At 74.7% G+C, this 46553-nt stretch carries 49 protein-coding genes and 1 pseudogene; 22 read left to right on the top strand and 28 right to left on the bottom strand.

Going from position 1 to position 46553, the window contains the following annotated elements; all coding sequences use genetic code 11:
- Positions 1-323: 323 nt before the first annotated feature.
- Positions 324-1049 carry a helix-turn-helix transcriptional regulator gene (locus ACQRUO_RS17470; protein WP_428316857.1) on the bottom strand — a complete coding sequence of 242 codons (726 nt, stop codon included), beginning with the start codon at positions 1047-1049 and terminating at the stop codon, positions 324-326.
- Positions 1050-1171: 122 nt separating this feature from the next.
- On the opposite strand from ACQRUO_RS17470, the gene folE reads away from it, so the two are divergent.
- From folE to ACQRUO_RS17455, 3 genes are all read left to right on the top strand, one after another.
- Positions 1172-1840, top strand: coding sequence for a GTP cyclohydrolase I FolE (gene folE, locus ACQRUO_RS17465; protein WP_428316856.1), 669 nt, complete (start codon positions 1172-1174; stop codon positions 1838-1840).
- Between the two features lie 114 nt (positions 1841-1954).
- Entirely contained in the window at positions 1955-2482 is a 528-nt protein-coding gene (locus ACQRUO_RS17460) for a COG4315 family predicted lipoprotein (RefSeq protein ID WP_428316855.1), read from the top strand.
- Positions 2483-2531: 49 nt separating this feature from the next.
- Positions 2532-3020: a hypothetical protein gene (locus ACQRUO_RS17455; RefSeq protein ID WP_428316854.1), complete on the top strand. Its 489-nt coding sequence runs from the start codon at positions 2532-2534 to the stop codon at positions 3018-3020.
- 29 nt (positions 3021-3049) lie between these two features.
- Here the strand turns inward: ACQRUO_RS17455 and ACQRUO_RS17450 are convergent, their stop codons facing one another.
- From ACQRUO_RS17450 to ACQRUO_RS17440, 3 genes are all read right to left on the bottom strand, one after another.
- On the bottom strand, positions 3050-3511 hold the full coding sequence (locus ACQRUO_RS17450; protein WP_428316853.1) for a CBS domain-containing protein: 462 nt from the start codon (positions 3509-3511) through the stop codon (positions 3050-3052).
- A gap of 88 nt (positions 3512-3599) precedes the next feature.
- Positions 3600-5099 (bottom strand): carboxylesterase/lipase family protein, encoded by a 1500-nt coding sequence (locus ACQRUO_RS17445; RefSeq protein ID WP_428316852.1) that lies wholly within the window; start codon positions 5097-5099, stop codon positions 3600-3602.
- A gap of 228 nt (positions 5100-5327) precedes the next feature.
- Complete coding sequence (locus ACQRUO_RS17440) at positions 5328-5951, bottom strand: TetR/AcrR family transcriptional regulator (RefSeq protein ID WP_428316851.1); 624 nt, start codon at positions 5949-5951, stop codon at positions 5328-5330.
- 224 nt (positions 5952-6175) lie between these two features.
- Between ACQRUO_RS17440 and ACQRUO_RS17435 the strand changes: the two genes are divergently transcribed.
- Positions 6176-6634 carry a hypothetical protein gene (locus ACQRUO_RS17435; protein WP_428316850.1) on the top strand — a complete coding sequence of 153 codons (459 nt, stop codon included), beginning with the start codon at positions 6176-6178 and terminating at the stop codon, positions 6632-6634.
- Between the two features lie 37 nt (positions 6635-6671).
- On the opposite strand, the gene ACQRUO_RS17430 is transcribed toward ACQRUO_RS17435, so the two are convergent.
- The 9 genes from ACQRUO_RS17430 to ACQRUO_RS17390 form a co-directional block, all read right to left on the bottom strand.
- Positions 6672-7049 (bottom strand): STAS domain-containing protein, encoded by a 378-nt coding sequence (locus ACQRUO_RS17430; RefSeq protein WP_428316849.1) that lies wholly within the window; start codon positions 7047-7049, stop codon positions 6672-6674.
- Positions 7046-7276 carry a DUF6296 family protein gene (locus ACQRUO_RS17425; protein WP_428316848.1) on the bottom strand — a complete coding sequence of 77 codons (231 nt, stop codon included), beginning with the start codon at positions 7274-7276 and terminating at the stop codon, positions 7046-7048. The genes ACQRUO_RS17430 and ACQRUO_RS17425 overlap by 4 nt, the downstream gene beginning before the upstream one ends.
- Positions 7277-7349: 73 nt before the next feature.
- Entirely contained in the window at positions 7350-7622 is a 273-nt protein-coding gene (locus tag ACQRUO_RS17420) for a hypothetical protein (protein ID WP_428316847.1), read from the bottom strand.
- A gap of 2 nt (positions 7623-7624) precedes the next feature.
- A complete protein-coding gene (locus ACQRUO_RS17415; protein ID WP_428316846.1) occupies positions 7625-8365 on the bottom strand; it encodes an ATP-binding protein in 741 nt (246 codons plus the stop codon).
- Positions 8366-8369: 4 nt separating this feature from the next.
- Complete coding sequence (locus tag ACQRUO_RS17410; RefSeq protein ID WP_428316845.1) at positions 8370-8585, bottom strand: STAS domain-containing protein; 216 nt, start codon at positions 8583-8585, stop codon at positions 8370-8372.
- 176 nt (positions 8586-8761) lie between these two features.
- A complete protein-coding gene (locus ACQRUO_RS17405; protein WP_428316844.1) occupies positions 8762-9052 on the bottom strand; it encodes an acyl carrier protein in 291 nt (96 codons plus the stop codon).
- A 262-nt stretch (positions 9053-9314) separates the two neighbouring features.
- Positions 9315-10265: a hypothetical protein gene (locus ACQRUO_RS17400; protein WP_428316843.1), complete on the bottom strand. Its 951-nt coding sequence runs from the start codon at positions 10263-10265 to the stop codon at positions 9315-9317.
- 50 nt (positions 10266-10315) lie between these two features.
- Positions 10316-10630: a hypothetical protein gene (locus ACQRUO_RS17395; RefSeq protein ID WP_428316842.1), complete on the bottom strand. Its 315-nt coding sequence runs from the start codon at positions 10628-10630 to the stop codon at positions 10316-10318.
- 76 nt (positions 10631-10706) lie between these two features.
- Complete coding sequence (locus ACQRUO_RS17390) at positions 10707-11072, bottom strand: DUF488 domain-containing protein (RefSeq protein ID WP_428316841.1); 366 nt, start codon at positions 11070-11072, stop codon at positions 10707-10709.
- Positions 11073-11228: 156 nt separating this feature from the next.
- Between ACQRUO_RS17390 and ACQRUO_RS17385 the strand changes: the two genes are divergently transcribed.
- Complete coding sequence (locus ACQRUO_RS17385; protein WP_428316840.1) at positions 11229-12074, top strand: uracil-DNA glycosylase; 846 nt, start codon at positions 11229-11231, stop codon at positions 12072-12074.
- On the opposite strand, the gene ACQRUO_RS17380 is transcribed toward ACQRUO_RS17385, so the two are convergent.
- The gene (locus ACQRUO_RS17380) at positions 12034-12537 is read right to left on the bottom strand and encodes a metallophosphoesterase family protein (protein WP_428316839.1); all 504 of its coding nucleotides are present in this window, start codon (positions 12535-12537) and stop codon (positions 12034-12036) included. The two genes, ACQRUO_RS17385 and ACQRUO_RS17380, sit on opposite strands and share 41 nt — an antisense overlap.
- 228 nt (positions 12538-12765) lie before the next feature.
- Here ACQRUO_RS17380 and ACQRUO_RS17375 point away from each other — a divergent pair, with 228 nt between their 5' ends.
- On the top strand, positions 12766-13950 hold the full coding sequence (locus tag ACQRUO_RS17375; RefSeq protein ID WP_428316838.1) for a glycoside hydrolase family 3 N-terminal domain-containing protein: 1185 nt from the start codon (positions 12766-12768) through the stop codon (positions 13948-13950).
- Positions 13951-14073: 123 nt separating this feature from the next.
- Here ACQRUO_RS17375 and ACQRUO_RS17370 read toward each other — a convergent pair whose 3' ends face one another.
- The 4 genes and pseudogenes from ACQRUO_RS17370 to ACQRUO_RS17355 all read right to left on the bottom strand — a co-directional run bounded on the left by ACQRUO_RS17370 (position 14074) and on the right by ACQRUO_RS17355 (position 16757).
- A complete protein-coding gene (locus ACQRUO_RS17370) occupies positions 14074-14622 on the bottom strand; it encodes a GNAT family N-acetyltransferase (protein WP_428316837.1) in 549 nt (182 codons plus the stop codon).
- A 78-nt stretch (positions 14623-14700) separates the two neighbouring features.
- Positions 14701-14871, bottom strand: a pseudogene (locus tag ACQRUO_RS17365) (dihydrofolate reductase family protein); the annotation flags it as partial.
- Positions 14872-15121: 250 nt separating this feature from the next.
- The gene (locus tag ACQRUO_RS17360; protein ID WP_428316836.1) at positions 15122-15802 is read right to left on the bottom strand and encodes a ribonuclease H family protein; all 681 of its coding nucleotides are present in this window, start codon (positions 15800-15802) and stop codon (positions 15122-15124) included.
- Positions 15803-16115: 313 nt separating this feature from the next.
- Entirely contained in the window at positions 16116-16757 is a 642-nt protein-coding gene (locus ACQRUO_RS17355) for an endonuclease (RefSeq protein ID WP_428316835.1), read from the bottom strand.
- A gap of 341 nt (positions 16758-17098) precedes the next feature.
- Between ACQRUO_RS17355 and ACQRUO_RS17350 the strand changes: the two genes are divergently transcribed.
- On the top strand, positions 17099-17863 hold the full coding sequence (locus ACQRUO_RS17350) for an SDR family NAD(P)-dependent oxidoreductase (protein WP_428316834.1): 765 nt from the start codon (positions 17099-17101) through the stop codon (positions 17861-17863).
- Positions 17864-17879: 16 nt separating this feature from the next.
- On the opposite strand, the gene ACQRUO_RS17345 is transcribed toward ACQRUO_RS17350, so the two are convergent.
- The 3 genes from ACQRUO_RS17345 to ACQRUO_RS17335 form a co-directional block, all read right to left on the bottom strand.
- On the bottom strand, positions 17880-18419 hold the full coding sequence (locus ACQRUO_RS17345; protein WP_428316833.1) for a GrpB family protein: 540 nt from the start codon (positions 18417-18419) through the stop codon (positions 17880-17882).
- Positions 18420-18495: 76 nt separating this feature from the next.
- A complete protein-coding gene (locus ACQRUO_RS17340; RefSeq protein ID WP_428316832.1) occupies positions 18496-19563 on the bottom strand; it encodes a tetratricopeptide repeat protein in 1068 nt (355 codons plus the stop codon).
- 174 nt (positions 19564-19737) lie between these two features.
- Complete coding sequence (locus ACQRUO_RS17335) at positions 19738-23025, bottom strand: CHAT domain-containing protein (protein ID WP_428316831.1); 3288 nt, start codon at positions 23023-23025, stop codon at positions 19738-19740.
- A 120-nt stretch (positions 23026-23145) separates the two neighbouring features.
- On the opposite strand from ACQRUO_RS17335, the gene ACQRUO_RS17330 reads away from it, so the two are divergent.
- The 3 genes from ACQRUO_RS17330 to ACQRUO_RS17320 all read left to right on the top strand — a co-directional run bounded on the left by ACQRUO_RS17330 (position 23146) and on the right by ACQRUO_RS17320 (position 25148).
- The gene (locus tag ACQRUO_RS17330) at positions 23146-23715 is read left to right on the top strand and encodes a GNAT family N-acetyltransferase (RefSeq protein ID WP_428316830.1); all 570 of its coding nucleotides are present in this window, start codon (positions 23146-23148) and stop codon (positions 23713-23715) included.
- Positions 23716-23799: 84 nt separating this feature from the next.
- Positions 23800-24243, top strand: coding sequence for a hypothetical protein (locus tag ACQRUO_RS17325; protein WP_428316829.1), 444 nt, complete (start codon positions 23800-23802; stop codon positions 24241-24243).
- Entirely contained in the window at positions 24240-25148 is a 909-nt protein-coding gene (locus ACQRUO_RS17320) for a hypothetical protein (RefSeq protein WP_428316828.1), read from the top strand. Before ACQRUO_RS17325 ends, ACQRUO_RS17320 begins: the two co-directional genes overlap by 4 nt.
- A gap of 22 nt (positions 25149-25170) precedes the next feature.
- Here ACQRUO_RS17320 and ACQRUO_RS17315 read toward each other — a convergent pair whose 3' ends face one another.
- Positions 25171-25845: a macro domain-containing protein gene (locus tag ACQRUO_RS17315; protein WP_428316827.1), complete on the bottom strand. Its 675-nt coding sequence runs from the start codon at positions 25843-25845 to the stop codon at positions 25171-25173.
- A gap of 278 nt (positions 25846-26123) precedes the next feature.
- Here ACQRUO_RS17315 and ACQRUO_RS17310 point away from each other — a divergent pair, with 278 nt between their 5' ends.
- The 3 genes from ACQRUO_RS17310 to ACQRUO_RS17300 all read left to right on the top strand — a co-directional run bounded on the left by ACQRUO_RS17310 (position 26124) and on the right by ACQRUO_RS17300 (position 30241).
- Entirely contained in the window at positions 26124-27764 is a 1641-nt protein-coding gene (locus ACQRUO_RS17310; protein WP_428316826.1) for an ADP-ribosyltransferase domain-containing protein, read from the top strand.
- A 153-nt stretch (positions 27765-27917) separates the two neighbouring features.
- A complete protein-coding gene (locus ACQRUO_RS17305) occupies positions 27918-28886 on the top strand; it encodes a 5-dehydro-4-deoxyglucarate dehydratase (RefSeq protein WP_428316825.1) in 969 nt (322 codons plus the stop codon).
- A 38-nt stretch (positions 28887-28924) separates the two neighbouring features.
- Positions 28925-30241 carry an enolase C-terminal domain-like protein gene (locus tag ACQRUO_RS17300; protein WP_428316824.1) on the top strand — a complete coding sequence of 439 codons (1317 nt, stop codon included), beginning with the start codon at positions 28925-28927 and terminating at the stop codon, positions 30239-30241.
- 71 nt (positions 30242-30312) lie between these two features.
- Here ACQRUO_RS17300 and ACQRUO_RS17295 read toward each other — a convergent pair whose 3' ends face one another.
- Complete coding sequence (locus ACQRUO_RS17295) at positions 30313-30558, bottom strand: hypothetical protein (RefSeq protein ID WP_428316823.1); 246 nt, start codon at positions 30556-30558, stop codon at positions 30313-30315.
- A gap of 335 nt (positions 30559-30893) precedes the next feature.
- On the opposite strand from ACQRUO_RS17295, the gene ACQRUO_RS17290 reads away from it, so the two are divergent.
- From ACQRUO_RS17290 to ACQRUO_RS17280, 3 genes are all read left to right on the top strand, one after another.
- Positions 30894-31127 (top strand): hypothetical protein, encoded by a 234-nt coding sequence (locus ACQRUO_RS17290; protein WP_428316822.1) that lies wholly within the window; start codon positions 30894-30896, stop codon positions 31125-31127.
- 155 nt (positions 31128-31282) lie between these two features.
- Positions 31283-31783 carry a hypothetical protein gene (locus ACQRUO_RS17285; protein ID WP_428316821.1) on the top strand — a complete coding sequence of 167 codons (501 nt, stop codon included), beginning with the start codon at positions 31283-31285 and terminating at the stop codon, positions 31781-31783.
- 1 nt (position 31784) lies between these two features.
- Positions 31785-35714 (top strand): sensor domain-containing protein, encoded by a 3930-nt coding sequence (locus tag ACQRUO_RS17280; RefSeq protein WP_428316820.1) that lies wholly within the window; start codon positions 31785-31787, stop codon positions 35712-35714.
- Positions 35715-35749: 35 nt separating this feature from the next.
- Here ACQRUO_RS17280 and ACQRUO_RS17275 read toward each other — a convergent pair whose 3' ends face one another.
- The gene (locus ACQRUO_RS17275) at positions 35750-36271 is read right to left on the bottom strand and encodes a DUF2231 domain-containing protein (protein ID WP_428316819.1); all 522 of its coding nucleotides are present in this window, start codon (positions 36269-36271) and stop codon (positions 35750-35752) included.
- A gap of 222 nt (positions 36272-36493) precedes the next feature.
- Here ACQRUO_RS17275 and ACQRUO_RS17270 point away from each other — a divergent pair, with 222 nt between their 5' ends.
- The 4 genes from ACQRUO_RS17270 to ACQRUO_RS17255 all read left to right on the top strand — a co-directional run bounded on the left by ACQRUO_RS17270 (position 36494) and on the right by ACQRUO_RS17255 (position 41649).
- Positions 36494-37228, top strand: a complete 735-nt coding sequence (locus ACQRUO_RS17270) for an IclR family transcriptional regulator (RefSeq protein WP_428316818.1) — start codon at positions 36494-36496, stop codon at positions 37226-37228.
- Between the two features lie 120 nt (positions 37229-37348).
- Positions 37349-40072, top strand: a complete 2724-nt coding sequence (locus ACQRUO_RS17265) for a hypothetical protein (protein ID WP_428316817.1) — start codon at positions 37349-37351, stop codon at positions 40070-40072.
- 10 nt (positions 40073-40082) lie between these two features.
- Positions 40083-41171, top strand: coding sequence for a hypothetical protein (locus tag ACQRUO_RS17260; RefSeq protein ID WP_428316816.1), 1089 nt, complete (start codon positions 40083-40085; stop codon positions 41169-41171).
- Between the two features lie 82 nt (positions 41172-41253).
- A complete protein-coding gene (locus tag ACQRUO_RS17255) occupies positions 41254-41649 on the top strand; it encodes a hypothetical protein (protein ID WP_428316815.1) in 396 nt (131 codons plus the stop codon).
- 30 nt (positions 41650-41679) lie between these two features.
- On the opposite strand, the gene ACQRUO_RS17250 is transcribed toward ACQRUO_RS17255, so the two are convergent.
- The 3 genes from ACQRUO_RS17250 to ACQRUO_RS17240 form a co-directional block, all read right to left on the bottom strand.
- Positions 41680-42087: an NUDIX hydrolase gene (locus ACQRUO_RS17250; protein WP_428316814.1), complete on the bottom strand. Its 408-nt coding sequence runs from the start codon at positions 42085-42087 to the stop codon at positions 41680-41682.
- 246 nt (positions 42088-42333) lie between these two features.
- Entirely contained in the window at positions 42334-42804 is a 471-nt protein-coding gene (gene cynS, locus ACQRUO_RS17245; protein ID WP_428316813.1) for a cyanase, read from the bottom strand.
- A gap of 128 nt (positions 42805-42932) precedes the next feature.
- On the bottom strand, positions 42933-43526 hold the full coding sequence (locus ACQRUO_RS17240; RefSeq protein WP_428316812.1) for a carbonic anhydrase: 594 nt from the start codon (positions 43524-43526) through the stop codon (positions 42933-42935).
- A gap of 126 nt (positions 43527-43652) precedes the next feature.
- On the opposite strand from ACQRUO_RS17240, the gene cynR reads away from it, so the two are divergent.
- Positions 43653-44579: a transcriptional regulator CynR gene (gene cynR, locus ACQRUO_RS17235; RefSeq protein ID WP_428316811.1), complete on the top strand. Its 927-nt coding sequence runs from the start codon at positions 43653-43655 to the stop codon at positions 44577-44579.
- Here the strand turns inward: cynR and ACQRUO_RS17230 are convergent.
- On the bottom strand, positions 44543-45391 hold the full coding sequence (locus ACQRUO_RS17230; protein ID WP_428316810.1) for a class I SAM-dependent methyltransferase: 849 nt from the start codon (positions 45389-45391) through the stop codon (positions 44543-44545). The genes cynR and ACQRUO_RS17230 overlap by 37 nt on opposite strands.
- Positions 45392-45550: 159 nt before the next feature.
- Between ACQRUO_RS17230 and ACQRUO_RS17225 the strand changes: the two genes are divergently transcribed.
- Entirely contained in the window at positions 45551-46399 is an 849-nt protein-coding gene (locus ACQRUO_RS17225; protein WP_428316809.1) for an SAM-dependent methyltransferase, read from the top strand.
- Positions 46400-46553 lie beyond the last annotated feature (154 nt).

The raw sequence follows: 46553 nt of genomic DNA, 5'->3' as shown, positions 1-46553 counted from the left end.
CCCCCCCCCCCCCCCCCCCCCCCCCCCCCCCCCCCCCCCCCCCCCCCCCCCCCCCCCCCCCCCCCCCCCCCCCCCCCCCCCCCCCCCCCCCCCCCCCCCCCCCCCCCCCCCCCCCCCCCCCCAACCCCCCCCCCCCCCCCCCCCCCCCCCCCCCCCCCCCCCCCCCCCCCCCCTCCCCCCCCCCCGCCGCCGGCGTCTCAGAGCACCCGCAGCCACTGGGTGTAGTTGCCGTCACGGGTGCCCATGATCAGCGAGTTGCCCGCGGCCCTGGTGTAGCCGCCCGTGGCGGAGGAGGGGATGACATGTCACGCAGCGCCGGAAGGTCAAGCCCCGCTGAGGACGACGCAGCACTCGCCCGCCCGGGGGGCGAGCTCCGCCCGCACGCCGGCGGCGTCGAGGCCCTCGAGGTAGCCGGCGAGGAAGGCGTGGTTCAGCCCGCAGACCAGCTCGGGGGTCTGGGTCGCAAGCGGGTGGAACGGGCAGTTGTGCAGCCTGACCCGGGTCGGGCCCTCGCGGACCGGCTCGTACCCGTGGGCGTCGAGCATCCGCTCGCACAGGGTCAGCCCGCGCTCCGCGCCGAGGCGGCCCGGCCGGCTCTGCGCACGCTGCTGCTCGCCGAGGCGCCGGCCCCGGGTGGCGGCGGCCTCGGTGGCGGCCTGGGCAGCGGTGCGACCGGCGGTCTCACCAGTGACTCCCGCCAGCAGGAGTTCGGCGAGGAGTTCGTGGCGGCGGTCCGGGATGGTGACGGCGATCTCGGCGTCGGTGGGCTCGTAGACCTTGGGCCGGCGGCCGACCCGGCGCTCCGCGTCCGGGGCCCCGTACCGGGCGCGGAGCAGGCCGGCGTCGACCAGCTTGTCCAGGTGGAACGCGGCGAGCTTGCGGGAGATCCCGATGCTGGCCGCCGCCTCGTCGCGCGTGACCGGACGCCCGGCCCGGCGGATGAAGGCGTACATGCTCCGGCGCGACGGGTCGCCGAGCACGCTCACCGACTCGATGCCGTCCAGGGCATCGACGCCGGTGCCCTCCGGGGTCGCGCGGTCACTGGTCACGCTCCCCAGGATATCTCCAGCACACCCTGTCGGAACCGATCAGAAGCCCTGGTTCTTGACGATCCAGGTGAATAAAGACAACACTGGTTGGTGAAAATCACGCACTGTCGGAGGTGCCTGAGATGCCCACCTCGCCCCGCCCCTTCGCCGACGCGGACCCCCTGGACCACCCGCCCGACCACACGCCCGACCACCCGCGCCGCCCCCTGCACGTCGTCCACGACACCGGCGGCGTGGACCTCGCCGCCGCCGAGGAGGCCGCCGCCCGGTTCCTGGCGGCGCTCGGCATCCCCACCGACACGGAGAGCCTGCGCGGCACCCCCGGCCGGATGGCCCGCGCCTACGCCGAGCTGTTCAGTCCGCGCCCCTTCGAGCTGACCACCTTCCCCAACGACGAGGGCTACGACGAACTGGTGCTCGCCCGCTCGATCCCGCTGCGCTCGGTGTGCGAGCACCACCTGCTCCCCTTCGTCGGCACCGCCCACGTCGGCTACCTGCCCGGCGGGCGCATCCTGGGCCTGTCCAAACTCGCCCGCGTCGTCGAGCACTTCGCCTGCCGCCCGCAGGTGCAGGAGCGGCTGACCAAGCAGGTCGCCGACTGGCTCCAGGAGAACCTGCACCCCAAGGGCGTCGGCGTGGTGATCGAGGCCGAGCACACCTGCATGACGCTGCGCGGCGTCCAGGCCACCGGGAGCCGGACCCTCACCTCCACCCTGCTGGGCATCCTGCGCACCGACGCCCGCTCCCGCGCCGAGTTCCTGGCCTGCACGGGAGTGATGGGCCGGAACTGAACACAGCGGGCACCGCACCGGGTGAACGCCGGCACCCCCGGATCCGTACCGAAGGGTGGGCCGTTCACCAGGCCGCCGCACCGGAGCCGCGGCCCGCTGGAAGGAGCGTCCGTCATGCGACGTCTCGTCTGGGCAGCCGCGGCGCTACCCGCCATCGCCCTGGGTGCCGTGGCCTGCGGCAGCAGCGGCGGGTCCGGGGCCGCACCGGCGCCGGCCGCCTCCTCGCCACCGGCCGCCTCGTCCCCGCCGGCCACTTCTTCGCCGCCGGCCGGCGCCACCGGAGTCACCGTCTCGGTCCACGACTCGAAGCTCGGCATGATCCTGACCGACGGTCAGGGCCGCACGCTCTACCTCTTCGAGAAGGACAGCCCGACCATGGCCACCTGCGACGGCACCTGCGCCGTCGCCTGGCCCCCGCTGACCACCACCGGCACCCCACACGCGGGCGCCGGCGTGAGCGCCGCCGACCTCGGCACCGTCACCCGCGCCGACCACAGCATCGAGGTCACCTACCACGGCCACCCGCTCTACTACTTCGCCGGCGACCACAAGACCGGTGACACCAACGGCGAGGGCTCCACCGCCTTCGGCGCGGGCTGGTACGTCCTCGACCCGAACGGCAACAAGATCGACAACAGCTGACGGTCGAGGCCCCGCGACCAACGCGGCCGGACCCAAGGGAGACACCCCCGTGAGCACCGCCACCACCACCCACGTCCACCTGCCCCGGCATCCCTGGCCGATCACCGCCACCGCGCTGTGGCTGCTGCGCCTGCTCACCGCAGCCGGACTGGCCATCGACGCCTACGTGCACGCCGACCTGGCGCCGACCTACGACCCGATCAAGGCCACCGTCAGCCAGGGCGACCTCTTCCGCGCCGAAGCCGCGGCGGCCGCCCTCGCCGCCCTGCTGCTGCTCGCCCTGCCCCGCCGCCGCTCCTCCCGGGCGTTCGCCTTCGCCTGGGCGTTCGCCTTTCTCGTGGCGGCGGCGGGCGTCGCGGCCGTCCTGGTCTACCGCTACTTCGACGTCGGCGCCCTCGGCCCGCTGCCGAACATGCACGAACCGTTCTGGTACCCCGAGAAGACCCTCTCCGCCGTCGCCGAGGGCGCTGCCGCCGCCACCGCCCTGGCCGGCCTCGCGGTGGCCTGGCACCAGCGGCGCAGGATCACGCACGACTGAGCCGTCCCCGGGACCGCACCGGGCTCCTGCTACACGCTCCCCACCGCGGGCGCGCCGTGGATGTAGTGCTCCAGCTGGGAGATGGTGAACTGCTGGTCGGCGATCTGGCACTTGACCAGGTCGCCGATGGAGATGAGGCCGCTGAGCTCGCCGCCGTCGAGCACCGGCAGGTGGCGCAGGCGGTGCTCGGTCATCAGCGCCATGCACTCGTCGGCGGTCTGGGTCGGCTCCACGTAGCGCACCGCCGCGGTCATGATCTCCTCGACCCGGGTCTTCTCGGCCGACCGGCCGCGGAGTTCCACCTTGCGGGCGTAGTCCCGCTCGGAGACGATCCCGGCGATCTGCTGGCCGGCCATGACCACCAGCGCCCCGACTCCCTTCTCCGCCATCAGCCTGATGGCCTCGAGCACCGTGCTGTCCTTGCTGACCGTGTGCACGGTGCGGCCACCGTCGGGCTTGGCAGCGAGAATCTTCGCAGCAGTCAAGATCATGAAAGGTCTCCTTCGCTGGTTGGCCGATGCCTTGCAGCAGCTCATACCCAGCGGAGCCCCGACTGCCGAGCTCGGACGCACCCGTTCGTCAGAAGGTGTTCCAGAAACCGCAGTCGTGCTCGGTCCCCAGGTCGACCGTCCGCGCCGCTCCGGGGGCGAAGAGGCGCGCGGAGCCGGAGTTGGTGTCGGAGTTGGTGTCGGTGTCACCGTCACCGTCGCCGCCACCAGCGCCGTCGCGGAAGGCAGGCCACGGCCGGCCGGTGGTGGCGAACCGGGTCCAGGCCTGGATCATCCGCTCGGAGAGCTGCTGCTGCTCCGGCGAGAGGGCGGCCGACCAGGTGGTGAGGTCGAAGAGGTAGGGCAGCTCCGAGCCGTGGTACGCACCGTACGGGAAGCCAGGGGCGAGGCCCGGCTCCAGCGGGGCGTTCTCGTCGGCGAACTCGTAGCTGTGGACGGAGGTGTGACGTGCCAGCAGCTCCTCACCCGCCAACGTGGGGCAGGACCAGATCCGGTCGGTGGCCACCGTCGCCCAGGCGACCGCGGGCGACGGGTAGGCACCGACGGGGTACTGCGCCGCGACGGCGGCGGCCCGGTCGCCGAAGGCGGTGGCGAGCAGGTGCTGGTAGTCGTCCGTGGTGACCGGCCGGTAGCCGTTCAACGCGGCTGCCCAGCCCCGGTGTTCGTCGCGGTTGCCGCCTTCCAGGACGGGAACGCGGTGGAAGCGGCCGGCCTTCAGGGCGGCGGCGGGTTCGAGCGGGAGCAGCGGGGTGTCGTAGGCGGGCTTGGCGAACCGGCCACCGCCCGGCCCGGCCAGGTCCGCGTCCATCAGGTCGGCGGCCGGCCGCCGGCGCAGGCACTCCACGGTGGTGCAACCGAGCGTGGTGGCGAAGGCGCTGCCGGTGGCCTCGACGGCGGTGCGGGTGGTCCACGGGGAGCCGGCGCGCATGCCGGGGAAGAACAGGCCGTCCGGGTAGTCGATCAGGCAGGAGCCGCTCTGGATCACCGCCTTGTCGAACAGGCCGGTGGCCGACGGCGAGGTGAGCTGCGAACAGACGCTCATGCCGCCCGCGGACTGGCCGGCGAGGGTGACGTTGTCGGGGTCGCCGCCGAAGGCGGCCGCGTTGTCGCGCACCCAGCGCAGGGCGGCCTGCTGGTCGGCGAGGCCGAAGTCCCCGGAATCGGCCAGGCCGGGATAGCCGAAGCCACCGAGGACGCCGAGCCGGTAGTTGACCGTCACCACGACCACGTCACCGCCGACCACCATCCGGTGCGGGTCGTAGTCGCTGCCGGCTCCGGTGCTGAAGCCGCCGCCGTGCAGCCAGACGATCACCGGCCGGTGCTCGGCCCGGGCCGGGGCGGTGACGTCGAGGTAGAGGCAGTCCTCGCTGCCGAGCAACCGCTGCGGGGCCGCCGCCTGGAGGCACGGGCTGCCGGGCGCGGTCGCCTGGCGGATCCCGGACCAGGCCGGCGCGGGCTGCGGGTCGTGCCAGCGCAACGGGCCGACGGGCGGGGCGGCGTACGGGATGCCCTGGAAGCTGCGGTAGCCGGGCTGCGAACTGCCCTGCACCAGGCCGGAGTCGGTGGCCACCAGAGTGCCACCCCGGCCGTGGCCGCGAGCAGTGGAGTCGGCGGCACCGGCGGATGCGGCTGGTAAGCCGAACACCGCCAGGGCCGCGGCCGTCACGAGGATCGGAAGTCGTGCGAGCGCCATCGGGCAGCCCCCTGTCTGTCAGACCGGCCAACTGGCGATGACGTTACAGGTGTATCAGTTGGGCGGGCAATGGGGTTCCGGTCGCGGGGGGCTGCCCGGGAACGCTCAGGGGCCGGGCTGCGGCGCGGGCCGGCGGAACAGGTCGACCAGGTGGTGGTGCAGGATCGCCAGCGCGGCCTCCCCGTCGCGCTGGCCGCCCAGCACACTGGAACCGAGCCCGTTGGCCAGCGCCAGCAGGGCGCCCGCGGTTAGGTCGGGATCGCGCTCGACGCTCACCTCGCCGGCCTGCTGGGCAGTGCGGAGCTGCTTGGCCAGGAAGGATTCGAGCATGTCCGGATAGCTGGTGCCGTGCTGCTCGGCCAGCTTCGGCTCGCTGAGCACCAGGGTGTAGTAGGCCGCGTAGGTACGGGTGATCCGGCGGCTCTCGTGGTCGGTCGGCAGCAGGCAGGAGAGGATCGCGGTGACCGTGCGGCGCGGCTCCGGCGGACTGCCGGCGGCCGCGATCCAGCGCTGCATCCGCAGCTGCAGCTGAGCGCTCAGCCGGGCCAGCGCGTCCATCAGCAGCTCTTCCTTCGTATGGAAGTAGTACTGCACCTGACGCAGCGACACCCCGGCCTCGGCGGCGACCGTGCGCATGCTGGCGGCCTGCAGCCCCTGGGTGTCCGCGATCCGCAGCAGGGCCTCGGCAATCTGGGCACGCCGCTGCTCGTGATCGACACGGGTGGGCACGTCGCAACACCTTTCCTGGACTGATACAACTGTATCCGCATGGCCACCGCAGGCGATCAGGCGGCCAGGACTCGGCGAGCGCCTTGATCCCGTCGAGGGTCCTCCCACCGTGCCGTCGCACCGCTGCGCCATTGCGCCACCGCACACCGTAGCGGGCCGGCCCGCCGGCCCCGCCCGCCGGTTCCCCCCGCGGAAGCCGGGTAGGCGCACCGCCGGGACATCCGATGAGCCTGCCCGTCTTCGCCGGCAACGTCCTGGTCCGGCTCCAGGACGGCACCGAGGACGTGGCCGAAACGGTGCTCGACGCGCTGGAGGCCGCCTTCCCCACCCGCACCGGGCGAGGGCGGAGCCACGTCGGCAACGTCTGGGAGGCGCCGCAGGTGCTGACCCCGGAGGGAAAGTGGACGGTGGCCAGGTCCGGGATCGACGCCGCCCGGCCGGCAGCCGGAAGCGGCCCGGCGGTGATCTCCTCGCAGGCGTTCGACACGCTCGGCGCCCAGGGCCGGTCCCGGCCGGTTCCGTTGAACGGTGGCATCACCGCCACCGTCCTCGGTGCTCCCGCGGACGTCGAGCGGATGGCAGGCGTGCTGGCCGAGCTGTTCCGGGCCGAGGAGCGCGGCCGGGCGAAGAACGGACCGCAGCTGGAGGCCCGGCTACGGCTGGCCCCCGCCGCCGGGGCGTAGTGCCCGGCACCGCGCAGGCGTGCTGCCCCGCCGGGCCTCAGCCGGCGGCCGCCTCCGGGGGTGCCTGCGGGTCGACCTTGAAGACCTGGTCGGCACCGGCGACGTCCAGCAGGCGGGCCAGCTGGCCGGGGACGGCCGCCAGGCGCAGCTCCACGTTCTGTTCCTCCGCGATCAGCCGGGCGCGCAGCAGCAGGTTGAGGCCCGAGGAGTCGCAGAACCCCAGGCCGGTGCAGTCGACCACGACGGCCGTGGTGGCGTCCCCGGCGATCGCCCGGAGCAGGGCGATCCGCAGGTCCGGCGCGCTGTCGCGGTCCAGGTCCCCGACCGGCGCGACGACCCGCACACCGGGGTCCGCCACGCGGACCTCGACGGTGAGGGGCCGGGCACCGGGCCCGGGCTGCCGGGGTGCGGTCATGGCAGTTGCACCGCGTGCAGGCGGTGGTCCCGCACGGTGCCGTCGGCACCCAGCAGGCGGGCCACGTGGTCGGGCCCGATCACGGCTCGGGTACTCCCCTCGGTGTCCTGGTAGACCGGCAGGCCGGCCGCCCGTTCCGGGGTCCAGTGCACGACCACCGGCTGCGGCGGCATGTCCGAGCCGGGCGGCGCGGGCAGACTGAGCGCATAACGCTGGACGGGATCCACACCGCCATTTTCGCCCCGCCCCGCGCGAGACGGCACCTCCGGGCGGACCGAACCGGCACCGGGGCGGACCCGGTCACCAGCTGGGCTGGTCGCCGGGTCGACCGCCGAAGTACTCCCGCAGCCGCTGCACCGGCCCGTCTTCCAGCAGGGGCAGGCCGTCCAGTGCGCGCAGGTCGGCCGGCGGCAGCAGGACCTCCGAGCGGGCCCGGGGAGCCGTCGCGGCGTGGGTGTGCACCCGGCGGGCCCGGGCCACCGCCGACACCGAGGACGACACCAGCCTGGCCGCCGTCCGGATCAGCTGGTCCGCCGCCGCGAACCGGGCCGCGGCGGTGCGCTGCCGCTCCACGCTCACAACGGGCTCAGCCGACGGCCGAGTTCCTCCAGGTAGTCGTCGCCGTAGGCGGCCGCCACGTCGTCGAGGTCGATCATCGGCGGGATGTCGACCGTCGGCTGCCGCTCGGCGAGGAAGTGCGCCGTCTCGGCCACGATCCGCTCCTCGTCGGCGCCCGGCACGTGCAGCCGGTCGATGGTGTCCGCGGTGGCCTGGAAGCGGGAGGTGACCTCGTCACCGGTGGTGGGGAAACGCACCAGGTACTCGTGGTCGCCCAGCGGTTCGACCCTGATCTCGTCACTCATGACTGGCCTCTCTCCCACATCGGTCCGGCTCGCTCGGTTGCCCGGCATGGTGACCGCCGCCCAGACCGTCTTCCCCCCTTCCCACGGCCGACAACCCCAGTCCTCGGCCAAACGGGCGACCGCCCGCAGCCCGTGACCACCCGGCTGGGCCGGATCGCCCGGCGGGCGGGGCACCGGGCGCAGGTGGCTGCGGTCGGTCACCTCGACCCGGACCCGCCCCGCCCCGTTGTGCAGCGCGAGTTCGGTGGCGCCGCCGGCGTGCAGGCAGGCGTTGGCGACCAGCTCGGAGACGATCAGCAGCACGTCGCCCACCGAGTCCTCGCGGCGCTGGTCGAGGGCGGGCAGCCGGCCCCAGTCCGCCAGCGCGGCGAAGGCGAAGTCCCGACACCTGCCGACCAACCCGTCGACCGGGCCGGTCAGCGGCATCCGGCGGACCTCCTCCACGGTCGCCATCTCATCACGCCCCCGGTTCCAGCGCCCGGTCCAGGCTCGGGTGAACGGGGCAGACGCCGTCGACCCCCGTCAGCTCGAAGAGCCGGGCGACCTGCGGCCCCAGGGCGCACAGCTCCAGGCGCCGGTCCAGGGCGAGCGCGCGCCGGCGGGCGCGCAACAGCACGTTGAGGCCGGTGGAGTCGCAGAAGTCGACGCCCGCGCAGTCCACCAGGCTCCGCACCGGCCCTCGGGGATGCAGCGGTCCAGCGCCTCGCACAGCACCGCGGCGCTGTCGTGGTCCAGTTCGCCGCGCAGGGCGAGGACCCGGCTGTCGTCCAGCTCCCGAAGCACCACGGTCAGCCGCCGCGCGCCGCCGCCGTCGGTCATCACCGGCCTCCTCGTCTGCCGGGGCCGGCGCTACCCCGTGGTGCCCGAGCGCTCCCTGCTCAGCGGCCCCGCCACCAGCGGCCCCGCCGACGGGCTGCCGTTCGCCCGGGCCGTGAGCCGGTTCAGGAAGTCCTGGCACCGCCTGGCCCGGATGCCGTCCTGACGCATCATGGCGCGGAAGAACGCGGCGATCTCCTCCTCGCCGGCCGCCTCCGCGTCCTCGACGAAGCGGCGCAGGTCGTGGCCGGTCTTCAAACCGTGGTACTGAACCGAGATCAGGTCGTAGACGAGGTCCTCGAACCCCGTGTTCCTGGTGCCCATCGTCCGCTCTCCCTCCTCGACGTGGAGTCCCGCTCCTCGGCGCCTGCCCCGGGAGTGCGTCGGCAAACCGTGTACGGGTGGATTGAAGCCGCGTGATCGGGGCAGACCCTGGGCTGAGTCCGTTGTGATCGAGGAGGTGACGGAGATGGCCGGGATCAGGGTGGTCAAGCGCCCCGCTCCGCAGCGCCCGCGTCCGCCGCTCGACCTGCGGACCCCGTCGGGTCGCCCGTTGCCCTACTGAGCCACCGCTACTGACGGTACGTCAGCCACGGGTGCCAGGCTGCTGCGCTGCGCCGGCGGACCACCACAGCCGCGGATCGGGGTTGGCGGGAGCGGGCGGCGCATCGGCCGGAGCGCACGCGTCGGCCGGAGCAGACGGGTCGTCGGCGTACGGGCCGGCGTCGGTCGCGGGTTCCTGCTGGAGCCGGGCGAGCCGGGCCGCCATCGCGTCGGTGCGCTCCCGCAGCGCCCGCAGGTGCGCGGCGCGGTCCGGCTCGGCGGCCGTCGACGGCTCGGCCGGCGTCACCGGAACGCCGTGCTGCCGGGCGGTCGCGATCAGGCTCCGGGCCGACTGCTCCACCACCGTCAGGGTCGCGGCCGCGAACAGGCCGCCGCTCTGCACCCGCTCACGGCCGAGCAGGCCCTTGTGGACGATCTCCACCGGGATCGCCAGTTCGTCGAGCCGCTGCCCGACCGAGCCGTGCTCCAGGGCGGCCAGCACGACCGTGGCCATCGCCTCCGCCGCCTTGGTGACGATCCACTTGCGGCCCGGCACCGGCGGCAGCAGCACCCGCAGCCGGTCCACCTCCTGCTCCAGCGCCTGGGTCGTCATCACCTCGAAGGCGTTGCGGGTACGGATCCCGACGACCTTCTCCCAGGGGATCTCCTCCCCGTCGAAGCCCGCCGCGGCCGGTCCCAGCTGCACCGCACCGAAGCGGTCCAGGGCGCCCAGCGCCTTGTGCGCCAGGGCGGGCGTCTTCGGGTGGCGTCCGAGCAGCACGCCGATCGACAGCCGCCACGGCTCGACGACGGGGACCGGCGGCGGGGCGATCGAGGTCAGCGCGGTGTAGGCCCACGCACCGCGCGCCGCGCTCCGGGTGCCGCGCAGCACGGCCTCCCGGCCCGCCTGCGCGACCTGCACCGCCAGCTCCAGCAGCGAGTCCAGGTCCTCGGGGCCCTCCTCGAACTCGACGCTGCGGAACCCGTCGTCCATGTCCGTCCCCGTTCCTCGACCACCGCGCTCGTACCGGTCGCCGCGCGACTCTACTGGAGCGGCGTGATCCGCTCCCCACCGGGCGGCGCGGTGGCAGTGGCGGTGGCACGGTGCAGCGGATCGATCGGGTTCTCGGGGTCGACGGGGCTCCGGGCGGGCGCGGACGCACTGCTGGGCGCAGGTGCGGGCGGCGCCGAGCGGTCCGGCTCGCCGGTTCCCGTCCCGGACGGGGCGAGGGTGACCGCTGACGGGACGGTGCCGGTGGCCGGCGCGGGCCGGGGCTCCCGGTGCTGCGGGCCGCAGGCGGCCAGGGCGGCCGTCAGCAGGGCCACCGTGGCGGCCAGGGCTGCGCGCTGTCGGTTCATCGAACCCTTCCGCGGTCGGAGCGGCCTGCTTCGGTCGCGGCTTGGACCGCCGACGGCGCCGGACGGTTCCCCCGGGTCAGCTCCGCTTCCTGCCCAGCCACTCGGCGAGCACGGCCGCCTGGCTGTGGTCGACGTCCTTGGACGCGGTCAGCAGCGTGAGCCGGTCGTGGGCGGCGAGCTCGCGCAGGTGGCCGGCCGCCTCGCGGTGGGCGGAGTCCGTCAGCTCGGCGAGGTAGCGGCGGCGGAACTCGGCGAAGCGGCTCGGCTCGTGGCCGTACCACTTGCGCAGGTCGGTCGACGGGGCGACGTCCCGCAGCCACTCGTCCAGGTGCGCGTCCTCCTTGCGCATGCCGCGCGGCCAGATCCGGTCGACCAGCACCCGCTGCCCGTCCTGCGCGGAGGTTTCCTCGTAGACTCGCCGGTAACCGATCCGTGCGGCCATGACGGCACCCTTCCCGATCGATCGGCCCCGATCGGCCGGCTCCGACGCGACCGGGCCGCTCCCCCTCAACGGACGTCCCCCGACCGAGTCTATCGACGGGCGCCCGCCGGGACACCACCGCGAGCACCCCGTCCCCCCAGCAGCAGGAGGTCCCGGATGCGACCCGCCAGCAGCCACCCCGACCCGGCGGCGGCCGACTTCCCGGCCGTGACGGCGCCCCGGCTGGCCTCGGTGGCTGCGGTGGACGCGGCCGTGACCGGCTGCCGGGCCTGCCCCCGGCTGGTCGAGTGGCGCGAGGAGGTCGCCCGGGTCAAGCGCCGGGCCTTCCGGGACCAGGAGTACTGGGCCAGGCCCGTGCCCGGGTTCGGCCCCGCCGACGCCGCGCTGGCGATCGTCGGACTGGCACCGGCCGCGCACGGCGGCAACCGCACCGGGCGGGCCTTCACCGGCGATCCGTCCGGCGACGCGCTGTTCGCCGCGCTGTACGAGCTCGGGCTGGCCTCCCAGCCGACGGCCACCCACCGCGGCGACGGGCTGGCGCTGTCCGGGGTGCGGATCGTGGTGCCCGTGCACTGCGCACCGCCCGACAACCGGCCCACCACCACCGAGCGGGACACCTGCCGGCCCTGGCTGGCCCGCGAGTTGACGCTGCTGCAGCCGACCCTGCGGGCCGTCGTGGTGCTCGGCGCCTTCGGCTGGCAGGCGCTCTTGCCGGTGCTGGCGGACGCCGGGTGGCAACTGCCGCGGCCGCGGCCGGTCTTCGGGCACGGCGCCGAGACACTGATCCTCCCCGGGCCCGCAGTCGCCGGGTCCGGGCACGGCCGGGGGCTGTACCTGGTCGGCTGCTACCACCCGAGCCAACGCAACATGTCCACCCGCACGTTGACCCCGGCCATGCTCCGCGACGTGCTGGGCCGCGGAGCCGAACTCGCCGGGCTGGGCAGCCACGGCCCCGCGCCGGTCAACCGCGGGGCGGCAGGCGGTGCAGCGTCACCTCGGTGAGGCGGCCCTCGGCCAGCCGGGCCGTCAGGTAGGTCGCAAACGGCTGGCGGCGGCGGTCGGTCGGCGATCCCGGGTTGAGCAGCCGCAGCCCACCCGGCGCGGTGCTGTCCCACGGGATGTGGCTGTGGCCGAAGACCAGCACGTCCACCTCCGGGAACCGCGCCTCGCAGCGCTGCTCGCGGCCCGCGGCGGCCCCGGTCTCGTGCACCACCGCGAACCGGACGCCCTGGAGCTCGACCTGCGCGACCTCGGGCAGCCGGGCGCGCAGCGCGGGCCCGTCGTTGTTGCCGTACACCCCGACCAACCGCGGGGACCGGTCTGCCAGCAGGTCGAGGGTGGCGGTGTCGACCCAGTCCCCGGCGTGGAAGATCACGTCGGCGGCGTCGACGGCGTCGAGCAGCGGCGCGGGCAGGTGGCGCGCCCGCTTGGGCACGTGGGTGTCCGAGATCAGCAACAGGCGCACGGGCCCTCCAGCAGACTGGGTGGGACAGATTCTCCCCTGCTCACCGGGGCGCCGGTGGTGGCGGCCGGCGGTCCGGCACCCGGACGGCCGACAGCCGGGCGGCACCCGGATGGCGGACGGCCGGCTCGCCCAAGACGGTCGGTCCGGTGAGGCGGCCGGGCGCGCCTGTCGTGCGGCCCGGCGGGCACTGGGTAGACCCAGGAAGGCCCACACCGTTCGGAGGCAGAGATGGACCACCAGGGAAGCCCGCTCACCCGCCGCCGCACCCTGCTCGCCGGTGCCGGCCTGGCCGTCGCCGCGGCGGGGCTGCGACCGGCCGCAGCTGCCGGGGCCGCCGCCCCGGCCCGTCCGGCCACGCCGACCCGGCCGACCGCGCCGACCGGCCCGGAGACCCGCGCGGGATTCGGCCTGACGCCCCAGCAGCTCGCCGGGCAGCGGGTGATCTACTCCTACCCGGGCGCCACGGTGCCGCAGGACCTGCTCGACCTGATCGCCCAGGGTCTCGCGGGCGGCGTGATCATCTTCGGGCAGAACGTCACCAGCCTGGCCCAGATCACCGCCGCCGTCCAGCAGTTGCAGGAAGCCAACGCGCAGAGCCCGGTCGCTGCACCGCTGTTGGTGATGACCGACCAGGAGGGCGGCCTGGTCCGCCGGCTGCCCGGCGGCCCGGTCATGTCGCAGAAGCAGATCGGCGAGTCCGCCGACCCACCGGGCGCCGCCGCGGCGGCCGGCACCGAGGCGGGCCGACTGCTGCGCGGCGCCGGGGTCAACGTCAACCTCGCCCCCGTGCTGGACGTCTACCGCACCCCCGGGGACTTCGACGACCAGTTCCAGCGCTCGTACAGCATGGACCCGGACGTGGTCGCCGCCTGCGGCCGGGCCTTCATCACCGCCCAGCAGGACCAGCGGGTGGCCGCCACCGCCAAGCACTTCCCCGGTCTCGGGCCGGCCTGCGCCGACCAGAACACCGACGCCGGCCCGGTCACCCTCACCACCCCGCTGACCGAGCTCCGCGGCATCGACGAGCGCCCCTACGGTCCGGCGGTCGAGGCCGGGGTCGACCTGGTCATGGTCAGCTGGGCCGTCTACCCCGCCCTGGACCCCGACCGGCCCGCCGGACTCTCCCCCCGGGTGGTGCAGGACGAGCTGCGCCACCGACACCACTTCCACGGCGTCACCGTCACCGACGCGATCAACGCCGGCGCCCTCACCGCACTCGGCACGCCGCCGCAGAACGCCGTGGCCGCAGCACGCGCCGGCATGGACCTGATCCTGGACGCCACCCGCGACGTCTCGCAGGGCCTGGCCCTGGTGCAGGGCCTCGGCGACGCGCTCGCGAACGGCGACCTCGACCCGCGCGAGTTCCGCGCCGCGCTGCACCGGACCGTGCGGCTGCGCCGCAACCTGGCCTGAGCGCCGTGAGAACGAGAAGCGCACGGCGGAGATCGCGGCCCCCGCCGTCACCAAGGAGCGAGGCCAAGCAGCGCGACCTCAAGGGCCGTTCGACGATGAACGAGCGCGAACTCGCCCGTGCGCTCAGCCGGTCGGCGTGGCCGCGGACCAGAAGCCGAACCACTGCTCCGCGCCGTACTCCTCGAACCGCTCCACCTCGGTGAACCCCAGCTTCGCCGCGACGCGCATCGAACCCTCGTTGGCGGACTGGGTGGAGAGCACCACCGGCTCGTCCGGGAGCGCGCCGGCGAACCAGGCGAGGGCCGCCGCGCCCGCTTCGGTGGCGTACCCCCGTCCCCACGCCTGCGGCAGGAACAGGTAACCGAGCTCGGTCTCCCCGGCCTCCGGGCGGACGTGCCCCCGGCGCTCCGGGCCGCGCGGGTCGAGCGTGATCACGCCGACCATCTCCCCGTCGCGTTCGATCACGAAAACGCCGAAACGCCGCCCGGGCACCTCGGACATCGCACGCTCGAGCTCGTCGCGCGGCCGGGCGCCACCGACGTAGGTGCCCACCTCGGGCGAGGCGAACAGCTCGATGAACGCCGCACGGTCCCGGGCCTCGGACTCACGGAGCACGAGCCGCTCGGTCCGTATCGGGGCGGGTGGCCAGGCGACGGTTCCATGATCAGTCATGCCGGGAAACCTATCGCACGCCCGCGGCGCCGCCCCGGAGTTCGACGGTGAGCCTTCGGCGGCAACCCGGCGCTGTGCTCAGTGCCGCGTCTCGTACCTGGTCAGGACCACGCCGCCGGGAAGGGTCCGGGTCTCCACCAGGTTCAGGTGCACCCAGCCGTCCAGCGCGGTGAAGAACGGCGTGCCGCCGCCCACCAGGACCGGATGGGCGGCGATCACGTACTCGTCGATCAGCCCGGCGCGCATGGCCAGCGGCCGGGGAACGTCCGGCAGCTCGGCAGTGCCGGCGCGGACCTCGCCGTGCCCGGCCACGCGCACGCCGGCACCGAGCGGGGACGCACACCCGGTGGCGTGCCGGTGCACCGCGTGGGCCCGGACCGTGATCCGGCACGCCTTCGCCCGCTACGAGCCCCGCCCGGACCGCGGCTGTGCCCGCGCCCCGGCGCCCTGCGGAGCGCAGGCGCACCGCGCCGGTGGCGGGAGCCGGCGCGGTCAGGGGTCAGGCGTGGGCCTGGGCGCACTCCGGGTGGCCCCAGCTGGTGCCGACCTTGGTGATGGTGTCGCCCTTGGCGTAGGGGCGGGAGCACGGGCAGGTGCCGGGGAAGCGCGCGGCCAGGGTGCGCGAGCCGGTCGCAGGGCGCCGCTTGGCCGGCGACGACGTGCGGCGGGTGGCGGCGGGCGCGGCGGCGGCCGGGTCGGGCACCGGGAGGTCGGCGGCGGTCCCGCCCGCGTCCTGCTGGGTGCGGGCGGCGTCGCTGGCGGCCTTGTCCGCGATGGCGTTCAGCGGGTCGCCGTCGACCTGGTGAGCGGGGACGTACACGAAGGTGACGTCCCGGTCGGTCAGCAGCGCGTCGATGCGCTGGATCAGCTCCTGGTTGGCCACCGGCTTGCCGGCGGCGGTCTTCCAGCCGTTGCGCTTCCAGCCGACCAGCCACTTGGTCACCGCGTCGCGGGTGTAGGTGCTGTCCAGCCGGACCTCCAGCGGCACGGCGGGGTCGGTGGCCGCCAGCAGTTGCTGCAACGCCGTCAGTTCGCCGATGTTGTTGGTGCTGTGCCCGAGCGCCCCGGCCTGCCAGCGCTGCGGCACCCCGGCGCCGTCCGCGATGACGTAGGCCCAGGCGGCGGGGCCCGGGTTGCCCTTCGCCGCGCCGTCACAGGCTGCGATGACTCGTTCGTCCATGTGACGATCATGCCAGGTACCGGGGGCAAGGCCGGAATTCACCCGATCGGCCGGTCAGCAGTGCCGTGGCCGCCAGGGCGCTCCGGTCGTGCCCGATGCCGGCCGCGTCGAGCTGTTCCGTGGGGGTGGCGGAGCCGGGCATCGCGGTCACCGCGAGGTGGGCGACGGCGGGTGCAGCCGGCGGGCGGCGAGTCCGGCCGGCGCCTCCCACACCGAGCCGCGCGCCCGATCGCGACCTCGGCCGTGGGTGTGCGTGCGACGGCCGTCCAGGATTCCCCCGTTCTCGGTCAGCCGTCCTCGTCAGCGGTCCTCGTCAGCCGTCGCCGTCACCCTGGCCGTCCGCGCCGGACAGTCGGGCGCGTACCAGCGCCGCGGCCAGCCGGGCGGTGTCGCGGGGCGCGACCAGGTCCGCGAGGGCGTCCGGGCTGGCGGGCAGGTGCAGGGACCGGGCGCCGGCCAGCGCCATCCGGTCGAACGAGGGGCGCAGCTCGGGCCAGAGCACCTGCGCCTCGCGGCAGAAGATGTCCGCCCCGGTGGGGCCGATCCGGGGCACCTCCTGGAGCAGCCGGCGGACGGCGGACGGCGAGCCGCCCGCCTCGGCGCGCAGCCGGCGCAGGTCGCCGTGCCAGCGGTCCAGGACCAGCTCGGCCCCGGCGTGCAGGGCGGTGGCGGTGCTCTCGTCGTAGCGGCGGTAGTGGGCCCGGCCCAGCGCGTCGACGACCGCCTGCCAGTCGGCCCCGGCCATCGCCCGCGGGCTGCGCAGCCGGGCGCGGAAGAGCTCGCGGGCCGCGGCCACGGCGATCTCCGCCTTGATCCGGGTGGCGCAGAGCACCGCCAGCACCAGCAGCTGGTACAGCGGGACCGGGGTGTCGCGCAGCGTGATCCCGCTCTCGGTGGCGTACGTCCGGCCGTGCTCGTGCAGCAGCGTGCGGACCCGTTCGTCGGTCGTCGGCATGTGCCCTCCTTCCCGGACGCTACGCCTGCCCGGACGCCACGCCCGGGAGCGCGGGCCTCGGTGTCGACCTCACGCGTCGGAGTTGTTCGGCGCGGCGCCGGCGTCGGCGGGGCCGGACCCGGGCGTCCTGGTCGACGGAGCCGCTGCCCGGCGGCTTCGCCCGCACCTGGCAGTTCGTCGACGACGAGGAGAGCGGCGGCAGCCTGCTCGGCGTTTTCGTCGACGAGAACGGCTCGTGGACGGTAGCGCGGTCGCCAGGGTCCTGGAGTGCGACTGGCAGGGCCCTGAGCGGCCCGCCTACGATGCCCACGAAGATCACGCAGCGGCCGGGGGGGAGAACGGTGCAGGACCGAATCGCGGTGGTGTCCGGCGGGGGAACGGGGATCGGCAAGGCGATCGTCCGGGAACTGGCGCGCGAGGGGCACCGGGTGGTGATCCTGGGCCGCCGGGCCGAGGTGCTGGAAGCGGCCCGCGCGGAGATCGACGCGGCCGTGGGGGCGGCCCGGGTGGTCCCGCTGAGCGCCGATCTGACCGACGCCGAGCAGGTGGCGCACGCCGCGGCGGTGATCGCCGAGCTGGGGCCGGTCGACGTGCTGGTGAACAACGCCGGGGCCGTGATCACCGCTCCGACGGACGACAGCCTGGCGGCGCTGGCCCGGTCCTGGCGCCGTGACCTGGACACCAACCTGCTGACCGCCGTCCTGCTGACCACCGCGCTGCTCGAACGACTGCGGCGCCCCGGCGGCCGACTGATCGTGATCAGCTCCGCCGCCGCCCAGCGCGGCGGGGCGGGCTCGCACTCGGCGGGCTCGTACGCCGCCGCCAAGGCCGCGCTGCACGGCTGGGCCTTCGGGCTGGCCCGGCAGTTGGGGCCGGACGGGATCACGGTGAACGTGCTCGCGCCCGGGTACGTCGCCGACACCGAGATCTTCGGCGAGCAGTGGAGCGAGGAGTTCCACGCGCAGAAGATCGCCGACACCCTGGTCGGCCGCGCCGGCACCCCGGAGGACGTGGCGGCCGCCGTCGCCTACATCGCCTCCCCCGCCGCCGGCTACCTGACCGGCCAGGTGATCGGCCTCAACGGCGGTGCCGTGCTGGGCCGCTGAGCGAACGCCCGGTGGCTCACTTCTCCCAGACGGGCACCGACGGCAGGCCGCGCTGCGCGCGGGCCCGGTCGGTCAGCTCCTGGATCAGCTCCGTCTTGGCCCGCGCGTAGTCGCGCGGCGCCGTGCCGTCCCCGACGAGCTGCCACTTCAGCCCCGCGTACCGCGCCGCGGCCTCGGGGTGTTCGCACAGGAAGTCGCGGAGGATGCGCTGGTTGCGCGTCGGCCAGCTCGCCAGCGTCACGACGTGCAGCAGGTGGGTCCGGACGCCGTCGGTGGCGCGGGCGTAGAGCAGGCGGTCGGTCATGCCGTTGTGGTGGCGCCGGAAGCCGAGCCCGAGCAGTGCGTCCTCGTGCTGCTCGACGGCGTCGAGGTCCTCGGCGGCGGCCATCAGGTCGATGACCGGCTTCGCCGCCAGACCGGGCACCGCGGTCGAGCCGATGTGCTCGACCTCCGCCAACACCTCGCCCAGCGCCCCGCGCAGGTCCGCGATGGCGGCGGCCGCGAGGGTCGGCCAGGTGGGGTCGTACGGCACGATCTGAACGCTCGTCACACGCATGATCGCCATCATGCCACCCGCGCCGGCGGCGGCCCGGGCCGGCGGTGCTTCGAGGTGCCGTCGTGCGCCGGCCCGCTCAGGACTGCGGGCCCCGCAGCTGGTCGAGCTGTTCGCCCGTGCTCCGCGCCTGGGGGTGGTCGGGGCCGAGGATGCGGCGGTAGTCGTCGAGGCAGCGCTGGAGCAGCTCGCCGGCCTCCTGCCGGTCGCCCGTGTCGATCAGCACGTTGGCCAGGTTGTTCCGGGCGCGGACGGTGGCCAGGTGCCCGTCCCCGTGGCTCCGGGTCCAGGCCGCGAGGGTCCACCGCAGGAGGTGCGCGGCCTCCGCGTACCGGCCCTGGGCGTGCAGGAGCGCGGCGAGGCTGTTGCGGATCGAGCGCGAGAGCTCGTCGGTGCCCCTCCCGGTCCGCTCCTGGACGGCCAGGGCACTCCGCAACACGCGCTCCGCCTCCTCGAAGCGGTCGAGTCGGCAGAGCGCGGCACCGAGGTTGGCCCGGGGTTCCAGGAGACTGTCCTCGGGCTCCCCGCAGCGCTCCATCCGTCCGATCAGCTCGCGCAGTTCCCGCTCGGCCTCCTCCCACCGCTCGGCCTTGATCAGCGCTGCGGCATGGACGTTCGCGTGGGCGAAGACGTCCGGGTGGTCCGGGCCGCGCAACAGCCGCGTGCGCTCCAGAACGTCCCGGCGCAACGCGACGGCCTCGGGCGCCCGGTGGAGGTCCTCCAGCACGGCGGCCAGCAGGGCGGCGCTCTCCAGCGTGGCCGGATGGTCGTGGCCCAGCAGCTCGGCACGTCTGGTCAGGACGTCCCGGGCGCCCTCCTCGGCCCGGTCCAGCTCCCCCATCCCCCGGAACAGGGCGACCAGGACGGCCGTGGTCGCCAGGGTCTCCTCGTGGACGTACCCCAGGAGTTCCGCCTGGCTCCGGACGATCGCCGTGAGACGCTCACGCGCCTCCTCGCGGCGCTCCGGGAGCTCGGCCAGCGCCCGTGCGTGGTCGCGCAGCGCGGCCATGGTCTCGGGGTGCCGGAGCCCCAGGCGCGCCTCGAGGGCGTCGGCCTTGCGGGCGTACCACTCGACGGCTGACAGCGGATGCCGGACGAGCTCCTGCTCGGCACCGTCGACCTCCATCGTCAGGATCACGTGGCCCATCACCCGCTGCTCCGGCCCGGGCGGGAGCGCTGGCAGCGGCGTGGGCTCGGGGGCGGGATCCGGCTCGGGCCGGACCCGGGCCTCGGACACTTCTGGGCCCGGGTCCGGCTGTGAAGCCGCCTGTGCTCGGGGATGACGACGCCACCATCGGACCACGTGGATCCGCTCCTCTCGTCAGGCACCGGAGTGCACGTGGGCCGCCCACAAGCTGGGACTGCGGCCGAAGTCCGCCCGGCACTGCCGGACGGCGTGGTGCAGCGCGGCGGCGGACCGGTCGGCGTCCAGGCCCGGCGCGTCCGCGGGCCGGCCGGCCCGCAGGAACCGGTAGAACTCCCTGGCGACCCGCACCGCCACCACGTCGTGCACCGGCCACAGGGTGCCGATCGCGTGCGGGTAGCCGGCGATCTGGAAGGCGGAGGTGATGTGGATCGACTCGTCGGCCAGCCGCTCCGGGCCCCGCGCCGTCTCGCAGGCCGACAGCACCGCCAGCCTGGCCTCCGGCAGGTCGAGCCGGGAGAGCCGGCGCACCGTCAGCGGGCGGTCCCGGTGGTCGTGGACGAGCAGGCGGGCGTTCGACGGGTCGTCCGGGTCGCCCACGCCGTGGCAGGCGAAGTGCACGTACGAGTAGCCGGGCAGCACCCGCAGCACGCCGCCCAGCGTGGCCTCGGCCCCGCTGAGCACGTCGGTCGGCAGCAGCCGCCGCAGCTCCCGCACCTCCCTGCGCACGCCGCCCAGCGGGGCCGCGCCGGGCGTGTCGGGCAGGGCCACCGCCAGCAAGCGGCCGGCGGGGCGCGGGCGCGCCGCACGGTCTCGGGCGTAGGCCAGTGCGCGCACGGTGGGCGTGTACGAGGAGATCACCCGGTCGAGGACACTCTGCCGCGAGCCGTCCGCCGCCCCGCCGTGGCGGCCCGCCGCGTGCAGCGGCAGCGCCGCGAGCGCACCGCCGGGCGACCACCAGAGCCGCGGCCACGCGTCGCCCGGCGGCGCACCGAGCAGGCCGAGCGCATCGAGCACGGGTGCGGTGACGCAGTCCCAGGTCCAGGCCAGCACCTCGGCGATGTCCTGCTGGGCCCGCTGCTCCCCTGCCGGATCGGTGGCGGCGGCGAGCGCCCGGTCGAGTCGGGCCACCTGGTGCGCCACCGCCGCGGGGGTGGCCTGCGGCAGCGGTACCGTGCGCACTCCGCCCGGTGTCAGCACGAGCGCGTCGCTGCGGTACGCGCTGCAGTAGGCGAGCACGACGGGTCCGCGGTCGGCCGTGGCGAGCAGGTCGGCCAGCAGCGGGACGGCGAGGAAGTCGGCGAAGCCCGGCAGCTCGCGGATCCGGGTCAGCAGTTGTTCCCACGCGACGGCCAGGGCGTGCCGTTCGTCGACCACGGCGCCGGCGCCGCCGTGCTGCGCGTCCTCGGCGGCCAGGGCGTCGATCCGGTCGCGGAGCTCGAGGAACCGCTCGGCGAGCTCCGGGTGCGCGGCCCGCAGCGGCTCCCACGCGCCGCGCGCGGCGAGGGCCTGCCCGAGCAGGACCCCGCGGCCCTGCTCCAGCAGTCGGACCGCCTCCTCCGGGCGACCGGCGTTGACCGCGCAGGCAGCCGCGTCGGCGGCCAGGCCGTGCACGGTCGCGAGCCGGTACTCCTGGTCGCTGCGGGCCAGGCGTCGGGTGACGCCGAAGGGCAGCAGTTCGATCGCCAGCCGGTACCCGCGCAGGGCCTGCTCCCACCGGCCGCCGTGCGCCGCGGCCGCGCCGCCGTCGAAGGCCGCTCCGATCCGCCTGGACGCCGGCTGGGCGGGGATCGAGGCGCTCTGCCAGAAGGCGTCCTCGGCGGCCCGCAGCACCGCCGGGTCGCGGCCCGCCGCGTACAGGGTGCGCAGGGCGCGCGCGTAGGAGCGCAGGTGGTCCGCGTGGACCTCTTCCGTGTGGCAGGGCGCCCACGCCGCCCGGCCGAGCGTCGTGACGGCCTGCTCCAGGACCGCCCGGTCCCCGGTGGCCTCGGCCTTCGCGAGCAGTGTTCCGCCGAGGGCCTGCAGGAAGCGCGCGTGCCGGGCATCGCCGTACGCCGTGTGCGCAACGGCCTGCGCCCCGAGGTCCACAGCCTCGTCCAGGTCGGCCAGGTCACCGCTCGCCTCGAACCGGGCATGCAGCGCATTGCCGAGCTGGTTCAGCTGCTCGCCGCGCCCGGCCGGGTCGGCGGGGGTGCCGGCCAGGACCTCACGGGCGACCTCGACGGCCTCCTCCGCCGCCGTGCGGTCCCCGGTCCGCTGGTGCCAGCTCTGCAGGATGACACCGAGGTTGGCCAGGTTTGCGGCCGACAGGCCGGGCGGGAGCGGGGAGCGGCGCACCTGCCGGGCCAGGTCGACGGCCTCGCGCAGCGCGGCGAGGTCGCCGGTCTGCTGGTAGCGCTCCCGCAACGCGCCGGCGAGGTTCGCCATGGCGGGATCGTCCTGCTCGTCCGGCGGCGCCTGTGCCAGGGACTGTCGCAGGGCGTCGATGCCCTCGTCCAGCAGCTCCGCGTCGCCGGTCTGCTGGGCCGACCGGAGCAGAGCGTTGCCCAGACTGTTCAGGGTCGTGTGCTGGAACGGGCCACCGGGTGTGCTGTACCGCACCGCCTCGCGGAGCAGCTCGACGGACTCCGGCAGCAGCGCGGCGCCGTCGGTGTACTCCGCGGCGATCCGCAGCGCCACGCCCAGCCCGGCCAGGGCGACGAGCCGCGCGGGATCGTCCGGCGGGTCGTCGGGGGCCTCGGCCAGGGCGGTCCTGGCGACCCGGAGCAGCTCCTGGATCGCGGCCGGATCGGGCTGCTGCTCGATCCGGACCCTGAGCAGGTGGCCGAGGTTCTGCAGCAGCACCGGGCGGAGCTCCGCGCCGGCCGGGCTGAACGCCAGGGCAGTGCGCAGCAGTTCGACGGCCTCCTGCAGGTCAGCGGCTTCGCCGTGGACCTCGAACGCTCGGAGGCGGACCGTCGCCAGGTTCCCCAGGACCGCCGGCCGGCACGGGTCCGCGGACGGCAGCCGGCCCAGCGAGCGGCGCAGGATGCGTTCGGCGGCCGCCAGGTCGCGCGGATCACCGCTCTGCCGGCAGCGCGTCAGCAGCAGGGCGCCGAGGGCGTTGAGGACGGCCGGCCGGTTCTTGCACCGCGCCGGTGGGAGTTCCGCCGCTTCGCCGAGCGCGCTGACCGCCGCGGCGAAGTCCTCCTCCCGCCGCTCGTTCAGGTAGCGGTCGGCCAGCGCCTCGCCACGGAAGAGCAGGTCCTGTTCCCGGAGCCTGTCGGGGCCCGGGAACCGGTCGCCCAGCAGGATCAGTTCGTCCCGGTCCGGCACCCGGTGGAGGGCGGACCACCGCCGGTACAGGCACGTGCGGAGGTTCGCCGCGGCACTCACCCGGGCCCCCTCGTCGGCCGACGGCTCGGCGAGCGCAGCCCGGTACCGCTCGATGTCCGGGTCCAGCACATGCCGGTCCGGGTACGACATGGCCACCCCCCAGGTGTCGCACGATGGTTAACCATAACGACTTGGGGAGCGAGAGAGGCGAGTCCTCGGCCATGATGAAAACGCCTGGACCGTCGGACCCGCCTCGGCCATGCTCCTCACGTGACCACCTACCTCGAGTCCGAGCGCCTGACCCTGCGTCCCTTCGCCGCCGCCGACGCGGACCTGCTGATCGAACTGGACAGCGACCCGGCGGTGATGCGCTACCTGACCGGCGGCGCTCCGACTCCGCCGGAGGAGGTCCGCGACCTCGCCATCCCCAGCATCCTCGCCGGCTACGAGCGCTGGGATCACGACCTCGGCCTGTTCGCCGCGCACGAGAAGGACGCCGGCGCGTTCGTCGGCTGGTTCTGCCTGCGTCCGCTCCGCAGCGGCCCGCGTGAGGAGGCCGAACTCGGCTACCGCCTGCGCCAGGCGGCCTGGGGCCGCGGCTACGCCACGGAGGTCTCGCAGGCGCTGCTGGCGAAGGGGTTCGCCGAGCTCGGGATCCGCCTGGTCTGGGCCGAGACGATGACCGTGAACCGCCCCTCGCGCAACGTCATGGAGAAGCTCGGGATGACGCTCATGGAGAGCATCCCCACGCCGGACGACATGATGGCGGTCGAGGGTTCCGAGCACGGGGGTGTGCGGTACGAGATCACGAAGGAGCAGTGGGAGCGGCGGCAGGCATAGGCGGCATTCTTGTCGCTCCCCGAGCCGTAACCAACAACGGTGTCCCGGAAGGCCGTTATGCTGGCGGCACAAAGGGGGCAGGGGTTGAACCAGGGCGAGCAGGGTGGACCGGGAGAGCAGGGCGGGGAGCAGGCGGCGGGCCACGCGCGGCTGGGCGGGCTCTGCCGCCGGCTGGCCGCGTCGCGGGACGGTCTGGGGGCCGGCGAACCGGCGCAGCGGCTGGCCGAGTTCCTCGTCGCCGAGTTGCGCGGCGGCCGACCGCCGGAGGAACTGGAGGACTCCTTCGACGAGTTGGAGGAGCTGCTGCTGCTCGCCGGGCACAGCGCCGGGCTGGGCTCGTACCGGTCGGGGGCGGCCCCCGGCTACCAGCCGCTGCCCGGCGGCGGCCCCGGCCACCCGCTGCTGTACGTGCTCGCCTGCCCGCGCGGTCACTGCCCGCGGGTCGAGCCGCCGGCGGCGGACGGCGCGGAGTCCCCGCGCTGCCGGATCTTCGACCAGCCGCTGGGCGAGATCGCGTTGCGGTCGTGACCGCCTTCGTCTCCGCCCTCGGTGACAAGCTGGCCGAGCGGTGGCTGGCCCTGCTGGCCGTGCCCGGGCTGATCTACCTGGTGGCGCTCGGCACGGCCACGACGCTGGGCCAGCGCCACTGGCACGACCCGGCGCCGCTGCGCGCCCGGCTGGACGGCCTGGCCGCCGCGCCCGGCGCCCACAGCCCCGGCGTGATCGCGGTGGCCGCGGTCGCCGTGCTGGCCGGCGCGGCGGCCACCGGTGCGGCTGCCCAGGCGCTGGGCGGGTGGGTCGAGCAGGCCTGGCTGATCGACGTCCGCGGCCCGCTGACCCGCCGCCTCGCCGCGCGGCGGCTGCGCCGGTGGCAGCAGGCCGACGGTCGGTACCGGGCGGCACTGGTCGCGGCCGGGCGGGCCAGGATCGGCCACGCGGACGACGCCGGCGCGCTCGCGGACGAGGCGGAGCGGCACTTCGCGGCCCGCAACCGGATCGGGCCCACCGCACCCCGCCACGCCTTCCGGACCGGCGACCGGATCGCCGCTCCCGAACAGCGCGTCTGGCGCGCGTACCACCTGGACCTGGCGGTGGCCTGGCCGCACCTGTGGCTGCTCGCGCCCGACGGTACCCGGGCCGAACTGGACGGCGCCCGCACCGCGTTGGCGTCGGCGGCCCGACTGGTCGCGTGGGGCGCGGGGTACGCGGTGCTGGCCGTGTGGTGGTGGCCGGCCGCACTGATCGGCGCCCTGACCGCCGCGACCGGCGTGACCCGTGGGCGCGCGGCGGCGGCCTCGTTCGCGGACCTGGTCGAGGCGCTCGTCGACCTGCACGGCAGGGACCTGGCTCTGGCCCTCGGCGTGGAGTGCGAGGGCGGCCTGACCCGCACGGTGGGCGAGGCCGTCACCCGGGCGCTGGGCAAGCCCGACTGAGCCCGCCCGTGGGCGCCGGCGGTCAGCGGCTGCTGCCGCGCCGGGCGGGCGGCTTGATCCGGACCCGCCGCGTGGCGGGGGCGCTGTCGATGTCGGCGAGCTGCGTGAGGACGGTGCTGCGCAGCTCGTCGTCGTCCTCGAAGGCGAAGTCGTTGAAGAGGGTGTGGCCCGTCCACATCAGGTTGGCGCACACCCGGGCCGGCACCCGGCCGGTCTGGGCGCCCAGGCCGACCAGGGCCAGCGAGGTGATGCTGCCCGGCGCCTCGCCGTTCTGCCGGTGGACGGCCTGGAAGGCGGCGGCGCAGGCCAGCGCCACGTTCAGGGTCTCGCTGACGTTCTGGGTCGACCGTTCCATGGTCGGTGCCGAGATCAGGAACTTCGGGTTGGCCGCCCCGGAGCGGACGCAGACCGCGCTGCCCACCGGGAGGTGACCGGCGTACCGGTCGCGGATCGCCCGCTGCACGCGCAGCTGGATGCCGGCCCCCAGGTGACGCTTGATCACCGCGTCGAGGCCGCCGTCCATCCGCCCGCGGGCGTTGGTGGGGCTGACCCAGGCGTCCACCTGCACGTCGAGGATCGAGCCCTGGCGGATCTCGATCCCGGGGGTGTCGGCGAACGCCGCCCGCCAGGCCTCCACCACCGTCGCGTTGAGGTCGGTCAGCACCACCCTGAGCGGCGGTACGCGGTCCGTGGTCATGCTCCACTCCCATCGGGTTGCGGGGGCCCGTCGACGTGCGGGGTCCCGTCGAGGTGCGGGGCCCGTCGAGGTGCGGGGTCCCGCTGAGGTGCGGGTCCCATCCACTGCTCCGAACGCTACGGCGCGCCACTGACAAGCCGGCGACCGCTCCTCACCAGGGCCGGAGCGGTCGGACCGGCGGCCGGGCTGTCAGTCGCGGTCGCTATGACTGTGGGGCGCCGTCAGCGAACTGACGGGCTTTCGCCACCTTCCCCGGTTCGATGATTCGGAGCCTCGCCATGGCCGACGCCAACGCCCCCGCCCAGCCGGACCCGACCGACCCGCTGGCGCTCGCGGACCTCTTCCGGGGCGGCGGCGAACCGTGGCTGCCGGTGCTGAAGCCGGTGATCGAGGCACAGCCCGGCGCGGCCGAGTTCATCGGGCCCGCGCGCAGCCCGCAGGTCGTGCCGGTGCGCGAGCTGACCTTCCAGGCGCTCAAGCCCAACGCGCCGCACAAGTGGCGGGTCGTCATCTTCGGTCAGAACCCGTACCCGCGACCGGAGAGCGCCACCGGCATCGCGATGTTCGACAACACCTTCCACGACTGGAAGGAGAGCCAGTTCGGCCGGGTGGTCAGCATCCGTTGCATCATCAAGGCGGCCGCGATGTGGAAGTACGGCATCGCCAGGAAGACCCCGATCGCCGAGGTCCGCACGCTGCTGAAGGAGCGGGACACGGTCCAGCCGCCGGAGTGGTTCCAGGCGATGCTCACCCAGGGCGTGCTGCTGCTCAACGCGGCGCTCACCGCCAGCGGCGACGGCGCGATGGGGCCGCAGGAGCACACCGCGTTCTGGCGGCCGGTGGCCGAGCGGATCGTCGAGGAGATCCTGCGGGCCAAGCAGGAGGCGGACGAGGAGGACCGCGGCGTGGTCTTCGCCTGGTGGGGAGCCCACGCCCGCGGCCTGAAGCGGGTGGTCCAGCGGCTCGAGAAGAAGTACCCGGGGGTGGAGGTCCGGCACATCGACCACCCCAACCCCGCGGCGCAGGGCGACGTCTTCTGCGACGGCGACCACTTCGGCCTGCTGAACGCGGCCCTCGGCGCGGTGGGCGCCGAGGAGGTCGACTGGCTGCCCAGCCGGGGCTGGAACGCGGGCCCGGCGGGCGGCGACGGGGCGCGCAGCGAGGTGGCCGAGCGGATGGGCGCGTTCATCACCTCCACCATGGAGCTGCACCAGCTCTACCTCGAACGACTCGCGAGCGTCAAGGACGAGGGGCTCGAACTCCCGGCGATCACCGGCGTGTTCGACACCCCGCTGCTGGGTTTCCGGGACGCCGTGGCGCCGGTCGGCGAGCTGCTCTCCGGGCTGGACCGGTACATCGCGCTCTCCGACGAGTTCGGCAAGCGCCGGGCGGACGCCACGGCCGCAAACCTGGCCGACGGCGGCCACGCCGGCCTGTCCGCGGACGCGATCGCCGCCCTGTACCTGTACACCTGCGAGTCCGCGTTCTACCGGGAGATCAACGCCGTGCTGCGCTCCCCGGACCGGAGCAGGATCGTCCCCTACCTGCCCTACCTGCGGCTGCTCTTCGCGGCGGTCCCCCGGCTGCCCGCCCGCACCGAGCCGCTGTGGCGCGGGGTCTCGCTGGACCTGCGGTCGCAGTACCCGCTGGGGCGGACGGTCACCTGGTGGGGCGTCTCCTCCTGCACGCCCGAGCTCGGCGTGGCCCGGTCCTTCCTGGGCAGCCGCGGCCGGCGCACGCTCTTCGAGGTGCGCCCGGTGCGGGCCGCGGGCATCCAGGACTTCTCCGCCTTCACCGGCGAGGAGGAGTTCATCCTGCTGCCGGGCACCCGGCTCAAGGTGACGGGGGTGAAGGCCGAGCGCGGCGGCCTGTGCACGGTGACGCTGACCGAGCTGGCGGAGCCGCCGCTGGTCTCCTGACCGGGCGGCGGGCGGGTCACCCACCGGGTCACCCACCGGGTCACCCGTCCGGCGCCGCGTCCGAGCCCGACGACCGGGCCCACCGTGGGCATCATCAGAGGGCTGCGGGTGGTGACCGCGGCGGCCCGCCCACGCAGGAGAGGAACCCGCGCCATGCCCTCGACACCCCGCACCGGCCCCCGGCTGGCCGACCGGCTGGACGGCCTGCTGTTCTTCCCGGTCACCCCGTTCCGCCGCGAGCCGGACGGCCGGGCCGGCGCGGTCGACCTGGACGCCTTCACCGCCCACCTGAGCGCCCGGCTGGCGGCCGGGCCCGCCGCGGTGTTCGCCTGCTGCGGCACCGGCGAGTTCGCCTCGCTCGGCCTCCAGGAGTACGCCGGGTGCGTGCGGGCCGCGGTGCGGGCGGCGGCCGGGCGGGTCCCGGTGGTCGCCGGCGTGGGCTACGGCGCGGCCCTGGCCGGCCAGTTCGCCGGGGCCGCGCAGGCCGCGGGCGCGAACGGGCTGCTGGTGCTGCCGCCCTACCTGGTCGCCGGCGACCCGGCGGGGCTGCGCGAGCACTACCGGGCCGTGGCCGGGAGCACCGACCTCGATCTGATCGTCTACCAGCGCGGCACCGCGGTCTTCACCCCCGAGGTGGTGGCCGACCTCGCCGAGCTGCCCACCGTGGTCGGCTTCAAGGACGGCCACGGCGACCTCGACCTGATGCAGCGGATCATCTGCGCCGTCCGGGAGCGGCACGGAGCCGGCCGGCTGCGCTACCTCAACGGCCTGCCCACCGCCGAGATGTCCCAACTCGCCTACCGGGGCATCGGAGTGACCGGCTACTCCTCGGCCGCCTTCTGCTTCGCCCCCGACCTGGCCACGGCCTTCCACCGCGCCTACCGCGCGGACGACCGGGAGCTGGTCGACGCCCTGCTCGAGCACTTCTACCGCCCGTTGGTCGAACTGCGCAGGCTGGGAAGCGGCTACGCCGTCTCGCTGGTGAAGGCCGGCGTGCGGCTGGCCGGCCCGGACCCCGGGCCGGTCCGGCCGCCGCTCAGCGATCCGGCGCCCGAACACGTCGACCGGCTCGCCGAGGTGATCTCGGCCGGCCGCCGGATCCTGCAGGAGTACGCCCGTTGACCGCGAAGGAACCTGCCCGTCGACCACGCAGGAGCCAGTTGACCACGCAGGAGCCCGTCGACCGCGAAGGAGTCCGCCCGTCGACCGCGCTCACCGTCACCGCGGTGGAGATCACCCCCGTCGCCGTCGCGGACCCGCCGCTGCTCACCGCCGCCGGCGTCCACCAGCCCTACGCACTGCGGTCGATCATCCAGCTGCACACCGACGCGGGCCTCACCGGGATCGCCGAGGCCTACGGCGACGACCCTTCGCTGGACGCCCTGCGGCAGGCCGCCGCCGCGCTGCCCGGGCTCGACGCCTTCGACCTCAACGGCCTCACCCGCCGGGTCACCCGGGCACTCGGCCGGGTCCGGGCCGCCTCCCCCACCGAGTTGATCGGCCCGGCGGGCGTCGCGAAGACCGTCGCGCAGGTCGTCGCCGCCTTCGAGGTGGCCTGCTTGGACGCCCAGGGCCGGGCGACCGGCCGACGGGTCGCCGACCTGCTCGGCGGGGCCGTGCGCGACTCGGTCGACTTCGCCGGGTACCTGTTCTACCGCTGGGCCGAGCACCCCGGCGAGCCGGCCCACGGCCCCGACCCGTGGGGGGCGGCGCTGGACCCGGACGGCATCGTCGCGCAGGCCCGCCGGATGGTCGAGCTGTACGGCTTCCGTTCGCTCAAGCTCAAGGGCGGCGTCCAGGAGCCCGCACGGGAGATCGAGGCGGTCCGCGCGCTGCGCGCCGCCTTCCCCGACCACCCGCTGCGGCTGGACCCCAACGCCAACTGGAGCATCGCCACCAGCCACCGGGTGGCGGCCGCCCTGGAGGGCGAACTCGAGTACCTGGAGGACCCGACGCCCGGCCTCCCGGGCATGGCCGAGGTCGCCGCCCGCACCGGGCTGCCGCTGGCCACCAACATGTGCGTGACCGGCTTCGCCGACCTGCCCGAGGCGATCCGGCGCGACGCGGTCCAGGTGGTGCTCGGCGACCACCACTTCTGGGGCGGGCTCCGGGCCTGCCAGCGGCTGGCCGGCATCTGCGAGACCTTCGGCCTCGGCCTGTCGATGCACTCCAACACCCATCTCGGGGTCAGCCTGGCCGCGATGGCCCAGCTGGCCGCCGCGACCCCCACGCTCGACCACGCCTGCGACACCCACTACCCCTGGCAGCGCGAGGACGTGGTCGAGCCCGGCGCGCTGGTCTTCACCGACGGCGCGCTGCGGCTGCCGGACGGGCCGGGTCTGGGCGTGGAGCTCGACCACGACGCGCTGGCCGAACTGCACGAGCAGTACCTGCGGTGCGGCATCCGGCGGCGCGACGACGCCGCGCAGGTGCGGCGGGTGCGGCCGGAGTGGACCGGCGCGCGGCCGAGGTTCTGACCGGCGTTCCGGGGGCTCCTCGGTCGCCGGCATCCCGGGCGCGCCTCGGTCGGCGACGCTCCGGGCGCGCCTCAGCCGGCGGCTCCGGGCTCGGCGTGGGCCGCCTCGGCGAGCAGGCGGTGCGCGAGGTCGCGGGCCTCGGCCGGGCTCAGGCCGGCCCAGACCCGCGACTGGCCGCCCTGCTCGGGGCCGATGTTCAAGGTGATCCGGTCGATCGGTCGCCCGGGGATGTCCACCCGCAGCGCTCCGACCAGGATCCGGCGACCGCAGGCGGTGACCAGCGGCTCCGGGCGAGACGGCTCCTTCAGCGGCAGCATCGTTGCACGGCCCTTCCTGAGTACCCAGCAGCTACTCGGGGCAACGGGCCCGCACCCCGCACTATTCCGCCGCGCCGGCGGGCGAGTTGCCCAAGTACCATTCACATCCGCTGATAGCTCTCATAGAGAGATATATTTCTGCTGACATGAGCCCCGCCGGTCGACACCTGAGCTGACGACAAGATCCCTGTGGTGCACCGGAGTTGAGGCTCCGCCGGGAACGCGCCGCGGAGACCGGCGGGCGGCGACCGCCGACCACCGCCGCCGCACGGCCGGTGCCCGCACGCCCTCGGCGCGATACGCTCCGAGTCCATGACCAGGACGGAGGGCAGTCAATGCTCGGCGCGTGGTGGGGCCTGATGCTGGCCGGCGAGATCGTGAACCTGTGGTTCTGGGTGCCTCGAATGCGCGCGAAGTGGAAGGTCTGGTACACCACCCCGTACCCACCCGGGCAGCGCCCGGCCCACAACCAGGCGATGCAGCGGGAGTCCCTCTGGCACGCCTGCATCTTCATGGCCCTGGTCGTCGTCGGCTGTGTCGGGGCGACGATCATCTCGGGGAAGGCGTGAGGACCGGACACCCGATTCGCACCACGAATCTCTGATCGCCCGGGTCCGCCGAACGTCGACTGTGGTGCAATGGCCACGCCGAAAAGTCGATGGGACCGCCCTGCTGCGCGGCGACGCCGCCGCGCGCGGGCGGCGCGGCCTTGCTGAGGGGATTCATGACTTCCGGTTCCGCAGGTTTATCGGCCACACCCGACATCCCGCCCCAGCTGGTGTTCGACGCCGTCGAAGCGGTGCTCTCGGTGGTGGCCGTCGAGGAACTGCCCCTGCTCGACGGGCTGCGCACGCTCGACGAGGACCAGCTGCGCCGCCGCCTGGCCCGGCCCGGCGAGCGCGAGGACCCGCTCGGCTTCGGCCTGGGCGAGGTGGTGGCGCTGCTGACCCCGCTGGTCTGGGAGGCGGTGCAGAAGGCGGCCAAGCAGGCGGCGGGCAAGGCCGTCGAGCAGGCGACCACCAGCCTGCTGGCGCGGCTGCGCACCCGGCTGCGGCGCGGGCGACAGCCCGGGGCGACCCTGCCGACCTTCAGCCCCGAGCAGTTGACCGCCGTGCACGAGCGGGTCGAGGCCGCTGCCCGGGACGGCGGCCTCGACGACGACCGCGCCCGGCTGTTCGCCGACTGCGTCATCGGTCGGCTGGCGCTCCCGCCGGGCGAGCACTGAGGTGTCCGCGCCGGCCGAAGCCCCCAGCCGGACCGGATTCCCCCTGGACGAGCGGGTGTTGGGTGCCGGCACCACGCTGCGCTTCGTCGTCCTGCTGACCCTCTTCGTCGCCGGTACCGTCATGATGACCGACGACGTGACGGCCACGCTGGCCAGCGGTCGCCGGCACGGCGACCTGGAGTGCGCGCTGGCGGCCGGCGCCGACCCGGGGGTCGGCGCCTACCTGGGCGCCCCTGCCTCGACCCCGGCGTACCGGGCCTGCGTGGCCCGGTACGTGCCGGACCTGCACTGGGTGGCGGCCGTGGTGCTGGTCACCGTGGTCCTCGCCGCGGCCGGCCTGTACCGGCTGCTCCCGCGCTGGCGCTCGGGCCGCCCCGGCGTGGTGGCCGCGGCCCGGGTCCACCCGGAACTGGCCGTCCGGCTGGCGGAGCTCACCGCGCAGACGGGCCTGCCGGCCGGGCTGCGGATCCGGTTCGTGGTCGACGTCTGCGCACCCGGCACCGGGGCCATGGTCTACGGCACCCACCGGCGCCCGGTGGTCCGGCTGGACGGCGGCCTGCTGGTGGCCGTGCAGCGCAGCGCGGACGGCCGCGACCGGTTCGACGCGGTGGTCCTGCACGAGCTGGCCCACGTCGCCAACCGGGACGTCGGCATCACCTACGCCACGGTGGCGCTCTGGCGGGTCTTCCTGGCCGTGGTGCTGCTGCCGGAGCTGGCCGCCTCGGGGTACGCCATCGTGGACCAGCACTTCCCGGCCGCCTGGCAGATGCGGGTCACGCCCGAGGCGAACCTGGTCCTGGTGGCGGTGATCGGCGTGCTGGTGTACCTGGTGCGCAGCGACATCCTGCGGGTGCGCGAGGTCTACGCGGACCGCACGGCGGTGGCGCGCGGCGCGGTCCGGGAGCGGCTGCTGCCGGCGCGGGCGACCGAGATCGGGGCCGGTGCGCGCGGCCTGCGCCGGGTGCTCGCGGCGGCGGGCCGGGCGTGGCGCACCCACCCGTCCTGGCCGCAGCGGGCGGCGGCGCTGGACCGCCCGCAGGTGCTGTTCCGGGCCGCCGGCCTGCCGCTCTTCCTGGCCGGCGTGGCCGGCCAGGTGGTGGCCCAGGTGGCCGGCCGGTACCTGCCGGGCGGCTGGGCGCTGACGGCCGGTCAACTGCTGGCCGCGGCACTGGTGGTCGGTGTGGGCGGGGTGGCGGTGTGGCGCTCGGTGCTGTGGGCGCTGTCCGAGGGCCGCGAGCCGGGCTCCGGGTGGGGCGCGGGCTGCGTCCTGGGCCTGGGGCTGGCCGCCGGGGAGCTGCTGCTGTTCGGCATCGACGCCGGCCGGTGGTGGCCGCCGCACCCGGAGGCGGCCCTGGTCCTGGTGGCGGCGTGCGCCGCGGTGCTGGCCTGGACGGCCGAGTTCGCCGAGCTGCGGATCACCGGCTACCGCGGCACCCGGCTGCAGGCCGCGATGGTCCTGACGCTGGTCCCGGCGGCGCTGGCGCTGGCCTTCGTACAGGTCTACTGGAACGGCAACGTGCTGCTCGAAGGCATCGCCCTCGGCAGCAACGGCATGCAGGACCTGACCGGCTACGCCGCCCCGCACCCGCCCGTGCTGCTGCACGCCTACGACCTGCTGTTGGCGCTGCCCGGGCTGGACGGTTCGGCCAGGGTGCTCTGGTGGGCGCTGCCGCTGCTCTGGCTCGCGCCGCTGGTGGCCTGGCTGGTGCGCTCCCCCGCCGCGGCGCCCGGCTGGCTGCGGGCGACCGCACCGCAGGCGCGCCCGCTGCCCGACCGGCGGCCGCCGCTGCGCAGGGCGGTCGGTGCCGGCCTGGCCGCCGGCCTGCTGGCCACCGCGGCGGTGGCGGGCACGGTGCGGGCCACCGCGTCGGTGCGCCGCCTCCACCAGGACGCGCTGACCGGCTCGGCGACGCTGATGTGGTACGTCCTGGCGGTCGTCGCGGCGATGGCCCTCGCGGCGGCGGTCACCGCGGCCGGCGCGGGCCGCCAGGTCCTGCTGCAGGGCCTGATCGCGGCGGGTGTCGCGGGCAGCATCGGGATGGCCGCGGTCGGTGCCCACGCCCTGCTGGACGGCTGCCTCGGGCCGGCCGACGTGCTGCACCACGACTGCCTGGTCCGTCCCGGCGCCGACCTGGCGTTCGCGGGCGCAGCCCTGCAGTTCGTGGTCACCGACGGGCTGCCGCTGGCCGTCCTGGTCACCGTGCTGACCCGGCTGCTGCTCGCCACCGCCCCGCGCCGCACCGGCTGGCGTGACGAACCCGCCGCGCGCCTGCGCCACGACCGCCGCCCGGTGCCGCAGCTGCTGGCCGTGGGACTGCTCGCCGTGCTCACCGCGGGCACCGTCGGGGCGCAGACCGCGGCCCAGAGCGGGCCGGCCGGCGCGGCGGCCGGGAGCGGCCGGCCCGCCGGCCCGCTCTTCCAGCGGGCGCCGTCCCCGCAGACCGTCAGGGCCCAGGTGCTCGCCTGGGAGGACCTCGGCGGCCTGGACGCCTCCAAGGCCTCCCTCGCGGCCTACGTCTCGGTGGAGAGCGCCGTCCACGCCATGCTGGACGTCCCGGACGACTCGCCGAAGTGGCGCACCACGATGGCCCCGGCCTGCGCGAAGGCCTACGCCGCGGCGGACCTGGCCGACCGCACCTTCCAAGCCCCGGTCGCGGTCGGCCGACCCGGCTGGGCGCTGTTCGTCTCCCGGCTGCACCTGGCCGCCACCGCCTGCCACGCGCTGGAGGCCACCAAGGCCGACCCCGGCGCGCTGGCCGCCATCGACGACCTCGACGATGCCGTGGTCGCGGGCAACGACGTGCAGGTCCGGGCGGGGCAGCTGCTGGGCGCCGAGGTGGCACCCGTCCCGGGCATCGACGAGACCACGGCGCTGGGCGACGCCCAGACCGACCAGACCACCGGCGCCGAACAGATGGTGACCGACTACCGCACCCGCACCGCGGGCGCCAACGCCACCGGCCTGCCCGCCGTCGACCAGATCGTCACCGTCCAGGCCCGGGTCTGCCGGCCGGCCACCCCGCCGGACGCGACGGTCACCGCGGGCCGGTCCGGGTGGACCCTGGTCCTCGCCGACGGCACCACGGCGCCGTCGACGACCTCGTGGGCGCCCGGCGACTTCCCGCAGCCCCTGCTGCCGGACGGCACCGGCCCGGCGCTGACCGCCGGGCAGTGCCGCACCGGCCTGCTCCCCTTCGACCTGCCGGCCGCCGACACCGCCTACCCCGTCGAGGTCGGCAACACCGACACCGGCTACTACTGGCACCTGCCGGCACCAGGCGGCCCGGGCGGCGCCACCGGCCCGCTCACCGCGGACCAGCTCAAGGGCGCCCTGCTCACCGCGGCGGACCTGCCCGGCTACACCGACACCGACTCGGACAGCGACACCCTGCCCACGAGCGTCGAGTCCACCCCCGACGGCCCGGCGTGCCAGCAGCTGATCAACGGCACCGAGGGCGCCCCGGCGGTCTACGGCACCGTCGCGGAGGTCTCACGCGCCTTGATGGCGAGCACCGGCGACACGGCGATCACGCTCTTCCTGCACTCCTTCCCGGACCCGGCGGCCGCGCAGCGGTCGGTCGAGGACATCCGGGCCGGGGTCGCCGGCTGCCGCGGCTACACGGTCCCCGACGACGGCAGCAGCACCGGGGGCGAGACGGTGCGGGACATCACCGCCCTGCCCGACGGCGGCGATCCTGGCGACCCCGGCGGGGGTTCGGCACCACTGGCGTTCAGCTGGACGAAGAAGTTCACCACGACCCGGCCGATGTACGGCACGGTGTCGGTCGCGCAGTTCGGCTCCAGCGTGATGATCATCCAGGAGCTCCGGGCGGACAAGGCGACCGCGGCCGACGGCGCCGCGGCCGACCGGGCCTTCGCCGCGGCGGTCACCGCGCAGGCCGCGGCGCTCCGCTCCGCCCAGCAGGGCTGAGCGGAGCAGGGCGCGCGGCCTGGGCGCGGGCGGGGTCAGGCTGCGCGGTCGTGGTGGATCTGCAGCGGCCGCAGGTGCTGCACCGTGGGCTCGTCGCGCTCCTGGTCGCGGGTGAGCTGCACGCCGACGTGGTAGTCCTGCACCAGGGTCCAGCCCAGGTAGCCGGCGCCGACGGTGAGCAGCAGGCCGGCGGAGGCCAGGGCGAGGCCGGGGGTGCTGCTGCGCGGCGGACCGTTCCAGTGGTTGACGTAGAGGCCCAGGCTGATCGCGAACAGCACCAGCGCGAGGACGTTGAGACCCGCGTGGGCGAGCCCGACGGCCTTGGCGCTGGAGCTGCGCGGGATGCCCAGCAGCCAGTCGGCGAAGCCCGGCAGCGCGGCCAGGAGTGCGCCGCCCACGCCGGCGATGTTCATGGCGATCGCGAAGTCGAGCCAGAACTGCTGTCCGTTCGAGGCGTACACGGCGAAGCCCACCAGGGTCCCGGTGTAGCCGGCGACCGGGTAGGCGATCAGCATGGGGTGGACCGGGTGGCCCCCCAGCGTGGCTCTGCTGTACATCGCGGCCTCCCTCGGGGGAGTGTGGACCTCCCTCCAGCCTCCGCCGCTCGCCCGGGCCTGGCAACCCACCTCACCCCACCCTCGCCGCCCTCACCGACAAACGAATCGTACGGACAGTCGAATGACAGAATCCGTACCCCCGCCCTATTCTCGATGCGGACAATTCTCGATCCGTCCACTAATTGTCATATCACCATTGAGAGCACCCGGGGGATCTCGACAATGGACGTCGCACGCCAGGATCCGGAACAACTCGACTCGATTCCACCACCCGCCCGGGGACGCGGCGTACTCGAAGGAGCCTTCCTGCTGCTGGAGGAGATCGAACGGGCCGGGGACTGCGGGTTGAGCGCGCTCGCGCTCCGCGCGGGCCTGCCCAAATCCACCGCCCGCCGACTGCTGGAGCAGTTGGTGGAACTCGGCGCGGTGGAACGGATCGGCGATCTCTACCGGATGGGGCCGCGGATATTCCGCTTCGGTCGGAAATGGCAGCCGCCGCCACTGCTGTTGGCCGCGGCGCAGGAGCCGGTGCGGCTGCTGGCCCGGAGCACCGGCGCCACGGTCGGGCTGTGCGTGCTGCACGGCGGGCAGGTGATGGCGGTGGCCGGGGTGCCCGGCGAGGTGGACCGGCTGGCGCCGTTCCGCCCCGGCACCACCTGGCCGTGGACGACCGCCGCCGGCAAGGTGCTGGTGGCGTTCGGCGACGCCCGGGCAGCCGGCTCGCCGCCGCCCGCGTCCTGGGCCCGGGAGGCGGCGCAGATCCGGGCCAGCGGGGTGGCGACCGAGCGGGAGCGGACCGTGCAGGGCGTCTCGTGCGCGGCGGCGCCCGTGCGCAACCGTCAACGGCAGGTGGTGGCCGCCCTGTTCGCGCTGGTCGACGCGCGGCGGGAGCTGTCCGCCGTCGCCGAGCGGGTGCGGGACGCGGCCGCGCGGATCAGCACGAGCCTGGCGAGTTGACCCCGCGGGGCGGCGCGCGGTCGGTCCGCCGTGCCACTGAGCGGCACGGCGGCTGCCCCGGCCCGCGCGGGCATGTCAGGGTGAAGCGCCCGGTCCCGCCGCCCGTTTCGGGAGAACACCATGACGGACGTGGTCTCAACACCCGCGACCCCTGCCCAACGCTCCCCGCAGGACGCCCCCTTCCCGTTCCCGCCCCCGTCGGCGCCGCCGCTGCTGGACCACGCCACCCGGCAGATCGACAAGGCCACCCTGGTCCCGCTCAGCGCCCCGCCCTCCAGCACCGGGTCCGCGATCGCCAAGGCGGGCTTCGTCCGGCGGCTCGCGCTGCAGCCGGGCGAGGTGGCGGCCGTGCACGCGCACCTCGACCGGTCCGCCGACCCCGCTGCCGACGCCGCCACCTGGGAGCCCGGCGCGACCGTGCCGGCCCTGCTGGCCGCCTTCGAGGGGCAGCCGCTGGCCTCGGTGCTGCCGGCTCCCGCCGAGTTCGCCGCGGTCCCGGTCGAGACCCTGCGCACCTTCGGCCAGGCCGTGGTGGACCTGCGCGGCCGCCGGCTGGCCGAGGCCGCCGCCGCTCCCGAGCCCTCGGACACGGCCCTCGGCAGCGCCCAGCAGTCGCTGCACACCGCCGTGCTGGCGCTGCGCACCCTGGACGCCAACGCCGCTGCACCGCGCCTGGGTTGGATGAACCTGGAGCGCCTGGAGATGGCGCCGAACGGCATCGAGCGCGGCGAGCTGATCGCCACCATCCCGCTCGCACCGTTGGAGGAGACGGCCGTCACCCAGAAGGAGTGGTCGGTCCAGAGCAAGGAGTTCAGCTCCATCGTCACCGACTCGCTGGAGAACTACAGCGAGACCGGCGTCACCGACAACACCGAGCTCTCCCAGTCCACCACCTCGCAGCAGCAGCACTCCAACCAGTTCAACATCACCGGCACCGTCTCCGGCGGCATCCCGATCATCTCCGGCTCGGTCACCTCCGGCTTCACCGGCCAGGGCGCCGACTCCCAGTCCGCCACCGACAGCCGCAAGCACGCCACCACGCTCACCCAGAAGGCCTCCACCCGGGCCAAGCAGGAGCACAAGGTCACCATCACCACCACCTCGGTGACCGGCAGTTCGCAGACCACCACCCGCACGCTGAAGAACCCCAGTCCCACCGACGCGATGCGGATCGACTACTTCAGCATGATGCGCCGCTGGCGGGTGCGGCTCTACCGGTACGGGCTGCGGCTCACCTACGACCTGGTGCTGCCCGAGCCGTCCGCCTCGATGCGCAAGGCCTACATCGACCTGCAGGCGCTGAAGGACCAGTTGGGGCCGTTCGTCTTCCCGGTCCCGCACGACGACATCACCGACGAGGTCCGCGACGAGGACCCGGAGCCGCCCGTCACCCACCCGCCGACCCCCAAGGAGCCGCACTTCCAGGTCCTCGCCGACCGGTACAACGCCCAGGTCCCGCAGCCGCCCGCGAAGGTCAAGACGCTGCGCCCCACCCTGGACCAGCCGGTCCCGCAGGGCGTGCGGGCCAGCGCCAAGGTGACGGTCACCCTCGACCCCGGCTACGAGATCCAGTCGGTGACCCTGACCGGGCGGATGACCAGCACCACCGGCCACCTGGGGCAGTTCACCGTCGAGGGCAGCACCGTCCCGTTCGACCCGTGGGCCGACAAGACCTTCACGGACGAGCTGCTGCTCGCCCCGGGCGGCACCAACTTCCTGGCCGGCGCGACCGGGACCCAGCCGATCCTGATGACCTTCGACGACGTCTCCACCGAGTCACTGGAGTTCACCGTGGTCTGCGTGCCCACCGCGGACGCGATGGCCCAGTGGCGCTCCGACGTCTGGAACGCGCTCTACAGCGCCGCCCAGACCGACTACTACGCCCAGCAGCAGGACATCGCCGGCCGGATCGCCGCGCTGGAGGACGAGCTGGACAACGTCGACACCCTCACGCTGCGCCGCGAGGAGAACGACGAGATCATGAAGTGCGTGCTGCGCTACCTGCTCGGCGGCAGCTTCCCGACCGTGCCGGCCCCGGTCACCGCGAAGTTCGCCGCGGACAAGGTGGACACCGGGCACGGCGCCGCCTTCGACACCCAGGACATCCAGCCCGGCACCCAGCTGTGGACCCTGGTCACCCAGTACGAGGACATCGTCCGCTTCGTCAACGAGGCGATCGAGTGGGAGAACGTGGTCACCTTCCTGTACTCCTACTTCTGGGACCTGCCGGACAGTTGGCCGTTCATCCGGCGGCTCAAGCACCCCGACGCCAACCGGCAGGCCTTCCTGCGCGCCGGCAGCGCCCGGGTGGTGCTCACCGTCCGCAAGGGCTGGGAGACCCGCTGGGTGAACTTCGTGGAGAACGGCACCATCGACGACCCGTCCCAACCGGGCACCCCCTCGCCGAACTTCACCATCGCCCAGGAGATCGCGGCCTACGACGACCGCAACTACCCGGGCATCCCGCCGGCCAACCCGGGCCGGTCGGCGGTGCGGCTGGAGGACGCGCTCTTCACCAGCTGCGCGGACCGGGTCGGGCCGAGCGACGGGCCGGTGGTCATCCCGGTCGCCTCCAGCGAGGGGTTCCAGCCCGGCAGCCGGGTGGTGATCGACAGCGTCACCGACACCGCCAACGACCAGGAGGCGCAGCTGATCACCGCCGTCCCCGACGACACCCACCTGGAGGTCGCCCGACTGGACAAGGCCCACAACGGGACCGCCGCCGCGCCGTTCCCCCTGACCGTGCCCGGTGAGAAGGGCGAACTGATCGCGGAGTGGAACGAGTACACCCCGACCTCCGGCACCGACATCCAGGTCACCAGCAACCTGTCCACGATCGCCTGAGGGGCGCCCGGTGGCATCACAACTCGACACCCAGCAGCTGGCGCTCTGCCCGGGCGTGGGACGGTTCGTGCGCGGGGCCCGCCGGGTCAGCGGCACCGCGCGCGGCGAGCAGGCCACCATGGAGTGGCAGTGGGCGCAGTGGGCCATGTTCGGGTACTTCTACCTGGACTTCAAGGACCGCTACCCGAACTGGTCGTTCGTCCTGGCCGAGGACGAGTACACCGAACTCGCCACCGGGCTCACCGCGGCCGACGACATGCTGGCCCGGATGCGGGAGGAGTTCCGGCGGGACTACGCGGGCGGTGGCGAGATGCGCCCCGACATCCTGGGTTTCTGCGCCCGCCCGCCGCAGGGGCCGCAGCTGGTGCTGGAGCTGCTGGAGGTCACCAGCCGCGCGCAGGCCGCCAAGACCTTCAGGGAGGACATCGACTACCGGCTGTACAAGTTCGAGCAGATCATCAAGGGCGTCGACCCGGCGATCCGGAAGTCGTTCAGCCTGACGTCCTACACGGTCGCCGCCGGCGCCTCGAAGTGGCGCCCGCGGGCCCCGCTGCAACGGGTGGTCCCGCTGCCGGAACGCACCGAGGACGGGACGACCTACCTGGAGTGGATCTGCTTCGAACCCACCTTCTGGTACCCCTGGCCGGACGGCACCGACGGGCTGCTGCTCTACGAGATCCATTCGATCCCGGTGAAATCCGAGCTGGTGCCGGCGGGCGTCCGCAAGCGGCTCGCCGACGAGGAGCGGCGGCGGCGCGCCGCCTCGCGCACCGCCTACGGCGTCACCCTCACCCCGTGGCTGACCGAGGACTACCTGAACCGCAACCACGACGACCGTGACGCGCTGCGCGCCATCGCCGCAGTCGCCGGCGCCGGCCTGCTGGTCGCGCTCGCGGTCTACCTGACCCCGGCCGTGGCCGGTCTGGAGCTCACCGCCCTGCTCCAGCCGGCCGCGGCCGGTACCGCCGCCCTCACCGACGTCGGTGCCGGCACCCTGACCGGACTGGCGAGCGGGCTGAGCGCCACCCTGGCCACCGGCGCGCAGTGGATGGCGGCGCTGGGCCGGCCCCTGGTGAACGCCGCGGGGCCGGGGGGCTGAGCCCGGCGTGCTGTCCGACCCCGGTGCTTTACTGGGCCCGAATGCCTTACGGGTCCCGAGCCCGCCGCGCCCGAGGAGTGCCATGCCGAAGACCCCCGCCGAGAAGCTCGGCATCAAGCCCGGAGGCACGCTCACGGTGCTCAACGAGCCCGCCGCCGAGCCGCCGGTGCTCGGGCCGCTGCCGGCGGGGGTCACCGTCCAGCCGCCGGGCGGCGGCGAGCCGGTGGACACCGTGGTGCTCTTCGCGCAGGACGGCGCGCAGCTGCACCGCGACGCCCCCGCCGTGCTGGCGGGCGCCGGCGAGGCCACGAAGGTCTGGATCGCCTACCGCAAGGGCGGGGTCAGCGACCTCGGCCGGGACGGTCTGATGCCCGCCTTCACCCACCTCGGCTGGCACGGTGTGTCGCTGGTCTCGCTGGACGGCAGCTGGTCCGCGGCCCGGTTCCGCCGGTTGGAGCAGATCAACCGCCGGTCCTGACACCGCCCACCGCCCCGGCCGCAGTCACGACTACCAGCGGAGCAGCCCGCCCGTGGCGGCGAGGCGGTCGAGCAGTTCGGCGGTGCTGGCGCTGACCCGGTGGCGGTCTCCGTGACTGAGCCAGGCCAGCTCGGCGATCTCCGCGGACGGAGTGGGCCGGCCGCTGCCGGTCGCGGTGAAGCAGGAGGTGCGGACCACGGTGCCGCTCGCCTTGCCGTCGGCGGGGGCCTCCAGCACCGCCACCGGGACGACGGTGGCCGGGTCGAGCGCGACCCCGAGTTCCTCGGCGATCTCGCGGACCAGCGCCTGCTGGGGGCTCTCGCCGGGTTCGGGCTTGCCGCCGGGCAGGTAGAAGCGGGTGCGGCCGTGGCTGCGCACGGCCAGCAGCCGGCCGGCGTGGAGGTGCACCCAGGCCGACTTCTCGATCACTTCGGGCATGTGGGCCTCCTCGGCCTCGTCGTGGGCCGGGGGGGGGGGGGGGGGGGGGGGGGGGGGGGGGGGGGGGGGGGGGGGGGGGGGGGGGGGGGGGGGGGGGGGGGGGGGGGGGGGGGGGGGGGGGGGGGGGGGGCCTTAGGGCTGTCTTTTTAATCCCTTGGTGGCGGTGGCCTTCCTTTTCTTTGTTGGTTTCTGGGGTTTGCCCGGCCCGGATGCCCCCCCCGCCGCCGTTCGACTGGGTGGGAACGGTCAGAACGGCTTGGTCGGCAGGTACTTGCCGTCCAGCGTGATCACCGCGCGCTCGCCGCCCTCGGGGTCGGCGACCTTCTGCACGTCCAGCTTGAAGTTGATCGCGCTGATGATGCCGTCGCCGAACTGCTCGTGGACCAGGGCCTTGAGGGTGGTGCCGTAGACCTGGAGCATCTCGTGGAAGCGGTAGATGGTCGGGTCGGTGGGGATGCCGCCGGGGATCGAGCCCCGGGTCGGGACGGTCTGCAGCAGCAGCGCCGCGTCCTGGTCCAGGCCGAGCAGCTCGGCGACGGCCGTGGCGGAGGCCGCGGGCAGCGGGTGCTGGCCGAGCACGGCGGCGGTGACGAAGGCGACCGACAGGCCGGCCGCGTCGGCGATCTGCTGCCAGGTCAGGTCCTTGCGCAGCTTGGCGTCGACCGCGGCGGCGGCCAGCTGCTGACGGGCGGTGGGGTCGAACTGGGCGTGCACCATGGGGGGTTCCTTTCAGGGGGTGCCCGTCGCGCAGCGGGCGCGGGGCGGGCGGGTTCAGGGGTGGTGGGGTGCCGGGGTGGGGTGGTGGCGTGCTGGGGTGGTGGTGGGGTGGGGTGGTGGCGTGGCGGTCAGGCCGCCAGGGCGGCGGCGGCGCCGGTGACCTGGAGCTCCTCGACGCCACCGGTGGCGATGTCGAAGACCCAGCCGCGCAGGGTGACCCGCTGCTCGGCCAGGGCGCGGGCGACCGACGGGTGGGTGGCCAGGCTGGCCAGCTGGGCCAGCACGTTCTGCCGCACCAGGGCCGGCACGTCCCCGGGGGTGGCGGTCCGGGCCACCGCGGCGTCCGCGAGCCGCAGCCAGTCGGCGACCGCCGGGGCGCCGCTCAGGTCCTGCCCGTGGGCGAGGGCCGTCATCGCGCCGCAGCCGGAGTGCCCGCAGACGACGATGTCCCGCACGCCGAGCACGGCGACCGCGTACTCGATGCTCGCCGCCACCCCGTCGGCGCCCAGGGCGTGGGCGGGGACGAGGTTGCCGGCGGTGCGGATGACGAAGAGCTCGCCGGGCTCGCACCCGGTGATCAGCTCGGGGACGACGCGGGCGTCGGAACAACCGATGAACAGCGTCTGCGGGGTGTGGTGGGTGGCCAGGTGGGCGAAGAGCTCCTGCTTGGCCGGGAAGACGTCCTGCTGGAAATGCGCGATGCCCTTGGCGAGGTCATGCATGGGGTCACTCCCTTCGGTGGCGGCTCGGCCCGTCGGGCCTTGCGAGAACCACCTTGCATGACCTGGGGCTATAGCGTCCAAGAGCGATTACCCATGATTGCCATTGGTCTCATCTATAGTCGTGTCATGGCCCCGGAACTGCGTCACCTGCGCTACCTGCTCGCCGTCGCCGACCACGGCAACTTCACCCGTGCGGCCGAGGAGCTGCGGATCGCCCAGCCCACCCTGTCCCAGCAGGTCAAGCAGCTGGAGCGCGCCATCGGCGCCCAGCTGCTGGACCGCACCGGCCGCACCGTGCGGCTCACCGACGCCGGCGCCGCCTACGCACAGCACGCCCGCCGCGCGCTGCGCGACCTGGCCGCCGCCGAGCGCGCCGTGCACGACGTGGCCGACCTCAGCCGCGGCCACCTGCGCCTCGGCGTCACCCCGACGTTCAGCGCCTACCTGGTCGGCCCGCTCACCGCCGACCTGCACGCCCGTCACCCCGGGATCACCCTCGACCTCAGGGAGCTGGCCCAGGACCGGATCGAGGCGGCCCTGCTCGCCGACGAACTCGACCTCGGCATCGCCTTCGCCGGCCCCCACCCGCCCGGCCTCGCCGCCACCGCGCTCTTCACCGAGACGCTCTCGCTGGTCCGCGCCGCCGACCCCGACGACTCCCGCGCACCCCGGCCGCTCCCGGCGGCGGAGCTGGCGGGCCGCCACCTCGCGCTGCTCAGCCAGGACTTCGCCACCCGCACCCACATCGACGCCTACTTCGCCGCCCAGCGGGTGCGCCCCGAGGTCGCGGTCGAGACCGACTCGCTCCAGGCGCTGGTCGAGATCGTCCGGCGCACCTCACTGGCCACCGTGCTGCCCGACGCGATCACCCACGACCACCCGCACCTCACCCCCGTCCCGCTCGACCCGGCGCTGCCGGCCCGCACCGCCGCCCTGCTGCACCGGGAGGCCGGCTACCGCAGCGCCGCGGCGCGGGCGTTCGCCCGCCTCGCCGAGGACCTGGTCCACTCCCGCCCCTACCTGGCCGGGGGCCGGGCGGCGGTGAGCACGTAGTAGTCGAGGATCCCCTGCTCCCAGGCGTGCCGGAAGTTGCGCGGCCAGGTCCCCGGCGCCCACCAACGGCTCAGCCAGCGGTCCCACCCGGGCCAGACCTGCGACCCGATCGACTCGACCCGCACCCCCGTGAGCCCGGCCCCGGCCCACGCCCCTGTCAGCGCCGTCACCGGGCGGGCGATGTCCAGGCCGTTGGCGAAGCTGTCCAGCAGCCCGGCGAGCTCGGCGGGCCGCCCCGGCGCGTCGTCGACGGTGAAGAAGCCGGCCACCGCCACCCGGCCGCCCGGCCGCAGCACCCGCGCCGTCTCGGCGGCGAAGGCGCCCAGGTCAGGGAAGTGCTGCACGGCCTCCACGCTGATCACGGCGTCGAACTCGCCGTCCGCCGCCGGCATCCGCTCCGCCGCCCCTTGGACGAACCGCAGCCGCCCGGGCTCCGCGCGCAGCCGGTCGGCGTGCGCGTGCCGGGCCCGCTGCAGTTGCTCCGGGTGGATGTCCAGCCCGGTCACCGCGGCCGGGCCGTACTCGCGCAGGGCCAGCTCGCAGCCCATCCCGCGCCCGCAGCCCACCTCCAGCAGCTCCGCCTGCCCGGGCAGGCCGATCGCGTCCAGCACGTGCCGGTAGAGGTCCTGCTGGCTGCGGATCCGCGCCGCCTCGTCCAGCGGACCGGTCGGCTCGATCGCCTGCCAGTACCCGAAGTTGATGAACCCGCCGGCGAAGATCGGGACCGCGCCCAGATCGGCCGGACCGTAGGTCTCCTGCACCACCGGACGCATCGCGGGACCGGCCCGCCGGCCGCCGTCGTTCGGCACCATGCCGCACCTCCTGAGTTCGAGAGCCGCTCCCCCGGGACAACGCCGCACCCGGCGACGGGTGACGGCCCCGCGCGTTCTCGCCCACCCTTCGAGCTGACGTTCCATCATCGACTGTGATTGAGTGTCCCCGGCAAAAACGCGAATGGGGAGGGCCGAAGGTTGGAGAAGGGCGAGGCCGCGTTCTGGTCGTTGCCGACCGGGTTCGAGACGGCGCCGCAGGTCGACCTGCAGACCGAGCGGGCGCACCCGGCCCGGATCTACGACTACATGCTGGGCGGGAAGACCAACTTCGCCGCCGACCGCGAGGCCGGCGACAAGGTGCTGGCGGACTGGCCCGGCTCGCGCCGGGCCACCCTGGCGGCCCGCGCGGTGATGCACCGGATGACCCGCCGCCTGGCCCAGGTCCACGGGGTCCGGCAGTTCCTGGACATCGGCACGGGCATCCCCACCACCCCCAACCTGCACGAGATCGCCCAGCAGGTCGACCCGGCCAGCCGGGTCGTCTACGTGGACAACGACCCGATCGTGCTGGCCCACTCGCGGGCGCTGCTCACCAGCGCCCCCGAGGGCCGCACCGCCTACGTCAGCGGTGACCTGCGCGCCCCGGACGGCTTCCTCACCGACCCGGGGCTGGAGGAGACCCTGGACCTGACCCGGCCGGTGGCGCTCACCCTGATCAACATCGTGCACTTCATGTCCGACGAGGCGGTGCGCGGGCCCGTCCAGCAGTTGCTCGACGTCCTCCCCTCCGGCAGCTTCCTCGCGCTCACCGCCGGCACCGCCGACTCGGCCCCCGAGCACGCGGAGGTCGCCACCAGCCGCTACCGCGAGGCCGGGATCGAGACCAGGCTGCGCACCCACGCCGAGGTCAAGCAGTTCTTCACCGGGCTCGAACTCGACGATCCCGGCGTGGTCCTGGTCAACCGTTGGCACCCGGAGCTGGACGACAGCCCGGCCCTGGCGGACCACGAGGTCATGGGCTACGCCGGGATCGGCCGCAAGCCGTAGACACGGCCCCGGGGGGGAGGGGGGGGGGGGGAAGGGAGGGGGGGGGGAGGGGGGAGGGGGGGGGGGGAAGCGATGGCCGGCGTGCCGCTAGCAATGGGCGGCCGTAACAGCACGTTCGGCATGGAACCAGAGCAAATGGCAGAGTGCCTGCGGC

It is taken from the genome of Kitasatospora sp. LaBMicrA B282 (genome assembly GCF_050325825.1).
Lineage (GTDB): Bacteria > Actinomycetota > Actinomycetes > Streptomycetales > Streptomycetaceae > Kitasatospora.
This window is presented reverse-complemented; position numbering and strand designations above follow the sequence as displayed.

Coding starts and splice junctions, on each gene's coding strand:
- folE (WP_428316856.1), top strand. CDS start 1,172: ATGCCCACCTCGCCCCGCCCCTTCGCCGACGCGGACCCCCTGGACCAC.
- ACQRUO_RS17460 (WP_428316855.1), top strand. CDS start 1,955: ATGCGACGTCTCGTCTGGGCAGCCGCGGCGCTACCCGCCATCGCCCTG.
- ACQRUO_RS17450 (WP_428316853.1), bottom strand. CDS start 3,511: ATGATCTTGACTGCTGCGAAGATTCTCGCTGCCAAGCCCGACGGTGGC.
- ACQRUO_RS17435 (WP_428316850.1), top strand. CDS start 6,176: ATGAGCCTGCCCGTCTTCGCCGGCAACGTCCTGGTCCGGCTCCAGGAC.
- ACQRUO_RS17430 (WP_428316849.1), bottom strand. CDS start 7,049: ATGACCGCACCCCGGCAGCCCGGGCCCGGTGCCCGGCCCCTCACCGTC.
- ACQRUO_RS17415 (WP_428316846.1), bottom strand. CDS start 8,365: ATGGCGACCGTGGAGGAGGTCCGCCGGATGCCGCTGACCGGCCCGGTC.
- ACQRUO_RS17405 (WP_428316844.1), bottom strand. CDS start 9,052: ATGGGCACCAGGAACACGGGGTTCGAGGACCTCGTCTACGACCTGATC.
- ACQRUO_RS17400 (WP_428316843.1), bottom strand. CDS start 10,265: ATGGACGACGGGTTCCGCAGCGTCGAGTTCGAGGAGGGCCCCGAGGAC.
- ACQRUO_RS17395 (WP_428316842.1), bottom strand. CDS start 10,630: ATGAACCGACAGCGCGCAGCCCTGGCCGCCACGGTGGCCCTGCTGACG.
- ACQRUO_RS17390 (WP_428316841.1), bottom strand. CDS start 11,072: ATGGCCGCACGGATCGGTTACCGGCGAGTCTACGAGGAAACCTCCGCG.
- ACQRUO_RS17385 (WP_428316840.1), top strand. CDS start 11,229: ATGCGACCCGCCAGCAGCCACCCCGACCCGGCGGCGGCCGACTTCCCG.
- ACQRUO_RS17375 (WP_428316838.1), top strand. CDS start 12,766: ATGGACCACCAGGGAAGCCCGCTCACCCGCCGCCGCACCCTGCTCGCC.
- ACQRUO_RS17370 (WP_428316837.1), bottom strand. CDS start 14,622: ATGACTGATCATGGAACCGTCGCCTGGCCACCCGCCCCGATACGGACC.
- ACQRUO_RS17360 (WP_428316836.1), bottom strand. CDS start 15,802: ATGGACGAACGAGTCATCGCAGCCTGTGACGGCGCGGCGAAGGGCAAC.
- ACQRUO_RS17355 (WP_428316835.1), bottom strand. CDS start 16,757: ATGCCGACGACCGACGAACGGGTCCGCACGCTGCTGCACGAGCACGGC.
- ACQRUO_RS17345 (WP_428316833.1), bottom strand. CDS start 18,419: ATGCGTGTGACGAGCGTTCAGATCGTGCCGTACGACCCCACCTGGCCG.
- ACQRUO_RS17340 (WP_428316832.1), bottom strand. CDS start 19,563: ATGGGCCACGTGATCCTGACGATGGAGGTCGACGGTGCCGAGCAGGAG.
- ACQRUO_RS17335 (WP_428316831.1), bottom strand. CDS start 23,025: ATGTCGTACCCGGACCGGCATGTGCTGGACCCGGACATCGAGCGGTAC.
- ACQRUO_RS17315 (WP_428316827.1), bottom strand. CDS start 25,845: ATGACCACGGACCGCGTACCGCCGCTCAGGGTGGTGCTGACCGACCTC.
- ACQRUO_RS17310 (WP_428316826.1), top strand. CDS start 26,124: ATGGCCGACGCCAACGCCCCCGCCCAGCCGGACCCGACCGACCCGCTG.
- ACQRUO_RS17305 (WP_428316825.1), top strand. CDS start 27,918: ATGCCCTCGACACCCCGCACCGGCCCCCGGCTGGCCGACCGGCTGGAC.
- ACQRUO_RS17295 (WP_428316823.1), bottom strand. CDS start 30,558: ATGCTGCCGCTGAAGGAGCCGTCTCGCCCGGAGCCGCTGGTCACCGCC.
- ACQRUO_RS17290 (WP_428316822.1), top strand. CDS start 30,894: ATGCTCGGCGCGTGGTGGGGCCTGATGCTGGCCGGCGAGATCGTGAAC.
- ACQRUO_RS17285 (WP_428316821.1), top strand. CDS start 31,283: ATGACTTCCGGTTCCGCAGGTTTATCGGCCACACCCGACATCCCGCCC.
- ACQRUO_RS17275 (WP_428316819.1), bottom strand. CDS start 36,271: ATGTACAGCAGAGCCACGCTGGGGGGCCACCCGGTCCACCCCATGCTG.
- ACQRUO_RS17270 (WP_428316818.1), top strand. CDS start 36,494: ATGGACGTCGCACGCCAGGATCCGGAACAACTCGACTCGATTCCACCA.
- ACQRUO_RS17265 (WP_428316817.1), top strand. CDS start 37,349: ATGACGGACGTGGTCTCAACACCCGCGACCCCTGCCCAACGCTCCCCG.
- ACQRUO_RS17255 (WP_428316815.1), top strand. CDS start 41,254: ATGCCGAAGACCCCCGCCGAGAAGCTCGGCATCAAGCCCGGAGGCACG.
- ACQRUO_RS17250 (WP_428316814.1), bottom strand. CDS start 42,087: ATGCCCGAAGTGATCGAGAAGTCGGCCTGGGTGCACCTCCACGCCGGC.
- cynS (WP_428316813.1), bottom strand. CDS start 42,804: ATGGTGCACGCCCAGTTCGACCCCACCGCCCGTCAGCAGCTGGCCGCC.
- ACQRUO_RS17240 (WP_428316812.1), bottom strand. CDS start 43,526: ATGCATGACCTCGCCAAGGGCATCGCGCATTTCCAGCAGGACGTCTTC.
- cynR (WP_428316811.1), top strand. CDS start 43,653: ATGGCCCCGGAACTGCGTCACCTGCGCTACCTGCTCGCCGTCGCCGAC.
- ACQRUO_RS17230 (WP_428316810.1), bottom strand. CDS start 45,391: ATGGTGCCGAACGACGGCGGCCGGCGGGCCGGTCCCGCGATGCGTCCG.